We start from the raw sequence: 57,510 nt of genomic DNA, 5'->3' as shown, positions 1-57,510 counted from the left end.
ATGGACACATCCTTTCTTAACTAAATATTATTTTACTTAGTTCGACTTGTCGTGTCCACTATTTTATACTAACACCACCTAAAAAATATGCCGAAAGGGTAAATCATATTTTTGTAGTACTTGATCTTTCACTTTTTGAATGCTACGATATGACCGAGAAGCTTTATAAAGAAGTGAAAAAAATTGCAACGGAGATAAATAACTTTTTAAATGACGGGGAATTCAGATGAAAGAAAACAAATATGATGATAATTTATTTTTTCAAAAATACAGTCAAATGAGTCGTTCGCAGCAGGGACTAGCCGGTGCAGGAGAATGGGAAACATTGAGAAAGCTGCTGCCGGATTTTAAAGATAAGCGTGTGCTTGATTTAGGATGCGGCTATTGATGGCACTGTATTTATGCGATGGAGCACGGAGCGTCTTTTGTTGTAGGTGTTGATATTTCTCATAAAATGCTCGAGGTAGCCAAAGAAAAAACACATTTTCCACAGGTTGAATATAAATGCTGTGCTATAGAAGATGTGGAATTCCCAGAGGAGAGTTTTGATGTAATATTAAGTTCACTTGTGTTTCACTATGTAGCAGATTATGAGATTTTAGTAAAAAAGATATATAGAATACTGAAGTCTGGTGGTAAGCTAGTTTTTACGGTTGAACATCCTGTTTTTACTGCCTATGGAACACAAGACTGGCATTATAACAAAAAAGGAGAAATACTGCATTTTCCAGTGGATAATTATTATTATGAGGGCAAACGGACAGCTGTGTTTTTGGGAGAAAAGGTTACAAAATATCATAGAACACTGACCACATATCTAAATACACTGCTTTCAAATGGTTTTATAATAAATCATATTGTGGAGCCGCAGCCGCCGGAAAACATGATGGATATTCCGGGGATGCAGGATGAAATGTGCCGTCCCATGATGCTGATTGTATCGGCGAACAAAAAAGTGGATAGATAGAACTAAAACACCTATAAGGTATAAATGGAGGTAATTTGTGTTTAAAGAAAAAATTATTATAGAGATGAAAGAAGTATTCAAAGAAATTCCTTTTGGCATAGAGCATACTCTCAAAGTTTTGAAAAATGCAGAAGATATAATGAAAGGAGAAAATATCGGAGAGGAAGAAAAAGAATTCATCAGTATTATTGCTATACTACATGATATTGGTGCGGTTGAAGCACAAAAAAAATACGGTTCTATTGATGGTGTCTATCAAGAAAAGGAAGGACCAGAAGTAGCGAAAGAAATATTAAAAAAGGTAGGCTATAACAAAAATATTGATAGAATATGCTTTATAATAGGCAACCATCATACTCCATCTAAAATTGATGGACTTGATTTTCAAATACAATGGGAAGCTGATTTGCTTGAAAATTTAACGGTTATGGATAAAGAAAAAGAACAGGAAAAGATAAAAAAGTGTATAGATGAAGATTTTAAAACAAACACAGGAAAAAGGATAGCTTATAATCGCTTTATTTTAGATTAGTAGTAGATTATTACAGTTATGTATTTTATATCGCAAAGAAAAAATAGTAGTTAAGTTTAACCCTAGATAATAAGCAGCAAAGGAGTGCGATAAGATGATATCTAATAATACCTCCATGCCTACAACGGATGATGAGTTGCAAAAGAATACGGTTGGTTGTTAAGGATTCTGCTGATGAGTCATCCTACGTTCCAGTGTTGGAAGCGGCCGGATATGTGCTACAGATTCGAGAACCTGACTGGTTTGAGCATCGTTTGTTTAAAGGACCGGATACCGATATTAATCTGCATGTGTTCAGTTTGGGCACATCAGAGATTGATAGAATGTTACGCTTCCGTGATTGTTGCGGACTAATGATACTGATCGGGACAAATATGCACAAGTCAAACGAAGCTTGGCAAAGAATAAATGGAGGCATGTCCAGCACTATGAAAATGCTAAAACATCAATAGTACAGGAAATCATGAAAAGAGCGAATAGTAATAATGCTTAAGGAGAGTGTCATGTTTTCTTGGTTTGTTATAGGAGGTTATATCAATGAAAAATACAGTAGATAATTTGTCGAAAAGTAAAGTTATTTTAATGTGCGGCCCTGCGGGAGCAGGTAAATCAACACTAGCAAAAAAATTTGAAAGTACCGGGATGACAATACTATCTTATGATGAAGAATCATTCAAACGGGGTTTGAATGAACATCCTTTACCTCAGGAGGTTTTAGAAGATATTAAAACCTATCTTGATGAAAAACTAATTTCACTTATCATGCAAAACATTGATATTGTTCTCGATTATTCATTTTGGTCTAGAGAAATGAGAAATGAATATATTTCATTATTAAAGAAATACGACATAGAACCCAAAATCTATTATATAAAGACACCTAAGGAAGTTGTTATGGAACGTATTCGAAAAAGAAACGGAAATCATCAAAATGATATCATATTGACGGAGCAAACAGCTTCCACTTATTATGATCATTTTCAACCCCCAACTGATGAAGAAGGTGAAGTTATAGTAGTCGAGGGATATTAATATTGTGGTTTTAGGCATGGAAATTGTACTAGATGATATGCTATCTTTTCGATAGGCGATGAAGTATAATGAAGATGACAACAAAATTGGAATTTATCAGAAAATGAGGAATAGTTGAAATGGAGGCACTATAATAACATGAAGATTGAAGGGAACCAGAAAGAACTGGATGCAATGGTAGAATTTCATAAGGGAAACCGTGTCGAGGGGCTGAGACTGCAAGAAGAATTTGCAGCGGAATTTCGTAAGGAGTATAAAGACAAAGATCACTGTCCTTGCCTGAAAGCCTGTCGTTATCACGGAAACTGTAAGGAATGTGTAGCAATCCACAGAGCGCATCAGGAACATGTTCCTAATTGTATGCGACCATTGATTAATAAAAAATTGAAATTGATGTCAGAATTAACAGAGCATACCTTGGCAAATGAAATAGAAGCTCCACATGAGATTTTAAGAAAATAGGCAAGTCAAATTCAAGTTTGTTAAATTGGAAAATTCAAGTTTATGGAGAGTCACCGTTATGATTAGAGAATTTCAAAGGGATTATATAAATAAAGTTGCAGATATATGGTTGGATACAAATATAAAGGCACATAATTTTATCCCCGCCGAATACTGGAAAAGCAATTTCAAATCAGTAAAAGAAGCGTTGTTACTAGCAGAGGTTTATGTGTATGAGTATGATACAGAAATACAGGGTTTTATAGGGTTAAATGATGAATATGTTGAGGGCATTTTTGTTTCTGGTGAAATGCAATCGCAGGGTATAGGTAAAATTCTGCTGAATTATGCAAAGGATAAAAGGAATAAGTTGCACTTGAACGTATACCAAAAGAACGCACGGGCAATATCTTTTTATAAGAGAGAAGGATTTGAGATTCAGCATAGTGGCTTAGATGAGGCTACCGGAGAAAAAGATTATGTAATGACATGGCAACACAAATAGAAATTCCAGTTTGTAGGGGTGACATGAAAAATAAAGTTTAAGGAACAGAGCTTTACCCTGTTTGCCTATACAAATTATAGGATAATTCAAGTTTCTCACAGGCTCGAACCACTAGATTTTAAGGGAAAAGGTGCGTTCCACCATTCCCATGTACAATAGGGGTTGAGTATGTTTTTCGTTGAACAACCGAGCCATATTGAAAATGTAGCATTACTAGTTAAAAAAGAATTTATATAATTAAATTATTGTTTTATTAAATAGAAAATTAAGGGGAGCTTTTATTTAGAACATTTTTGAATCAAAGCTCTCCTTTTTAATTAAAGTGATAGGATGATTACATAATCTATATTTTTATAAAATAAGGAAATATGGTAACATATTTATATTGTATTTTACATTTTTACTATTTAGATGAATAGAATAATAAAAAAGATATATTAGAGTTATTTTATATATGGCTGAAATTAAATTTGTTAGCTGCTTGAGAGAAAATATTATCAATATTATTGAATAAGTAAAGTGAATGAGAGGAAAAAGGATGACAGAAAATTTAAATGATAACTTATATTATGATAAATCTGATATAAAAAAAGATATAAAAAGAACTGCTGGTAGATGTGCCATGGTTTTATTTATTTTATCAGTTTCTACATATGCTTTTGGAGGAATAATACAATATATATTAAAAATACGAGCAGCAAGTTTAGGAATTAATATAGCAAGTAATGTAGAAACAGGTACAATACTTGGAGTATCTAAAGAGGCTTATAATTTCTTTATGGGGTACCTACCATGTATATTAGGAGATATACTTGCTATAGGAGTAGCCTATAAAACTATGAATTTAAAATTCAAGAAAGATCTATTTTGCAGAAATAAGGCTCCTTTTAAATTTATAATACTTGGATCTACATCATGTGTTGCTGTAGGTATGATTTCAAGCATAATCTATGTTATATATTCTTCAATTATTGAAGCTCAGGGATTTACTATACCATCACCTGATTTTACAATACCTACTGAAACTAAGTACCTGGTTTTATTTATTTTGTATACTTGTATTATTGCGCCTATATTTGAGGAAGTCATATTTAGAGGATTTATATTAAAAAGTATGATGAAGTATGGAAATCTAACAGCAGCTATTGTTTCGTCTATTATGTTTTCAATGTTTCATCTTAATCTGGTTCAATTTATAAATCCTATACTTATGGGAATTATATTCTGTTTTATTACGATAAAATCAAATTCAATAAAATCATCTATTATTGCACATATGTTTAATAATTCACTAATTATGTTTACATCAGTTCTAGGACTGCTTAATAATCCAACTATAGAGGGAATTTATTCATTTATCTATTTTTCATTAGGGTTTATTGCATTTTATATGTTTGTAAAAACATATTTTAGAGATTTTTTAGTAACTTTAAGTGATAATAATACTGAGTTAAGTATATTGAAGAAAATAGGATATTCTTTTACAAGCCCTTGGTCTATAGCATATATAATTTTATATATAATCTTAGTAGGGGGGATGATGATTATATTAAATATGTTGAAATAATATACTTATTATAATGTCGTGTAAAGTTATATCATACCAATAGTTTTGATATTTTAAATGAGGAGGATTTATTTTGGCAGATAGTAATTTATTAGATATAATAGAGAACTTGGAAGAAAATCTTATAGGAATATATAGAGAACTTCACCAATATCCTGAACTTTCAAATGAAGAATATAAAACAACTAACATGATAAAAAAATTACTTACAGATGTTAATATAAATATAATTGAGTTAAATATAGGCACAGGATTAGTAGCAGAGATAAAAGGAAATCCTAAGGGACCTGTTATTGCACTAAGATGTGATATAGATGCACTTCCAATAACTGAGGAAACTAATCTTAAATATAAATCCAAAATAGATGGTAAGATGCATGCATGTGGTCATGATTTTCACACTGCAGTCATGATTGGAGCAGCATATTTAATTAAAAAGTATGAAAAATCACTTCTTGGAACTGTTAAAATAATATTTCAAGCTGGAGAAGAAAGTGCAGATGGAGCAAAGAATATAATTTCTACAGGAGTTTTAGATAATGTGGATGTAATATTTGGTATTCATTGTATGCCTGATGTAGAAGTTGGAGTTTTAGGGTTAAAAGAAAAAGCTGTTACTGCAGCAGTAGATAGATTTGAAATTAAAATTCATGGAGTTGGAAGTCATGCAGCTAGGCCAGAAAAATCAGTTGATCCTATTGTTATTGCAACTAATATAATTGTAGCACTTCAGACTATAGTTAGTAGAAATATTAACCCAAGAGATAAAGCGCTATTGAGTGTTACACATATTGAATCTGGCAATACATGGAATGTAATACCTGAAAATGCTTTTATAGAAGGAACAGTGAGGACACTTGATGAAAAAGTTAGAGAACTTATACCTAATAGAATGAAAGAGATTGTAGAAGGAATAGCTGAAGCATTTGATGGACATGCAGAGCTTACATGGCATAGAGGATCTCCAGCAACAAATAATGATAAATATTGGACAATCTTTTGTGGAGATGTTGGAAAGAAGATGGGGTATAAGCTAGAAAGAATATCCATGGGACTTGAAGGGGAAGACTTTGCATATTATCAGAAAAAAATAAAGGGAGTTTTTATTACTGTAGGGACAGGGATGTCTCATGCACACCATCATCCAGAATTTATGATTGATGAAAAAGCTATACTTCCATGTGCAAAATATTTTTCTAAACTAGTAGAAGCAGCACTACATGAGTTAACAGCTAATAATTAATAATATTTTAGAAAAATACTATGAAAATAATAAGATTTAAGGTCATATCAAAATTTGATGTGATCTTTTTTAATTTAATAAAAGATAAATTATTAGAATAAGGACAAGTATGTTTGACAAAATATAAAAGAAGAATATAATATAACACAAGGACACCCCCATGGGGGTGGGGAGGTATAAAAATGAGTAAAGAAAGAAAAAAAGCATTACAATCTTTAAAAACTGCCAAAGGTCAGATTGAAGGGATAATAAAGATGATTGAAGATGATAGATACTGTATAGATGTTGCAAATCAGCTTATGGCAGTTCAATCATTAATTAAAAAAGCAGATTTAATGGTACTTCAAGGGCATTTGAGACACTGTGTAAAGGAAGCGTGTGAAAATAATAATTCTGAAGAAAAGATAGAAGAATTTAATAAAGTTCTAGAAAAGCTACTTTCTAAGTAGGGGGAAATTACATATGAAAAAAACATTTAAAATAGAGGGTATGACATGTGCAGCATGTGCTAGCAGAGTAGAACGGTTTGTGAGAAAAATGGATGGGGTAGAAGAGGCAAATGTAAATCTTGCAACAGAAACTCTTAATGTAACATTTGATCAGAATAAGGTTAATGATGATGATATTGAAAAAACTGTAGTTAAGTCAGGATATGGTATTAAGAAGAATATTAAGCATTATACATTTAAGATTGAAGGAATGACATGTGCATCTTGTGCTAGTCGAGTAGAAAGAGTTACTAGAAAGCTTGATGGAGTAGAAGAGGCAAATGTAAACTTAGCAGCTGAAACATTAAGCGTTACCATTGATGAAGATCAAGTAGGATATGCAGAAATAAAGGCTGCAGTAGATAAAGCTGGATATAAACTTATTCGAGAAGAAGAAAGCAAAAATGAAGAAGATAAAAAAATGAGTGCAAGTCAAAAAATGTTAATTAGATTTATCGTATCAGCATGTTTTACAGTCCCATTACTTATCATAACAATGGGACATATGCTTGGAATGCCACTTCCATCTATAATAGATCCAATGAAGAATCCTTTGAATTTTGCACTTATACAAGTAGTTTTAACGTTGCCAGTAATGGCAATGGGATATAAATTCTATAATGTAGGACTTAAGAATTTATTTAGATTAAGCCCTAATATGGATTCTCTTATTGCTATAAGTACTTTAGCAGCATTTATTTATGGAATTTTTGGCATATATAAAATACATGTAGGTGAAACAGAATATGCAATGCACTTGTATTTTGAATCAGCAGCAGTAATACTTACTTTAATTACATTAGGAAAGTATTTAGAAGCAGTTTCAAAGGGAAAGACATCTCAAGCCATAAAAGCACTTATGGGTCTTGCACCAAAGACTGCTACTGTAATAAGAAACAATGCAGAAGAAGTTATACCTATAGAAGAAGTAGTGTGTGGAGATATAGTTGTAGTTAAACCTGGAGAGAAATTACCTGTAGATGGTGAAATTATAGAAGGAAGCACATCTATTGATGAGTCAATGATTACAGGTGAAAGCATACCAGTAGAAAAATCTGTTGGAAGTGCTGTTATTGGAGCTAGTATAAATAAAACTGGATTTATAAAATACAAAGCTACAAAAGTTGGGAAAGATACAACTTTAGCTCAAATTGTAAAATTAGTTGAAGAAGCTCAGGGCAGTAAAGCGCCTATAGCTAAACTTGCAGATGTAATATCAGCATATTTTGTACCTACAGTAATAGGTCTTGCTATATTAGCTGCAATAGTATGGCTTATAGCTGGTGAAACACCTGTATTTGCACTTACTATATTTATAGCAGTACTTGTAATTGCATGCCCATGTGCATTAGGTCTTGCAACTCCAACAGCTATAATGGTTGGTACAGGAAAAGGTGCAGAATATGGTGTTCTTATAAAAAGTGGGGAAGCTTTAGAAACAGCTCATCAAATTAAGACTATAGTTTTTGATAAAACTGGTACTATTACAGAAGGAAAACCTGTAGTTACAGATATAATAGCTGATGGTATTTCAGAAGATGAATTGTTAATGCTAGCAGCAAGCGCTGAAAAAGGATCTGAGCATCCATTAGGAGAGGCAATTGTAAAGAAAGCTGAAGAAAAGAATATTGAATTAAAATCATTAGAAGATTTCAAGGCAATACCTGGACATGGAATATCAGTTAAGATAGATGGAAAAGAAATCTTACTTGGTAATATAAAGCTTATTAAAGATAAGAATTTAGAATTAGATGAAAAATTATTTAGTAGTTCTGAAAAATTAGCTAATGAAGGTAAAACTCCTATGTTTATAGCTGTAGATGGCGTGTTAAGAGGTATTATTGCAGTTGCAGATGTTGTTAAACCAAGTAGTAAGGAAGCTATAAAAATTCTTCATGATATGGGAATAAAGGTAGCTATGATTACTGGTGATAATAAGAAAACTGCAGAGGCAATAGGGCATCAAGTTGGAATAGATATAATATTAGCAGAAGTATTACCAGAAGATAAGGCAAGAGAAGTTAAAAAGCTTCAAGGTGAAAATGTAAAGGTAGCTATGGTTGGTGATGGTATAAACGATGCTCCAGCTTTAGCACAAGCAGATGTTGGAATAGCAATTGGATCAGGGACTGATGTTGCTATAGAATCAGCTGATATTGTACTTATGAGAAGTGATTTAATGGATGTAGTTACTGCAATAAAATTAAGTAGAGCTACAATTAGAAATATAAAACAAAATTTATTCTGGGCATTTGGATACAATGTATTAGGAATTCCAGTAGCAATGGGTATACTTCATATATTTGGAGGACCACTTTTAAATCCGATGATAGCTGCTGGTGCAATGAGTTTAAGCTCAGTATCAGTACTTGCAAATGCTCTTAGATTAAAGAGATTCAATCCTAAAAATTATTAGGAAGTATAACTTATTTAATCAAGCAAAATAAATAATATATAATAATTATATTAGTAGGAGGACGATTAAAATGAAAAAGAAAATATTAATTGATGGAATGAGCTGTGAACACTGTGTAAAGCATGTTACTGAAGGATTAAGCGGAGTAGAAGGCGTAAAAGTTATTGAAGTAAATTTAGATGGTAAATACGCTTTAGTTGATACTGATGTAGACAATCAAAATTTAATAGATGCTATAGAAGATGAAGGATATGATGTAATAAAAATAGAAGAATAAAAATTATATTCTTAAATCTTAATGAAATTATTTGAGAAACTATTAGAGTTAATTCTAGTAGTTTCTTTTTTTTATATGTTGATAATGTTAAATAGAATATTTAAATTAACTTAGGAAAGAGAATGAATATAATAAAAGTATATTCAAATACTAATATCATCACATAAAGTAAGGTGGATGATATTGTAGAAATTTTATATTTTATAGGGTTTAATTTTATAATATATTCCTTTTTAGGATGGGTTATTGAAGAACTATATTGCTTTTTTACAAATAAGACGTTTAAGAAAGATGATTTTATTTTTTATTATACCTAGCATTGTTGAATATATTAGTGGATATTTATTAAAAAAATTGTTTGATAAGTCATATTGGAGTTATTTAAATTTAAGATATAATTTAAATGGATATATATGTTTAAAGTTTTCAGTTTATTGGATGCTTTTAAGTTTTATAGGTATATATTTTCTCCAAAATATATTAGATAAGTTTTATTATATGGTAAGTGGAGAATTACTTGGGATTTTTATAGTTATAATTAATTTTATTATGATTTTAGATTTTATGGAAAGAATAATTAAACTTAATTACAAATCAATGTTTAAAATAGAATAAAATTAATAATAAAAGCTGTTTTAAGTATATGTAAATATTTAAGGCGGCTTTTTATATTGGTAAAAGTAAATAAGAAAATATGATAGTTGTTTTAGGAATTTATTAATAAATTTATCAAATTAACAACATAAGAACAATTGTGTGGATAATATCTGTGGATAATGTTAATAAATATTGAAGTTTTTTGAAAAAGTATAAATTGTAATATAATATACTTAGTATAATAATTTATATAATGGTAATATCTAACATATAAACTTATAAAAGGAGGATCATAAAGTTATGACTAAAAAAGAAGCTAAATTTATACCACAGATAAAAGGGACACGAAGAGATCATGTAGTTGAAGTTCCTAGTATTATTAGAGAATGTTCAGGAATAAAAATATTTGGTAAAAGAATAAAGTCATTATTATTTAGTACAGATGTAGCAATAATAAGAAACACTAATGCAGATGCAATTATAGCAGTATATCCATTTACACCTCAGCCTCTAATAACACAAGCCTTAGTTATGGCTGCAGACGTTCCTGTATTTTGCGGTGTTGGTGGTGGAATTACACAAGGTAAGAAAGTTATTAATCTAGCTTTAGATGCTGAATTTAAAGGGGCTATGGGGGTAGTAGTAAATGCACCTACATCTAATGAAGTAGTTAAAAAAATTAGAGAAACTATAGATATACCAGTGATAGTTACTGTTGTTTCTGAAGATGAAGATATTACGAAGAGGATAGAAGCTGGAACAACAATATTTAATGTTTCAGGAGGAAAGAATACACCTAACATAGTGAGAAATATAAGAAAAAAATATCCTGAGTTTCCTATACTGGCTACTGGAGGCCCAACAAATGAAAGTATAATGGAAACTATACAAGCAGGTGCTAATGCCATAACATTTACCCCTCCAACTTCGGCAAGTATAATGGGAGAACTTATGGACGAATATAGAAGTAGATAATTTTCAACAAAAGTATTGAATAAAACTGAAATTATGGTATCATATTTGTAATAGTTGAATAAAATAGTAATAAACATGACCTGGGGTAGAGGCGCTGTAATTAAAAGTAGGCATAAAGAGCATGGATAATAAGCTGTGAGGTATGCAGAAAGGAATTATAGCCGAAGAAATATATATTTTATCCGATATTTGTTTCTGGGGATTCATAGAATATATGAATAACTGTCACGATTAGTGTTGAGCTACAAGGCATTCTTTTTATATTATGACTGTTATTAATACAATAGGATTTATAATATTTTTAAGTATATTTTAAAACCTTATTGATTAGTAAAGTTATAGACAGGAATTATGTTAGTGTAATCTCTATCACTCGTCACAGATATTTTTTCTGTGACGTTTGTTTTTTATAAGCATAAGCAATTTTATCAACAGATAGATATTTGGGGGGAACAAAATATGAAATTATTCGGTACGATGAAGATTGATAACAATCAGTTAACAATTGGGGGAGTTAAAGCAGTAGATTTAATAAGAGAATATGGAAGTCCTTTATATGTATTCGATGAGGCTCTTATAAGAGAATATTGCAGAGATTACAGAAAATATTTTAAATGTGATGAAAATAATAATAGAGTAGCATTTGCTGGAAAAGCCTTTTTGACTGTACAAATGTGTAAATTGTTAAAAGAGGAGAATATGTCTTTGGATGTAGTATCAGGCGGAGAGTTATATACTGCATATAAAGCAGGATTTCCATTAGAAAAAATAATGTTTCATGGAAATAATAAAACATTAGAAGAAATTGAATTAGGAGTAAAACTTGGAGTAGGAAATTTTGTAGTTGATAATTATTATGAAATGGATGCATTAAATAAGATTGCAAAATCATATGGAAAAATTCAAAATATATACTTAAGAATTACACCTGGTATAGAGGCTCATACTCATGACTATATTAAGACTGGTCAGGTAGATTCAAAATTTGGATTTGCTCCAATTGGAACTGTTATTGAAGAAGCAGTTGAAAAGGCTATAAACCTTGAAAATATAAGGCTTGTAGGTATTCACTGTCATATAGGATCACAGATATTTGAACTACAACCTTATGAAGATGCAGTTGAAGTAATGTTGGAACTAGTAAAAAAAATCAAAGAAAAACATGGTTATTTTATAAAAGAAGTAGATTTTGGGGGAGGTTTTGGTATATACTATAGTAAAGGGGACAAACCAAAAACAACAAAAGAGTATTGTGAAACAATAATTAAAAAAGTTGATGAAGTTTGCTCAAGAATTGGTCAAGATAGACCGATAATTACTATAGAGCCAGGAAGAAGTATAGTTGCTAATGCAGGAACTACTATATATACTGTAGGTGCAGTGAAAGATATTCCAGGAGTAAGAAAGTATGTATCAGTAGATGGTGGTATGGCTGACAATATTAGACCAGCTCTTTATAATGCAGATTATGAATGTGTTATAGCTAATAGAGTTCATGGAGAACGTGAAGAATGTGTGACAATAGCAGGAAAGTGCTGTGAATCAGGAGATATTTTATTAGAAAATGTAAATCTACCTGAAGTAAGTACTGGAGATATTCTTGCTGTTATGACTACTGGGGCATATGGATACTCAATGTCAAATAATTATAATAGAATTCCAAAACCAGCTGTTGTAATGGTAGCTGATGGTAATTCAAGACTTATTTGCAGAAGAGAATCGTATGAAGATGTACTTAGAAACGATATAGTATAGCTTGAATTAAATTTAAAAAATTATATATTATATGAATTTAATTAATATTTATAGGATATACTATATAACAAAGAGATGAAGCAGAAATGCTACAGTTTCTTTTAATTAAATAAGCTTTTTATTAATATTCTTTCCCAAGATTATAAATATATAAAAGATTGATATACACCGACCTTTTGGTTGGTGTATATTTTTATTTAAAGAACATAATTTAGATTTAAATTTATTAATGCATATACGTATTAATATATGAATTAACACCAATATAGAAGATTATTTATAATTAAAAAATTAATAAGTTATAAACATACTATTATATAAGTATGGTATACTTATATAATAGTATGTTTATAATCAAAACGTGGGGTGAGACAGTTGGCTGACATCAAAGAAAAAGAGATAATAGAGAACCAAAATCAAAGTGAAAGTAAAAATACCAAAAAGGGCTCATTCTTTAAAGAATTATTTATTGACGTAGCAATAGTTGCAGCTATAGCCTTTTGTGTATGGAAATTTGTTGGATATGGAGTATGGATTACAAGTGGATCTATGATACCTACTTTAGAAGTTAAGGACAGATTGATTGTTGAAAGAGTACATAATACTAATAAATTAAACTACGGAGATATTGTATTATTTAAAAATGATGAATATGGTGATGATATTTTAATAAAAAGATTAATTGGTAAACCAGGTGATACAATAGTAATAAATAATGGTATTGTTTATAGAAATGGTGAGAAGTTAGATGAGCCATATGTAAAAAATAATGAAAATTATAATGGGGTATTTAAAGTGCCTGAAAATGAATTCTTCTTTTTAGGAGATAATAGAGCTAATTCTGCGGACTCAAGGTATTGGAAAGATCCTTATGTTAATGCAGACGATATTGAAGGGAAAGCAATATTTAGGTATTATCCTTTTGATGAAATGGGAAAACTAAATTAATGTTTTATATTTTATAAGTTGGATAGACTTTAAAATATAGGTTATAGAAAGCTATAGACGGAGATTAATATTGATGAATAAGGATGAAAGAATAAATCATAAAGAGGAACATTTAGAAGAAGTTAATGATTCTGAAACAAATGAGAATAGTTCCAATGAAAACACGATTGATGCAAATAATATTTCAAAAGAAAAAAAGAAGAAAACAAATAACTTCTTTATAGAATGGCTACTTCCAATAATAGCAGCTATAGGAATTGCAATATTAATTAATAAATTTGTATTTTTCAATGTTTATATACCAAGTGAGTCAATGGTTCCTACTCTAAATGTTGGTGATAAACTTGTGGTAACAAGAATTTATGATACTGATAATATTAAACGTGGGGATGTCGTTGTATTCTATTCTGATGAACTTCAGGAAACAGTTATAAAAAGAGTAATAGGTATTCCGGGAGATCATATAGAAATAGATAATGGTGTAGTAAGTGTTAATGGTGACGTGATACAAGAAGATTATGTTAAAAATAATGAATATAACAAAACAAAGCTTGTGTTTGATGTACCAGAAGATAAATTCTTCTTTTTAGGAGATAATAGAATACGTTCAAATGATGCGAGAAGATGGATAAATCCTTATATAGATGCTTCAGATATAAAAGGAAAAGCAGTACTTAAATTTTATCCATTCAGTGATTTTGGATTAATAAAATAATAAGAATTAATATCAAATAGGGTGTAAAAATTAAAGGATATACTTTATACTATAGTTATGGGATTATAAAGGTGTGTCAAAGGTGGAGTTTTAGTGAAAGGAAGAACATATATAATTGACAGAATTGAAGGAGATTATGTTGTCTGCGGAACTTCTGATGGTTTTATGATTGACATAAAGTCTAATAAAATTCATGGGGATTTTAAAGAAGGAGATGTTCTGCTTGAAGAAGAAGGATTCTTCAAGATTAGCGAAGAACTTACAAAAGAGAGAAGAGAGAAAATAGAAGATATAATAAAAGATATATGGCAATAAATACGGACAGAAGGAGTGGTGATTAAATGCAGAACAATAACAGAAATAACGGTGGGAAAAATAATAAAAATAAAAAATCGTATACTGTAGTTATTACATACTTTCTAATTGCGTTTGCATTTGTAATGGCGTTTAATTATGCTAAGCAGACGGCAACAACTAAAGAAATCAACTATAATGAATTCTTAAAATTACTTGATGACAAAGAAATTTCTAAAGTTGTTATTACTAGTGAAAATTTATTAATTACACCAAGCGATGATAATGAGGAATATAAAGGAAAAACTTTATATACTGCAAATATAAATGATGATACATTGGTAGATAAACTTCAAGCTGCTAATATTGCATTTACTGGAAAGAATCCAAGTGAAAATCCATTAATGAATATACTTTTAACTTGGATATTACCAATGATATTAATATTCTTTATGTGGAAGTTCTTATTCTCTAAAATGGGAAATGGCGGCGGTGGCGGCGTCATGGGAATTGGAAAGAATAATGCAAAAGTATATATGGAAAGTGAAATAAAAGTTACATTTGATGATGTTGCAGGGCAAGAAGAAGCTAAAGAATCATTAAAAGAAATTATTGATTTCTTAAATTGTCCAACTAAATATACTCAAATAGGTGCAAAACTTCCTAAAGGTGTTCTTTTAGTAGGACCTCCAGGAACAGGTAAAACTCTTATTGCAAAAGCAGTAGCTGGTGAAGCAAAAGTTCCATTCTTCTCTTTATCAGGTTCAAGCTTTGTTGAAATGTTTGTTGGTGTTGGTGCATCAAGAGTAAGAGAATTATTCAAAGATGCAGTAGCAAAAGCTCCTTGTATAGTATTTATTGATGAAATAGATGCTATAGGCAAGAGCAGAGATAATCAAATGCAAAGTAATGATGAAAGAGAACAAACATTAAATCAGTTATTATCTGAAATGGATGGATTTGATTCATCTAAGGGTATTATTATACTAGGCGCTACAAATAGACCAGAAATACTTGATAAAGCCCTACTTAGACCAGGTAGATTTGATAGAAGAGTTATTGTAGATAGACCAGACTTTAAAGGTAGAGAAGCTATACTTAAGGTTCATGCTAAAAATGTAATCTTAGGAGATGACGTTGATTTAGCAGAAATAGCTAGAAGTACTCCAGGTGCTGTAGGAGCTGACCTTGCTAATATAATTAATGAAGCTGCTTTAAGAGCTGTAAGAAGTAAAAGAAAAGCTGTTTTACAAGAAGACTTAAGAGAAGCGGTTGAAGTTATTATTGCAGGTAAAGAAAAGAAAGATAGAATACTTTCTCCTAAGGAAAGAGAATTGGTAGCATACCATGAAGTAGGGCATGCACTTGTAGCTGCTTTACTTAAAGGAACAGATCCAGTTCATAAGATTACAATCGTTCCAAGAACTATGGGAGCTTTAGGATATACTATGCAGGTTCCAGATGAAGAAAAATTCCTTATTTCAAAGGAAGAATTAATTAATCAAATTACAGTTATGCTTGGTGGTAGATCAGCTGAAGAAGTAGTGTTTAATCTTGTATCTACAGGAGCTTCTAATGATATAGAAAAGGCTACACAAACTGCAAGAAGCATGGTATCAGTATATGGTATGACTGATAGATTTGATATGATGGCATTAGAATCTATTCAAAATAGATACTTAGATGGTAGAGCAGTAAGAAACTGTAGTGAAGAAACATCTACACTTCTAGATGAAGAAACATTAAAGATAATAAGAACTGCTCATGAAAATGCTAGAAGGATATTAAGAGAAAACAGAGATTTATTAGATAAGATTTCTGGAGTACTTTTAGATAAAGAAACTATCTTTGGTGACGAATTCTTTGAAATAGTATATGAAAAATATCCTGAATTGAAAGAAGAAAAAGATAAAGAAAAGATTGAAAAAGAAAAAGAAGTTAAAGAGTTAGAAGAAAAAAGAGCTAAGATTTATGCTTTACACAATAGTTATGTTGAAGAAGATAATACAGACAATAAGTCTGAAATTCAATCAGATGACATTATAGAGGTTGAAGTGGAAAATCCTGCTGAAGATGACTCTGATGATACAAATGATAAATTTACTTCTGAAAATGAAACAGAAAAAGTGGAAGATATTATTGTTGAAGAAGTACATGAAGAAACTATCTCAGAAGACAATAAGGATAATACAGAAGAAAAAGAAGATAAGTAAAATTTAATATGTAATTAAATTAGATGTACAATTGACAGATTAAAATGTACAATGGATATTAAGACTTTAAAAGTTTATATTCATTTACTATGTCAATTGTACATTGTCATTTTTATTTAAATAAATGAAATTACTTGAGGACAGTAATTAATAAAGGAGTTGTTGCTATGAGTAATCAAATAGATTTTTTAAGGGAAGAAAGTAAATTAGAAGAAGTCTTGGATATAATCGGAAAAGAAATATTAAAATATTTAGACCATAGAAAAGTAGTTACAAAAAACATATTAGATGCAAGAAAAAAATACATAGAAGAATATAAAGATGATGAAGATCAAGTTATTGATTACTTTGATCATGAAAATTATGTTCAAGAAGAAGTATATAAGACTATAGATAGAAGACTTATGGAATTTACTAAGCTAAAAGAAAGCCCTTACTTTGGTAAAGTTACTTTTAAGGAAGATGATAGCCTTCCAGAGGATATGTATATAGGAAGATATGGATTAACTTTAGATAATGCTTATGAACCTCTTATAGTTGATTGGAGAGCACCTATAGCTTCTTTATTTTATCAAGGTACATTAGGACCAGCAACTTATAATCCACCAGCTGGTGAAGTAAAAGCTGATATTATAGATAGAAAGCAGATTATAATTAAAAAAGGTGAATTAAAAGGAGTTTTTGATTCAGCTGTAGATGTAAAAGATGAAATACTTCAAATGGTTTTAAGTGATAATTCATCAGAAAAACTTAAAGATATAGTTATGACTATTCAAAAAGAACAAGATGAAATCATAAGAGAAGATAGAAATAAAATAGTAGTTGTAAATGGTGTTGCAGGATCAGGAAAAACTACAATTGCTCTTCATAGAATTTCATATCTTTTATATAATTTTAGAAAGCAATTTGGAGATAAAGTTTTAATATTTGGACCTAATAATATATTTATGGATTACATAGGTCAGGTACTTCCTACATTAGGTGAGAGTGGTATAAAGCAGACTACATTTGAGAACTTTGCAAAAGAAGAGCTTGGATTAGAATATCAAGATGTTAAGAGCTTTGGAAAGTATATGGAAGAAGCCATGGAAGGTAATGATGAGGCTTTAGGAGAATATAAATATAAATCTTCAAAAGAGTTTGCAGAAGTATTAAATAAGAGTATAGAAGAAATGAATAAATCTTATTTTAATATTAAACCAGTAATGTTCAAGGGTGAAGAAATAGTATCTGTAAAAGAAATAAGAGAATTGTTTGATGTGTATTATAAGGATATGCCTCTATTTAGAAGAAGTGAAAAAATAAGAAGAATACTTACTTCTAAGATTAAAGATAAGAGAGATGAACTTGTTTATGCATTAAATGCAGAAATAAGAGAAAAAATGAATAACCTAGATGAAAAAGATGCAGACATTGAAAAGAATAATCTTGAGTTCTTAAGAAGAATCGGAATAAGAGAAATAGTAAGAGAAGTTATGAATTCAAGAGATGAGTTAGATAAATGGCTTAAGTTTGAACCTGTTATAGATATATATGGAAGAATTATCAAAGGTAAACAGCTATCAAAAGCAGAGTATGCTGCTGAAGAAAATGATATCATGCCATTTATTAATAATGATATAAGAGCTAAAGTAAGAGAACTTAATCTAGGATATATGGATTTAGCAGGGATTTTATATCTTATGGTTAAATTACAAGGTATAAAATATAAGAGTGAAATTAAACATGTAGTAATTGATGAAGCTCAAGATTATAGTTATATGCAATTTGAGATAATTAAAGCTATGACAGGATGCAAGAGCTACACTATAGTTGGAGACTCAAATCAAAGACTTATTACTACAGATGAAGAACCTGCTATGCTTCATTTAGATGAAATATATAGTGACTTAAAAGTTGAAATTAAAAAATTTGAACTAAATAAGAGTTATAGATCGACTCAGGAAATAATGGAGTATGCAAATAAATTCTTAAAAGAAGATAGAATAGTGCCATTAGTAAGAAAAGGAGAACCTGTTCTTGAAGAAGAAGTTGATTCAAAGGAAGAATGTTTAGAAACTCTTATATCTGTAATAGAAGACTATGAAGAAGAAGGATACGAAAATATAGCTGTAATATTTAAAGATAAGAGTTTATTAGAAGAATATGCACCTATTATTAAAGATAGAATAGGAATACAAAATCTTGATAATGAAGATATCCTATATAAGGGTGGAAAAGTATTAATACCTGCTTATTTAGCAAAAGGACTTGAGTTTGATGGAGTTATAATTGTTGATGATGGCAACATACAGCCTTTAGTTGAGTATATAATGTGTACTAGAGCACTTCATAGATTAGCTGTTATAAAGGCATAGTTTTTAGTTGAAATCTTAATGAAATCCTATTATCTATAATAAATAAGAATTATAGAAACATATAAGGAATATAAAGTTTATTTATTAATATACAATCATAAGCTTTATGCATAAAGTGTACACTTTTGTGCATAAAGCTTATTTTTATGCAGTTTTATATGTATAAAAGAAATCTAATTACATATGTTTTAGATATATGTTAAAAATATATTTAATATTATACATATAGGGAGGGATTTAATATCATTAAATAGTTATAAGCTAATCTTAGGATATTGCATTAATTATATATGGGAGTGATGATACTAATAACACAATTAATAAAGAATGTTAATAATGTAGTGTATGTTCTAGTGTTCTCCAGAATATACAAAAATAATATTTTAAATATTTATGCATAAATATTTAAAATATACTTGAATAAATATTAATTATTGTGTATAATTATACTCAAGACGGAGATAAAATATGATTTTAGGGGGGCATAGATATGAAAAAAGGATTATTAAAGAAATTAACAGCTGTTGCCGCAGTGGCAGCTATAACAATAAGTATGATTGGTTGTGGATCATCAAAACAAACTGGAATGGAGAAGATTAAATCAACTGGAAAGCTTGTAGTTGGAACAAGTGCTGATTATCCACCATATGAATTCCATGCAACAATTGATGGAAAAGATGAAATAGTAGGATTTGATATGGATATTGCTAAAGCAGTAGCAGATAATTTAGGGGTAGAACTTGAAATAAAAGATATGGATTTTGATGGACTTCTAGTTGCACTTCAAGCAAATAAGGTAGATATGGTATTTGCAGGAATGACTCCAACAGATGAAAGAAAACAAAATGCAGATTTTTCAGACATATATTATGAAGGATCACATCGTTTTGTCTTAAGAAATGGAGAAGAGGTTAATATTAATTCATTTGATGATTTAAAAGGTAAAAAGATTGGTGTTCAAAAAGGATCAATCCAAGAGGGTATTGCTAAAGAGCACTTTGATGCATCAGATATTAAGTCTTTAGGAAAAGTTACAGATTTAATTTTAGACTTACAAAATAATAAAGTAGATGCTATTTTAGTCGAAGAAGGAGTTGCTAATCTTTACTGTAATAAAAATAATAATATAGCAGTTGCACAAAATTTAGTTGTAACAGATGATAACGGTGGTGTTGCAATAGCATTTAGCAAAGGACAATCGGAATTAGAAACTGAAGTTAATAAAACAATAAAAGAATTAATAGAAAGTGGCAAAATGTCAGAGTATGTTACAAAGGCAAATGAATTAGCTGGAGAACAATAATTAAGAGTAGTACCTTAATATAAATTTATAAACAGAAGTGGAGGGGAAGTAGTGAATTTTACATTTTTAGATAAGTACTTTGGATATTACTTAAAAGGTGCAGAAATTACAATAGTATTAGCTTTTTTTGGAGTACTATTTGGGACTATATTAGGTTTAGGAATTACACTTTTAAGGCGTTCAAAAATTAAAATTATTAAATTTATAGGAACAGCATATGTAGAATTTGTTAGAGGAACACCACTTCTAGTTCAAATTTATATTATCTATATAGGCTTACCTAACTTAATAGGGATGGATTTACCAGATATAATAGTTGGTATAATAGCATTAGCACTTAACTCGGCAGCATACGTATCAGAAATAATTAGAGCTGGTATTGAAGCTGTTGATAAGGGACAAATGGAAGCAGCAAGAAGCCTAGGTATGAATCAAAGAATGGCTATGTTCCAAGTAGTAATACCTCAAGCATTTAAAAACATACTACCTGCATTAGGTAACGAATTTATTTCGGTAATTAAAGAATCTTCAATGGTTTCAGTTATAGGAGTAGCTGAATTAATGTATAATGCAGGAATAGTAAGAGGAAATACAGCATTAGGTTTAGAGCCAATAGTTTTTGCAGCTGTAATTTACTTTATAATAACATTTACATTAACAAGATTATTAAAATGTGTGGAAAGGAGAATGAAGGCAAGTGATATACGTTAAGGATTTATACAAGAGTTTTGGAGATAAAGAAATACTAAAAGGAATAGATGAGCATATCGCTAAAGGTGAAGTTGTAGTTGTAATTGGACCATCAGGTTCAGGAAAGAGTACATTCTTAAGATGCCTTAACCTTCTTGAAACTCCTACATCAGGAACAATTGAATTTGAAGGAAAAGATATAACATCAAAGTCAATAAATATAGATAAAATAAGAGAAAAAATGGGTATGGTTTTCCAACAATTTAATCTATTTCCACATAAGACAGTATGTGAAAATATATGTATGGCACCTATTAAAGTAAAAGGTATATCAAAAGAACAGGCAAAAGAGACAGCTAAAGATTTATTAAAAAAAGTAGGATTATTAGATAAAATAGATGCATATCCATCATCTTTATCAGGCGGACAAAAACAAAGAATAGCAATAGCAAGAGCATTAGCAATGCAGCCTGATGTTATGCTTTTTGATGAACCTACATCAGCCCTAGACCCAGAAATGGTTGGGGAAGTATTAAATGTTATGAAGGATTTAGCAAAAGAAGGTATGACAATGGTTGTTGTAACACATGAAATGGGATTTGCAAGAGAAGTAGGTGACAGAATACTATTTATGGATCAAGGGAAAATCCTAGAAGAAGGAACTCCAGAAGAAGTATTCCAAAATCCTAAAAATCCACGTACTAAGGATTTCTTATCAAAGGTTTTATAAAACTGTAATTTAGATTAATTATAGTTATGGGGTAAATATAATTAATCGGATTATAAAAAATAGATACTACAGTATTTTAGTTTAACTGATCACTGTAGTATCTTTTTTGTAATTAATCAATTAACAATAAAAATTAAGTATAGTTTTTATCTAATGTAATTATACAATTGTATGAAGGATGGATTTTCTTTACTCTGCTATTTATTAGTTCTTTAAGTTCATCATCACTATATTTTGATTTTTTAGAAGTATCAATTACTAAATCAAAAATGAGATTTTTTACATCACCTTCACCAACTACTCTAAAATCGTGAATTGATTCTATACATTCAACTTCATTAATTATTTTTTCAATTTCATCATATGCTTCTTGAACTTCACCTTCAATAACACAAATAGGATCAATGTGTATTACTAAATAGACGTTTAATTCTTTAGAGATTTGTCTTTCTGCTTTATCTATTATTTCATGAATTTTAACTACACTGATATCACTTGGTATTTCTGCATGAATTGAAGCCATACATCTTCCAGGTCCATAATTGTGAATAATTAAATCATGAGTTCCTAGAATATTATCATAAGATAAAACTTTTTCTTTAATTGCTTCGACTAGTTCTGGATCTGGAGCTTCACCAAGTAAAGGATTAATAGTATCCTTTATTAATGTAAATCCAGAATATACTATAAATAAAGCAACTGCCATACCTATATATCCGTCGATTGGTAGAGTTGTAAATTTTGTTGCTAAAAATGATATTGCAACAGCTGATGAGGTAAATACATCACCCAATGCATCAACAGAAGCGGCTTTTAGGGCAGATGAATTTATTGTATTTCCAATAAATTTGTTAAATCTAGAAAGCCACACTTTAAGTCCTATTGAAACTAATAATAGTATAAAAGGAATTAATTCAAAGGTTACAGGCTCTGGATGAATTATTTTTTGAAATGATGATTTTACAAATTGAAGCCCTACAATCATAACCATACAAGCAACAACTAGTGCGGATAAATATTCTACACGGCCATGCCCAAATGGATGCTCTTTATCAGCTGGTATACTTGAAAGTTTGAATCCAAAGATTGTCACTAGTGATGAGGCTGCATCAGATAAGTTGTTAAATGCATCAGCTGTTATAGATATACTTGAGGTGATTAATCCTACAGAGAGTTTTATAATAAATAAAATTACATTAGTGCATAATCCAACTATTCCAGCTAAGAAGCCGTATGAATTTCTTACTTTTTCATTTTTTGTATCAGTATGATTTTTTATAAATTTATTAATCAACACTTTAGATAACATAGAACTCACTCCCATCTGTTATTATTTTTTTACTATAGATAATAATTATACTATATAGTAATTATTATATAGTAATAATTTAAAATCAAATTAATTTATGTTAAAAAATAATTATTGAAGTTTCAAGAAAGCTATAAGGCTCTAATTGGAGCTTAATTTTTTAATTATATTTATAATATTTTAGTAAAAAAATTTTGTATCTGATATTGTTTTCTTGGAAGTTTTTTGAACATAGATTATAATATTATTAATACTTAAAACTAACAATATAAATATACTAAAAGAAGAAAAATGGAGGCAATGTAATGAACAATGCAGAAAAATTATTAGAATTTATAAATGGTAGTAAAACAGCATTTCAAGCTGCTTATCAAATTATAAAGAGATTAGATAAAGAAGGTTATAAGGAACTTCAAGAGTGTGATGAATGGAGTCTTGAAAAGGGTGGTAAGTATTATGTTGTAAAAAATGATTCAGCAGTTATTGCATTTGAAGTTGGAAGTGGAGATATAGAAAAGGATGGATTTAGATTAATAGGAGCGCATACTGATTCTCCTGGATTTAGAATAAAACCAAATCCAGAAATGAGCGTGGAAGGTCATTATATAAAACTTAACACAGAAGTTTATGGTGGTCCTATATTAAGTACTTGGTTTGATAGACCATTATCTATAGCAGGAAGGGTAACTTTAAAGAGCAAAAATCCTTTTAAACCTGAAGTTAGATTATTAGATATAAATAAACCTGTATTAATAATACCAAACATTGCTATTCACATGAATAGAAGTGTTAATGAAGGATATTCTTATAATAAACAAAAAGATACACTACCTTTATTTACAGTTAAAGACGAGAATGCTGAAAGTGCAAGATTTGCTAAAGAAAAGCTAGAAAAAGACGGATATTTATTAAACTTAATTGCAGAAGAATTAAAAGTGAATACAAGTGATATTTTAGACTTTGATTTATTCTTATATGAATATGCAGAAGGATGTCTTACTGGATTAAATAATGAATTTATATCTGTAGGAAGATTAGATGATTTATGGATGGTTTATGCTGGATTAAGAGGATTACTAGATAGTAATAAGATTGCTGCTACGAAGGTATTAGTAGCATTAGATAATGAAGAAATAGGAAGTCTTACATCTCAAGGTGCTAATTCATCTATATTAGATACTATGTTAGAAAGAATAGCATTAGGCCTTTCTAAAAATAGAGAAGAATATAAGAGAGCATTAAGTAATTCAGTTATGATTTCAGCAGATTTAGCTCATGCAATTCATCCTAATTATACAGAAAAGTGTGATCCTACAAGTAAACCACTTTTAGGAATGGGACCAGTTCTTAAGATTGCAGCAAGTGGAAGTTATTCAACAGACAGTTATGCAAGTGCTATATTTAAAGGAATATGTGAAAAAGCAGGAGTACCTTGTCAGGTATTTGTAAATAGATCTGACTTAAGAGGTGGCACAACTATAGGTCCAATAACGGCTGGAAAGTTAAATATACCAGTTATAGATATGGGGGCACCACTTTTAAGTATGCATTCAATTAGAGAATTAGCATCTGTTAAGGATAATGAATATACTATAAAAGCATTTACTGAATTCTTTAATTAATCATTTATAGTGATTTTAAAATATTATGTATCCATATTTGCTGAATATATAATTCAAAAATGAAATAATATATTTTATTTAATGAAAGTAATATTAGATTAAACTCATTTAAGTATCTGATATTACTTTCTTTTTATTTAGTTATTTATATTGTGGACAAATAAAATTATATGAATAATTTATTTCAAAGAAAAAGAAAATAAAAATGAGGAATTACTATAGTCTATCCTTTACAAGTATTAGGCAAATTAGTAAAAGGAATGATTTTCATGAATGGAAAAAGAACAGGTAAAATATTAGTTATTATTAGTGTTATTTTTATTACATGGCTATTTATGAAGAGCAATTTTTTTAACAGTATTATTGATAGTAAAATTACAAGCAAGAATTATGGAGTGCCATTTAAAAGATGCATAAGTATAGGAAATGAACTTGAAGCATCGAAAAATATTTCCCGGGATATAGGAATAAAGAATGAGTATTTTGATATTGTTAAGGATGTAGGATTTGATTGTGTAAGGCTTCCCATAAGTTTTGCAGATTATGTTAGTGAAGATTATTATAAGCTGGATGAAGACTATATGACTAAGATAGATTCATATATAAATTATGCTTTAAATGATGATCTTACTATAATAATTGATTTTCATAATTTTGTTGAAATAATGAATAATCCAGAAGCTAATAAAGAATGCTTTTTAGTAATATGGAATCAACTTTCAGAAAGATATAAGGATTATCCAAGGAAATTAATTTTTGAATTATTAAACGAACCGCAGAATAATCTTGAAGGAGAAGTATGGAATGAATATTTAGCTGAAGGTATTGATGTTATAAGAAAAAATGATAAAAGCAGAAAGATTATAGTAGGTCCAGATCATTGTAATTCGGTAGATAGACTTTATAATTTAAAAGTACCTCGGGATAAAAATTTAATAGTTACATTTCATTACTATGAACCATATGATTTTACGTTTCAGGGAAATGAATGTTATGAAGGATATAGAAGAAAATTAGGTGTTAAATGGAATGGAACAGAAGAAGAGCTTTTAGTTATAAAAAATAAATTTGAAATAGCGAAAAAGTGGTCTAAAGATAATAAGATAGGGATATTTCTAGGTGAATTTGGGGCTGACAAGAAAGCAGAAGGAACTGATAGAAAAAGATGGATTGGTGCAGTAAGGAAAAGGGCTGATAAAGATTATTTTGCATGGGGCTACAGGGAATTGTGTTCTGATTTTGGGATATATGATAATGAAGCAAAACAATGGGATAATGATGTATTATCTCAGTTAATTCCAAATTAATTTAAAATACTAATTATTTATTTTGATATTATATTTATTATTTATATTTTTAATTAAATTTTTGTATTAGAAGCATATAGGTGTTAAGTCTATATGCTTCTAATTTATATAAATGCTGGGGAATTATTTTTAGAAACTTTGGTAAAAATAACTCTATAATTATGCTTTATATAATACTGCATAAATTTACTAATACATTCTTGAGTTTATTATTCAGTCTGAAGCAAGGGAGTGTTTTTATGAAGGGTAAAAAGAATTACCACAGATTGAGAAAAAATGTGTTGAATGAATTGGCTGATGCATTTTCAAGCATACAGGATACTTATAAATATTTAAAAAAGTTAAATAAACATAATGTAAAGGTTCTAGGAGCAGCAGAATGGATTCTTGATAATACTTATCTTGTAGAAAGAGAATACAAGTGTGTAAAAAAAGAAATGCCTTTGGATTATTTTAAAGGGCTTCCTAGCGATAGGACTTTTCCAAGAATATTTAATGTGGCAAAAAACTATATAAATGTCTCTAGAAATATTTATATTGAAAATATGGAGGAATATATTAATAGGCTACAAGGAGGAAAAAATGAGAAAGCTTTTACTATGGGAGAACTTTGGGCATTTCCATTGATGCTTAAGGCAGCTCTTATAATAAATTTATCCAAGTATACATATGAACTAAGAGAAATTCAAAAAAGATGTTTAAGCAAGAAGGCTGCAGATTCAGAAAAAATTACTAGTAAGCAAAATAATGTAGAAAATAAAGTATACGCCAAAAATGAAAATATACAAACTCATAATAATCAAGATGAACACTATAGAGATGAAGAAAGAAATAATCTTATAGAAAAGAGTATAAGTGAGTATATAACATGCATACGACAAATAGAAGCTATTAATTGGAAGGATTTTTTTAAGAAAACTTCTATAGTTGAAAAGGTATTGGAAAATGATCCTGTAAATGTGTATAAAAGCATGGATTTTGAATCTCAAGATTATTATAGACATAAGATTGAAGAAATTGCGCATGTTACAAAAAGAAGTGAAGTAGAAGTAGCAGATAATGCATTAAAACTTTCTGAAAAAAATTATATAAATAATGGAGAAAATTATAAAAGTCATATTGGGTATTATTTAATTGATTCAGGAACAAGTGAGCTTGATGGCTTTTACTATACATTTGGAGCTGTAATAACAGAAGGTGCTTTTTTAGGGATAAATTTAGGAAGTACAGCTCTAATAAGTTTTTTAATAATATATATATATATGGTGTTTAATGTTTTTTATACAAGAAAAGAGTTAGCTATTGCATTTATTTTAGTATTCATTTCCGTAAATGAAGTTGTTGTTGGGCTAATAAATTGGATTGAAAGTAAATTTATTCAAATACGAAGAGTTCCAAAACTTGATTTTAGCAAGGGGATTCCTTATGACTGCAAAACTGTAGTGGTAATCCCTGCAATTGTAGATTCTAAGGAAAAAGTACAGAGCCTTATGGAAAAGCTTGAAGTAGAGTACTGTGGAAATATGGATGATAATATTTTTTATGCATTACTAAGTGATTTTCCAGATTCGAATAAGGAAACAGAACCACATGAAAAAGATATAATTGATTTTTCACTGGATTTAGTACGCAAGTTAAATGAGAAATATTCAAAATATAATAATACTAAAAAGGGAGATAGATTTTATTTTTTAAGTAGAAAAAGAATATTTGATCCTAAGCAGAAAGTTTATATGGGCAAGGAAAGAAAGCGTGGAAAACTTATGGAATTTATGGCGCTAATTAGAGGTGAAGAGGAACATACATATGATGTTATAAGTTCTGATATAAGTCCTTTAAAGAATGTAAAGTATTTAATTACTCTTGATGAAGATACATTTATGCCTAGAGAGACCGTATATAAGCTTGTTGGGGCTATGAGCCATATACTTAATATTCCACATATAAAGAAGGATAGAATTATTAGGGGATATGGGATTATGCAGCCAAAGGTAAGCATAAGCCTTGAAGCTAAGAATAAAACTTATTTTTCTAAGATTTTTGCTGGGAATAATAGTGTTGATGGGTATTCAGTAGCTTACTCCGATACATATGAAGATTTATTTGGAGAAGGAACATTTGTAGGAAAAGGCATAATTAATATAGATGAGTTTTATGGAAGATTAAAAAATACAATAAAAGAAGATAGGATACTAAGTCATGATTTGCTTGAAGGTGCATTATGTAGATGTGCTCTTTTAAGTGATATTGAATTTATTGATGATTATCCAAGTTTTTATGAATCAAGCTGTAAAAGACTTCATAGATGGGTGAGAGGAGACTGGCAGCTTATTGGGTGGATTTTTTCAAGAAAAATAAGTGTATTAAATAAGTGGAAGATAATTGATAACTTGAGAAGAAGCCTTCTTGCTCCAAATTTAATGGTGTCATTAATACTTTCATTAACTATATTCAATGGAAATCTTCAAATAACTCTATTATGTTTTCTAGCATTAGTAATGTCTCTTGTATTTACTGTTGCAGACTTTGTTGTTACACCTAAAAATAAATTGATGGGGACATTTAAGACATTAAAACAGATATTTTTAATAATATCATTTATACCATATCAGGCATTTTTAATGATTGATGCAATAATGATAACATTAATAAGAATGCTTATAACAAGGAAAAATCTCTTAGAGTGGAAGTCTTCGCAATTTGTTGAGAAAAACTGTAGTAATACATTAAAAGCATATATAAAAAGAATGTGGATTTCACCAGTCATGGCAGTAGTTGTAGTGCTTTTATCATTAGATAATTCATTTGGAATATTTGCATATACTGTAGTAACTGCATGCTTGTGGCTAGTAAGTCCTTATATAGCTTATGCTGTAAGCTGTGATATACCTGAAAAAAAATATGTTATTAATTATGAGCAAAAAACATACTTAAGGGAAATAAGCAGAAGAATTTATGCATACTATGAAGATTTTATAAACGAAGAAAATAATTATTTGCCACCAGATAATTATCAAGTAAGACCTTATAAAGGAGTTGCTCATAGAACATCTCCTACTAATATGGGAATGGGAATCATAGCAGAAGTTGCAGCTTATGATTTGGGATATATTACTTTAGGTGAATTTATAGATAAAGTTGATTCTATAATAACAAACATGAGTGACTTGAAAAGAGAGCAAGGGCATTTTTATAACTGGTATGATACAAGAACAAAAGAGCCTTTATGGCCTAGATATATATCAACTGTAGATAGTGGAAATTTACTAGCTAATTTGTGGATTTTAAAAAAATCTATGGAGGAATTAAAGAATAATCCTGTTATTAGAACAAAAGAAATAATGGCTTTAAAAGATATTTATAAAATAATAGAAAAGGAATACTCAAATGTTAAAGTACGATTTGCATCTAGTGTAAGCATTGACCAATACACAGAAATACTTGAAGACATAATAGAAGCAATAAATAAAAGCGATGCTATTAAAAATATAATAGATGAAAATAGTAAATATAAGAAGCATATAGATGATAGTAAAGTTATTGAAGAGGCAAGATACTGGATAAAAAAGCTTATCCATGAAGCAGAAAATAAAAAAGAATTCTTTGAGTATATGTTCTTAGGGGCAGAAGCTTTGTTTAAAGATGAATTCATAGAAAGAGTTCCAAATCTTGAAGAACTTAAAGAAAAGTATGAGAAGTATAAAAATGAATATGGTGATAATTTTGAGCGTTCTGTAGCATCAAAGATAGATTTTATAGAATCTTACTTAAAAAAAATAGATAAAATTATAAACTATGTTGATGATATTACTAAATCTATGAATTTTAAATTTTTATATGATGAAAAGAGAGAATTATTTTCTATTGGATATAATGTTGAAGAAAAATCCTTGGGAAGTTCATACTATGACCTGCTTGCCTCTGAATCAAGAATTGCATCATTTGTGGCTATAGCTAAAAATGATGTACCTAAGGAGCATTGGTTTAAATTAAGCAGAGCAATGACTAATGCATTTCATAGTCATACACTTGTGTCGTGGAGTGGTACAATGTTTGAATATTTTATGCCTTCATTAATGATGAAAGCTTATTCAGACACTCTTTTAAAACGTACATATAAAGAAGTAATAAAAGCTCAGAGAGTATTTGCAAAACAAAAAAAGATACCTTGGGGAATTTCAGAATGTGCATTTTATGAGTTTGATAATGATGAAAATTATCAGTATAAGGCATTTGGAATACCAGGGCTTGGTCTTAAACGAGGACTTGAAGATGAAATTGTAGTATCTCCTTATTCAACATTAATGAGCCTTCCATTTTCCAAGAAAAGAGGGTTTACAAATTTAAATACATTAGAGGAAATTGGATTATTAGGTAGATATGGATTTATTGAAGCAGTAGATTATACAAAAGCAAGAAAAGATAAAATTATATTCACCAAAGCTTGTATACCTTATACACAAAATGTGGATAACTATGGTAAAAATGTGTATAACTACAAAGAAGCAGTGGATAATAGTGGTTCGAAATATGAGTCATTAAGTGTGAATAATATTGATAAGAACAATGAAATGAATCGAAATGAGGAAATAACTAGTTTTGGTGGAGGTGAAAAAGTGTCAGATAATCCACAAAAAAATAAAATAATTGATAAAGAACACAAAGCTGAAAGTTATCCACAGGAAGAGGACTCTGTATTTGAAGATGGAATAAGACCAAATAAAATAATGACTTATATGGTTCATCATTTAGGTATGTCAATTATGGGACTTGAAAATATGCTTTTAGATAATATTTTAGTTAAGAGGTTCCACAGTATCCCACAAGTAAAAGCAACAGAGCTTCTTCTTAAAGAAAGAATTCCAGAGCATGTTACTTATGAAAGACATGAGGATTATACAATTAAGAATAATTATATTGAAGGTCAGCCTTTACTTACAAGAAGCATTGAAAATACAAAAAATAAATCTATAGTTCTTCTTTCAAATGCTGAATATTCAATTATGCTTAATAGTTTAGGCAGTGGATATTCTTCGTTAAAGGATATGATGCTTTATAGATGGAAGGGAGATAGTACATCTGACAGCAGTGGAATGTTCTTTTATATAAAGAATCTTAATTCTAATGAATATTGGAGTGCTTCATTTGAGCCATGTAAAACATATGGTGATGAATATAATGTGAATCTTAATATAGATAAACCACAGTTTAATAGGAAAGATGGAAACATTGAAACAACTACTCAAGTATCTGTATCATATGATGAGAATTTTGAAGTGCGTAAGATAACATTAAAAAATAATGGATTGAAGGGCAGAAGTATAGAAATAACAAGTTATATGGAGATAGTTCTTACAAGTTTTAGTGCAGATGCTGTCCATCCTGCTTTTTCAAACTTATTTGTTCAAACAGAGTATGATGAAGAGCAGAAAGTAGTTATAGGAAGCAGGCGTGGAAGAGTAAAGGATGCAAAGGTTCCATATATATATCATAAAGTTGTATGTGATAGCAAACTTGAAGGAAATATAACTTATGAAACATCGAGGATAAATTTCATAGGAAGAAATAGAACTTTAAAAAATCCACAGGTTATGGATAATGATAAATCCTTAGAAAATACAGTAGGAACAGTTTTAGATCCTGTAATAAGTTTGAGAGCAAGAGTAAGACTAGAAGCACAAGAAGAAAAAGAATTATACTTCATAACAGGAATAAGTGATTCCAAAGAAGATGCTTTAGAAATTTGTAGGACAAATGATAAAGGATTTAAGTTAGAACGATTATTTGATAAGTATCATAACTCAGTTCAGTTGGAATTAAGAAATTTAGAAATAACACCAGCAGAAGCAAATGCATTTCAAGATTTAGCATCAGATATATTCTATTTAAGTGAAAATAGAAAGAATAGAGAAAACTATATAAAGAATATTTCAAAACATCAAAAGGATTTGTGGGCATTTGGTATATCAGGGGATATTCCTATTATGCTTATCGTAATAGATGATGAAAAGGATATAAGTCTTATAATACAAGTTTTAAAATTTCATTATTATATGAGAAATAAGGGAGTGAAGATAGATTTAGTAATTTATAATGACGAAGAACTTTCCTATGATGAGCCACTTCAAAAAAGTCTTATGAGTGCAATAAATACATGTAAAGAAGGAGATATGGTAAATAAACCTGCTGGAATTCATTTATATAATAAGTCAACTATGAATAATGAAATGAGAGATTTCTTAATAGGAATTTGCAGGATTTATGTAAATTCTAAGAATGGTTCATTAATTTCTCAAATTGCTAAAAATATAAAATCAAAAACTGACCGAGAGGAAAATTCTTATATTCCAGCTATTAAAGATAATGTTACTGCTATAAATATTAATTATGATAATAAATATGGAAGTGAGCATGAATCATTAGATGAATCTCATGACAGTAGCTTAGATATTATTAAGGATATAAATATACTAGAAAATAATGATGATAAGTATGACATACAAAGGGAAAGCTCTGATGTTTATAATCAATATGACCACGATGTAGATTTCTTAGATAATTATGATATTAATGAAGGAATGCACAATGTAGAAAATGAAAAAGTAGTCTTAGATAATGAAGTGGTTAAGAAAACTGAACATCAATGTGATACTAATATAATTGAAAAAGAAGATGAATATAAAACTGAGAATTTAGATTTTTTCAATGGATATGGTGGATTTAGCAAGATAGATGGAAGCTATATAATAAAGCTTTCAGATTATAAGAATACGCCAGCACCTTGGATAAATGTAATGTCAAATGAGGATTTTGGATTTCATATATCAGAAAGTGGTTCGTCTTATACATGGTGTGGAAATTCTAGAGAAAATAAGATTACTCCATGGAGCAATGATTATATCACAGATCCTCTAGGAGAAGCATTATACATTAAAGATGATTCAAGTGGAAATTATTTTTCAATATCACCAAAACCAGTTCGAGATTCTGGAGAATATATAATAAAGCATGGGTTTGGATATTCTGAGTTCATTCATTCAGCTTATGATATAAAAGGAAGGTTAGAAGTATTTGTACCAAGAAATGAAAAGGTAAAGATTCAAAAAGTAACTTTAGAAAATTTAAGTAATGAAGGTAAGGAAATATCATTATTTTATTATGCAAAGATGGTATTAGGAGTATATGAATATGACAGTTCAAAATATATTACTACTGAAATTAAGGGTTTAGATGAAATTAAAAATAATCAAGAAAGCAGTACTGAAAGTAGTGTTACATATACTGAAAATAATCTAAATGGTATTTCAAATATGAATACAGAGGTCAAATATATTACAGCTAATAATCCTTACAGTGAGTATTTTGGAAATCTATATGCTTACCTTACTCTCTTAGGAGGAAATAAATTAAAATTTACAGGTGATGCTAGAGAATTTATAGGAAATAATGGTGAATTAAGTAGTCCTGAAATATTGAGAACTAATAATGATTTAAGTAACAGAAGTGGAAGTATTTATGATCCATGTTTAGCTGCATCTACTAAAATATTTATACCAAAAGGCCAAAGGGTTGAACTTATAATATTGCTTGGTCAAGATGAAAAAACTAATATATCTAAAGTAATAAGAAAATATACAGTATTGAATAATGCTCAAAAGGAATTAGAAAAGGTAAAAGAATATTGGCATGATTTCTTAGGAAAGATTCAAGTAAAAACTCCATCAAAATCTATAAACTATTTATTAAATGGATGGCTTTTATATCAGACATATAGTTGCAGATATTTAAGTAGAAGTGCATTTTATCAAAGTGGAGGAGCATATGGATTCCGTGATCAATTGCAGGATTCAATGGCGCTAGGAGTTGTTCAGCCAGAAATAACAAAAGACCAGATTTTAAGAAGTGCATCAAGACAGTATGTTGAAGGGGATGTACAGCATTGGTGGCATCCTGTAGTAAACAGTGGTATAAGAACAAGATTTAGCGATGATCTTTTATGGCTTCCATATGTAACCGCAGAATATATAAATTCAACTGGTGATTATGAAATTTTAGAAAAAACAGCATCATATCTTGAGGATGAACCTTTAAAAGAAGGGGAAGATGAAAGATATACTATAGTTAATTCATCAGCACAAAAAGGAACTATTTATGAACACTGTTTAAAAGCTATAGAAAAATCACTAAAGTTTGGGCCTCATAACATACCGTTAATGGGTAGTGGAGACTGGAATGATGGAATGAGTACAGTAGGTAATAAAGGTAAAGGTGAAAGTATATGGCTTGGGTGGTTTATTTATTCTATATTAGATAAGTTTATTAAAATATCAGAATACAAAAATGATATAGAAACAAAAAATAATTTTAATGAGAAGAAAAAATTCATAAAAGAAAATATAGAAAAGAATGCTTGGGATGGAGGATGGTACAGAAGAGCGTACTTTGATGATGGAACTCCTCTTGGAAGCAGAGAAAACCCAGAGTGTCAGATAGATTCTATAGCACAAAGCTGGTCAGTAATTTCAGGTGCAGCAAGAAATGAGTGTAGTAGTAATAAATTAAATTATACTGAAAGAGCAATTGAAGCATTAGAAGCAGTAGATAAAAATCTAGTTAAAGTAGATAGAGGAATGATTCTTCTTTTAGCACCTCCATTTAATAATTCGTATCTTGAACCAGGATATATAAAAGGATATGTACCAGGAGTAAGAGAAAATGGAGGACAGTATACACATGCAGCTGTATGGGTTATCTTAGCGTTAACTAAGTTAGGTTTAGGAGATAAAGCAGTAAAATATTATGATATGATAAATCCAATAAATCATACAAAGACAGAACTAGAATGTATGACCTATAAGCTTGAACCATATGTAATGGCAGCTGATGTTTATATAAAAGAACCTCATGGTGGAAGAGGAGGTTGGAGCTGGTATACTGGGGCTTCAGGATGGATGTATAAAGTTGGCATAGAAAATATATTAGGCTTAAGAAGAGTTGAAGATAAAGGCTATGTTGTAGATCCATGTGTTCCAAAATCATGGGATAACTATGAAATAAGAATAAAGAACAAAACAGAAGATTATTTGATACATGTAAAAAGAAGAACTGCAGAAGCCTCTATGAAAGAAAAAGACATAATAATAAATTTAATTAATAATTCTAAAAAAGAAGAGGTCATCTTAGAGAATAATTTGATACCAAGAAATTTAGGTAAAGCTGAAATAACTGTGTATTTTGAGTGAATTTAAGAAAATAGGCTCAATATAGTATATTTATTTTGATTAATCTATAAAATAGGATTTTTGAATTTTATTTTATAGATTTTTTTATTTTTAGCGATTCATATACTTAAATAATTAATGAGTGACTTTAAAAGTGATAAAAGTATTTTAATAAGGGATTAATGGGAAATTTATAAGAGTTAAGAGAAATATATAAAGAAAAAGTTCCCTATAAGAATATAGGAAACTTTTTTGACCGGGCATTAAATTAAAATGATAAACTTTAGCGCCCGAGTATTATGGGGTACATTATTATTATATCCGGAGTTGGAGAATTTATTCTAATATATTTAGATTTTATTACAATATATCATCTGAAATCATATCTTGAGTATAATCGAATTCCTGCGAAGCAATATTGTTGGCAACTATAGGGTCAACAGCTGGATTAGGAATATTTTCAGGTTTACCTACTTCTGTGTAGTTATTGCATTCATCTTCAGTAGGATGATAATTTGTTCTTATTTTTGGTGGGTAAGGTTTCTTGTTTGTTGACATAATATCACTCCCATTAATGAATTTATTATTTTAATTTTGAATAATTAACAGAACTTCTGCATTTATAGAATGTCCTAGTTAATCAGATAATATACAAGATTTTATATGTCATAAATTCATCTTAAAAACCTTTAAATTCATTGTACCTGGTTGAAAAACATGTTAATATTTATAATATAATGGAAAGAGGGGAAAGATTATGAATAAAAAAATAAAAAGAGTAATAGCATTAGCGCTGACAATAAGTGCTTTTTCAACGTTTTCGTCTTTTATACCAGGAGATATATCAAATTTTGTGTCCAAGCCTGTATATGCAGCATCATATGATCCTGAAAATGGCGAATTAGCATCATTAAAAATAAAATCTTCAGAAGGTGAAACATTAAAACTTAAAGATGGATATAATGGTGATGTTGTAAGGCTTAGTGAAGATAAAGAATATTATGTAAAAATGACTGATGGAAGTCGAGGTATAAAAATTGATGCTGAAGTTGAAGGTAAGAATAGAGTAGTTAAAATATTTGAAACTAATAATTCTGATGAAAAAGGTGTAGATTCAGGAAGTGAAATATTACTTGGAAAAGGATATTCAACTATATACATAAGAACATATAAGAGTTCAAGTGCATATAGAACTGCTTATAAAAACAATAATGTTAAAGATTGTGAAGAAGAATATGTTATTCATGTAATGAAAACAGTAAGTAGTTCAAATGAAGATACTTCACAAGACAATATTTACTTAGAAGATTTAGACTTAGGAAAAGGAAAGATAGATTTCTTCAAAGGCACTACATCATACAATGTTAAAGTGTCTTCAGATGTTGAGAGTATAAGAATTACTGCTAAACCTGAAAATAGTAGTGATAGAGTAAGAATTAATGGTAAACTAGTAACTGCAGATGATAAGTATAGAAGAACAGTTGATTTAAATAAAGGTAAAAATGAAATAAAGATAAAGGTTACTGATGATAAAGATAATCAAAGAACATATACTTTAAATATAACTAGAGGAACTTCATCTGATAGAGATGAAGATGAAATTTACTTAGATAATATCCGTTTAAGTGAAGGAAAGTTAAACTTTGATTCAGAAAAAAATGAATATACTATAGATTTGGATGAAAATATAAGTGAAATAGATATTACTGCAATACCTGAAGATGATGATCATTTAGTTACTATAAATGGTGATGAAGTTACCAAAGGTGATGATTATGAAAATACTGTATATCTTAAAAAAGGTGAAAATACAATAAAAATAGTAGTAGAAGATGAACTTAATGAATTAAAAAGAACATATAAATTAACTATAAATAGAGGAAATGCAAAACAAAATACAGAAGATGATAAGAAGAATGATACAGTAGATAATAACGAAAATAAAAATACTACTGGATGGGTACAAACTGACAAAGGATGGCAGTATAAAGATAAAGACGGAAATGTTGTAAAGAGTAAATGGCTTTATGATGAAAACGCAAAAGTATATTGTTATCTAGATGAAAATGGTTTTAGAAAAACAGGGTGGTTCAAAGATAAAGGTGTATGGTATCTTTTAGCTGATAATGGAGTGATGCTTACAGGATGGCAAAAGGTTGGAGACAAATATTATTACATGGATTCAAATGGTGCTATGCAAACTGGATGGTTAAAGATAGAAGATAATGAAACTAAAAAAGTAACATGGTATTACTTAAATCCAAGTGGAGATATGGCTACAGGCTGGCTTAAATACGGAAACAGCTGGTATTATTTAAATTCTGATGGAACTATGGCTACTGGATGGATTATTGATGCAGGTTCAAAATACTATTTAAATGAAGATGGTAGTATGCAGACTGGAACAAAAATAATTGATGGAAAAGAGTACAAGTTCAATAAAAGTGGAGCTGTTATAATCTAATAAGATATTTTTATATAAAAGCAGGAGTTTGATATATAAATTAAACTCCTGCTTTTTTTTATATTATGTGTAATTTAATTTATTGAAAATTTAAGAATACTATAATAGAATTATTGGATTTATATAGTATAATTTTAAATAAAAGGTTTATATTAAAATATTTGTATGAAAATTATCTTGATTTTAAGTATACTAATGCAAATAAAAAGCAGTTAGGTTGTTAAATTAGTATAGTACAAAAAATATAAAAAGAATTGGGGAGGGCTAAATTTGAACCAAAATATAAAAAAAGTTTTATCTATAACATTGTTATTAGGAACTATTTCCGTTATCTTACCTAAAGAATTTATATTTAAAAATATAGAGGTTTCAGCAGCTACATATGATAATGCTAGAAATGGAGAATTAAAAGAATTAAATTTTTATAAGGAAAATGGATTGAGGCTAAGCATATTAAAAAATGGTTTTTATGATAAGGAAATTTCATCATTAGATGATACAGATGAATATTATGTGGTAGCTGATAATTCTGACTATATATCTATAGAAGCAGAAGTAGCTGGAGATGGAAGTAATGTAGTTAAAGCATTTACTACTAATGATAAAGATGAAAGTGGATATGATATTAAAGAAGGAAGGAAAAATGAAATAAGAATAGGGGATGGAACCCAAACTATATATTTAAGAACATATAGAAGTGAAAGTGATTATAAGTATGCATTAAAAAAAGGCAGAGTAGATGACTGCATAAAAACATATACTGTTCATGTAAGAAAAACTTATAAGGTTTCAGAAGCAGAATCACTTAAAAGTACAGTATATTTAAAGGAATTATATCTAAGCGATTGTAATATTAATTTTTCTAAAAAAACAACTAATTATTATTTAAATGTTGATGAAAATGTAAATGAAATATTATTAAGAGCAATTCCAAATGATAATGATGCAACGGTTGAATTAAATAAGGATGAACTTTCAAAAGATGATAATTATGAAAAAAATATTGAGCTTAATAAAGGTGATAATTTATATAAAATAGTAGTTGAAAATGATGATGATATATTAACTTATACATTAAATATATATAGAGGAAAAGAAAATAATAATAAAAAAGATAATAGTGAAAATAGTGATACAAAATCAATATTAGGAGAATCTAATAATTCATCAACTAATGTATGGAGAAAGAAGAATGGTAAGTTACAATATATAGATGGAACAGGACAAGCTTTGAAAAATAAATGGTGGTTTAACATTTATGATGGTAACAACTATTATTTAGACGAAGAAGGATATGTATCTATAGGGTGGAAATCGATAAAAAATAAATGGTATTATTTTGATACTAATGGAGCAATGAAAACAGGCTGGATTCAATCAGAAGGAAAATGGTATTACCTCAACAAAGGAGGAGTAATGCAGACTGGATGGATTAAGGATTCAAATAAAAAATGGTACTACTTAGGTACTGATGGAGCAATGAAAACAGGCTGGATACAAGATGCTACAGGGAAATGGTACTATATGAATGAAAATGGAGAAATGGTTCAAGATACAACGGTAGATGGCTATAAGATAGATTCTGATGGACATTTAGTAGAATAACAGAATGAATAAATGAGTTAAATAATTAATATATTGTCTTATGAAAATATATTATATTAAAATACTACTTTAGCTTTAGAACTATGGGAAAATAAGAATTATAAGTATAATTTTACAAGAGAATAATTTACATAGATAACTTGAAATGGTAAAATGTCATTATATAAAAATAGAAATGAGGGAAAGAATATGAAAAAAGGTGTCAAAAAAGCAGTTGCTGCAGGAATTGCATTTACTGCATTAGGTGCTGTGATTCCAACATCATTACCGGGAAGTGAATTAATAATAGATAGAGCTTATGCAGAAGCAACAAATAATAATAAGCTAACTGATTTAAGATTAGAAACATCAGGTGGAAGTACTATTAAGATTTATGATGATGATGATTATAAAAGTAAGGATAAAGTAGATACAAAGGATATTGAAGAAGATACTCAATATTATGCTAAAACATCATCTAAAAGTATAAAACTTGATGATGTTTCGGGTGTAGACGATGAATATGTAAGAATTTTTGATAGTACATCAAGCTCAACTAAGGGTGTAAAAGTAGGTAAAAAATTTAGTTTATCATCAGGAACTAATAAAATTACAATAAGAGTGTATAAAGAAAAACCAGATGATAATGTAAAGTATAAAGAAGATGATAATAAGCTAGCTGATTATACTATAAAAATAAAATATACTGGTAGTGATGAAGATGATGATGACGATAATGATGATGATAAAATTTATTTAAAAAAATTAGAAGTGACAAATAGAAATGAGGATGATATAAAATTATCTCCTGAATTTGACAAGAAGACTAATAATTATAATGTTGAAGTAAAAAAAGATACTAATTATGTAGTAGTAACAGCAAAACCTGAAGATGATGACGATGATGATGTTAAGGTTAAAATTAATGGGACAACTGTAGACGATGATGATGATTGGGAAAAGAAAGTTTACTTGAATGAAGGAAAAAATGAAGTAGAAGTAAGAGTTAAGAATGATGACGATGATCTTTTGAGAGTATATACATTATACATTTACAGAGGTGTAAAAGCTCCTGAAACGACTTCTACTGATGATAAGAAGAACGAAAATAATAAACAAGAAAACGCTACTACTTTTACGGTTGGACAACCTAATCAATGGATTGGTAATGGTGTTGTATGGAAGAGAACAAATAATAAAGGTGAATTAATAACTAATACTTGGTTCTATGATAATATTTACTGTCAGAATTATTATTTTGATAAAGATGGTCATATGGCTACAGGTTGGAAACAAATAGATGGAAAGTGGTATTATTTTTCAAATGGAGGAGTAAAGCAAACTGGATGGGTGCCTGCTTCTGGTAAATGGTATTATATGGACTCTCAAGGAGTAATGCAGACTGGTTGGATTAATGTAGGAGGAAACTTCTATTACTTAAATCCTGATAAAATTGGACAAGGAGCTATGCAAACAGGTTGGACTAAGATAATGGGATCATGGTATTATTTTGATCAAAGTGGACGTATGCTTTCTAATACAACTATTGATGGTTGTAGATTAGGTGTTAATGGAGCAATGGTTTAATATAGAAAAATTATATAATGTTGATTTACATTGGACTATATAATAGAAAGGAACTATTGTATAGTCTTTTTATATATTGTAATTCATTAAGTAGTAGAATGTATGTTAGTAAACTAGAAAGAAAAAAGAGAGTATAAAAATTACCATATTTTATACTCTCTTTAAATACATTATTTATTCTTTTCTTTATTTGTTTTGTTTATATAGTTAAGTGCGAAACCAACTCCGAATACTATCCAGAATATAGGAGCTACACTTATAGTTGAATCATTAAATATACCAGCTGCTAAATAACCTAACACACCTAGTGTTGTTGCAGCACCTAATGACTCTGAAACAGTATATTTAGCTTTTAAAGCATATAATTTGAAGCTATCCACAAGATATAATATAGCAGCAACTAAAAATGCTATTAAAGCAATTAATCCATCACTGAATGCTATTTGTAAATACATATTATGAGGTTTATCTACTGTCATAATTGATTCGCCATAAGCATAAAGTTTTGCAATCATATCATTTTGAGGGAATTCATACATAAATGTATCTGGTCCGTGTCCTGTTATTAAATGTCCCTTTAAAAGAGGAAGTGTTCTAGACCATATATATCCTCTAGCAGAACCGATTTTTTCTTTGCCTTTAAATCCAATAGATTCAGCATCAACTAATTCAATATCTTGAAAATTATTATTGTCTACTAAATGTAATTTACCATTTGAAAGCTTAAATATAAATGCTGGCTTTGAATTTAAATTTAAATAAAGACCATTGGATTTATTTGCATCTGGAAGTTTTCCAAAAGTAAATGATATATTTGAAAATCTTGGATCAGTAGTAGTAAGATTATTTTTATTTCTAGTATAATCTACAGGATTTCCATTTGAATCTTTAAATACATATTCTCCATTTTCAACATAAAATTCTAAAGAATCATTTTGAAGAACTGCTACTGCACCACCATTATCTGTATATTGAATATCCTTTATTGGTACATTATCCTTTAAATTAAAATCATCATTAGATTTAAATAGACTTACTATATCAGAAGCCATAGAAGGTATTCTAGAGAATATTTTATTACCTGAAACAAAATTAACACCGATTATAATTACACATAATACAACAAATCCTATTAATATAGGCTTCCATTTTGGTAGTAAAAGTTTAACAAAAATAATTATTCCAGCAATTAATGAAACTATTACACCTATAAGGCCAGCACGAGATGTACTACCTAATAAAAGCCATATTGAAAATAAGCATGAAAATATAAGGGCTACTTTGTACATAATATTTTCGAATTCTATTACTGCAGCAATAAATAGAATAGGAAGTACTATAGCCACAAAGCTTCCTACATAGTTATAGTGGAATAGAGTTCCATATAACTTTCCTTTTTCATATAACAAGCTTAAACTACTTGCCTTTATATTATATTTGCTAGGAATAGCAATAAGCTGTCCTAGATTTGTTTTTATTAAATCATAACCAAAATATTGGAACACTCCTAAGAAAGCATTAATAAATACAACTATCATTAAAGGATAAGTTATATATTTATAATCTCCAATACTTTTAAATGCGTAAATAGAGTAGATAAATAATATTAAGTAGCATCCAATAGTTATAATTCCTTCAGCCTTATCATAATATCCCCATATAGTAGTTTGTATATATTTTGAGGATAAAGCAGATATTAATGAAAAAATAAAAAATATTCCCATGCAAGCTATTGATATTAATGTTATCTTGTCTCTTTTCTTAAATAAATCTTTAAAAAATATTATACTTAATAAAATAAGTATTCCACAGAAAATCATAAGCATAAAAGCTTTATTTTGTGAGAATAAGTCCAATTCTGAAGCTTCACCAACTAGCTTTACAGCAGCAGGATCAATTGCAACCTTTTTCATACGCACAATCAATGGAACAATTGTAAGTATTACTGCAATAGGAAAAAATAAAGTTATAGATTTTTCCTTGCAAAATTTCTTGAAGTTCTCCAATTTCAACACATCCTATATTAAAATTTTATTTTAGTATTGCAGTAATTTATTTATAGATAATTAAAAGATAATAGCTACGTATCACTGCAAATATGTAATATTATAGCACTGTATAAATGGGTTGACAATTTAAAGTAAACATACTTATGTAAAATAAAAAAATCCCTATTTATAATTAAATAAGTGGATATTTAATTATAAATAGGGAATATTAAATTTATATTAATTATTAAGTGTTTTTTCGTTAGAATTGGTTATAATAATTTCATTATTTTTGAATCCTTTAAATGCAGTTTTAAAGAGAATGCTTAAATCAAGGAGTAGGCTCCAATTTTCTATGTAATGAATATCAAATTCTATTCTCTTCTTTATAGAAGTATCACCTCTATATCCATTTACTTGAGCTAGCCCAGTTATTCCAGGTTTAACTTGATGCTTCACCATATATAAAGGGATTTCGTCTTTAAACTCATCAACAAAATGAGGTAGTTCAGGTCTTGGACCAACTAAACTCATATCACCTTTTAAAACATTAAAAAATTGAGGTAGTTCATCTATAGAGAATTTACGAATAAATGAACCGAATTTTGTTTTTCTAGGATCGTTATTTGTAGTCCAGCCAGAGTTTTCTTCGTTATTCACTCTCATAGACCTAAATTTATACATAGTAAAAACCTGTTTATTTAATCCTACACGTTTTTGTTTGAATATGATAGGACCCTTTGATGTTAACTTAATAATTATTGAAGTAACCAGCATTATAGGGCTTGTTAAAATGATTAATAACAATGAACCAATTACGTCCATACTTCGTTTCATAAACGCATTACCCATATTATCAAGGGGAATTCTTCTTATATTTATAAGTGGTAAATTTCCTATTTGATCTATATAAGGCTGACTTGGAATGTATTTGTAGCAAAATGGAATTATAGATATTTTAGTTCCACTATGTTCACAATCAGAAACTACTTTTTCTAAATACTTTGCATCATAGACATCTAGAGCGCAAATTACTTCATCAAACTTATATTTGTACAGTACATCTAAAAGGTTTGAATAATTACCAAGTTTCTTACCTTCAAAATTATCAGACTCAGAAACATACCCTACATAATTAAATCCATAATCTTTATTTGATTTTATTACATTAAGATATTCGCGAGCAGTTTCACCACTTCCTACTATTAATACATGCTTTAAATTTAACCCCTTTTTTCTTAACTCAGATAGAACTTGTCTTAAAGTAAAACGCTTAATAATGACTGTTCCTGTATTAACAAAATAAAATATTATTATTACCCATCTTGATATATCTACTATTTTTAAAATATAGAGCAATGAAAGAATTATTGCAACAAAAACAGTGTTACATTTAATAATATTAATGCTTTCTTTTATAAATCGTGATGTTCGAATAGGATCATACAAGTTAAAAAATAAATATAAAATAAGATTAATAGGAACAAGAAAAAATGAAAATTTCATATAAATATTTAATTTTATGTATACTGTATTTGGGGAAAATATATAAAAACGGATAAAGTATGACAAAGCCATAGATAAAAATAACAAAATTATATCGCTGGCTGCATTTATTCTATTTAATAATTTTTGATTTTCTTTAATCATAATAATATTCCTTTACAAAATCAAATGATTAGCAGAATAATTAAATTCTACAAATTGTATAATATCATTTTGTATAGATATATTCAATAAAACAAATGCTTTTGGAAAAATAGTAAAAAAGAATATATACGTTTATTTGTTGGTGTTTATATGATAAAATAAGTAGAAGAATGAAGAGTAATAAATGATTATAAATATAAATTTAAGGAAGTGAAGTTTTTGACAAAAGGAATTATTTTAGCTGGTGGAAGTGGAACAAGATTGTATCCATTAACTATGGTTACATCTAAACAGTTATTACCAATATACGATAAACCTATGATTTATTATCCATTATCAACGTTGATGTTGGCAGGAATAAGAGATATATTAATAATTTCAACTCCTAAAGATTTGCCTAATTTTGAGAGATTGTTAGGTGATGGATCTAGATATGGAATAAATTTATCATATAAAATTCAACCGTCTCCAGATGGGTTAGCACAAGCTTTTATATTGGGAGAAGAATTTATAGGAAATGATAATTGTGCAATGATATTAGGTGACAATATATTTCATGGAAATGGCTTAACTAAACAGCTAAAAAAATCAGTGGAAAATAGAGAACGAGCAACAGTATTTGGTTATTATGTAGATGACCCTGAGCGTTTTGGAGTAGTTGAATTTGATGAGAATGGGCAAGCTTTATCGCTAGAAGAAAAACCTGAAAGACCAAAATCAAATTACGCTGTAACAGGGTTATATTTTTATGATAATAATGTAGTTGAATATGCAAAATCATTAAAACCATCAGCTCGTGGAGAGTTGGAAATAACTGATTTAAATAAAATATATCTTGAAAATAAGAAGCTTGATGTTATTACATTGGGACGTGGATATGGATGGCTTGATACTGGAACTGTTGATAGCTTAAGTGAAGCTAGTGAATATGTTCGAGTAGTTGAAAATAGACAAGGGTTAAAGATTGCATGTTTAGAAGAAATATCGTATAAAAATGGATGGATAGATAAAGAAACATTACTTGAAAGCGCTAATCAATATGGTAAAAGTCCATATGGAGCTCATTTAAAGAATGTTGCAGAAGGTAAGGTTATATATTAAAGAGGTGTAGTTATGAAATTAACAGAAACAAAGATAAAAGGTGTTTACATAGTAGAACCACAGGTATTTGGAGATGAGAGAGGATGGTTTATGGAAACTTATTCTGCTATAAAAACTCCAGAAATAGCTTGTGATTTTGTTCAAGATAACCAATCTTATTCAAAAGGAAAGGGAATTCTAAGAGGAATTCATTTTCAAAATGGTGAACATGCACAGGCAAAACTTGTAAGAGTAGTAAGAGGAGCTGTACTTGATGTAGCGGTAGATTTAAGAAAGGGTTCTCCTACATATAAACAGTGGGTAGCTGTTGAATTGTCTGCAGAAAATAAAAAACAATTATTTATACCAAGAGGATTTGGACATGGATTTGTTACATTAACAGATGATGTTGAATTTGTATATAAAACTGATAATTACTATAATCATGAAAGTGATAGAAGTATTAAATTTAATGACCCTGAAATTGGTGTTGAATGGGGAATAGAAAATCCTGTTCTTTCTGAAAAAGATAAAAATGCACCTTTATTAAAGGATAGTGATTGTTCATTTGTTTATAAAAAATAGTAAAATTAAAGTATTTTATTTTGAAAGGTAAGGAATAATTAATGAAAATAGTTGTAACTGGTGGAGCAGGTTTCATTGGAGGAAATTTTGTTCACTATATGTTAAATAAATACAAAGACTATAAGGTAATTGTAGTTGATGCATTAACATATGCAGGAAATATGGAAACATTAGATAGTGTAAAAGATAACCCTAATTTTTCCTTTCATAAAATAGATATTGCTGATAGAGATGCAGTGTATGAAATGTTTGAAAAGGAACATCCAGATATGGTAGTAAACTTTGCAGCAGAAAGTCATGTTGATAGATCTATAGAAAATCCAGAAATATTTTTAAAGACTAATGTAATGGGGACAGCAGTACTTATGGATGCTTGCAGAAAATATGGTATTAAAAGATATCATCAAGTATCAACAGATGAAGTATATGGAGATTTGCCATTAGATAGACCAGACTTATTTTTCACTGAAGAGACTCCTATTCATACTTCAAGTCCATACTCTTCAAGTAAAGCATCAGCTGACCTTTTAGTTGGAGCTTATCATAGAACATATGGATTACCTGTAACAATTTCAAGATGTTCTAATAACTATGGACCATATCATTTTCCAGAAAAGCTTATTCCTCTAATGATTGCAAATGCATTAAATGATAAAGAATTACCTGTATACGGAACAGGTGAAAATGTTAGAGACTGGCTTTATGTAGAAGATCATTGCAGAGCAATTGATTTAATAATTCATAATGGTAAAGTTGGAGAAGTATACAACATAGGTGGACATAATGAAAGAACTAATCTTGAAGTAGTAAAAACTGTACTTAGAGAATTAGGTAAATCAGAAGAATTAATCAAATTTGTTGGGGATAGAAAAGGTCACGATATGCGTTATGCAATTGATCCTACAAAGATTCATAATGAACTAGGATGGCTTCCTACAACAACATTTGATGAAGGAATTAAAAAGACTATTAAATGGTATTTAGATAATAAATCATGGTGGGAAAACATAATAAGTGGCGAATATCAAAACTATTATAAAAAAATATACACATATTAAAAGGTTAGCTATGCTAACAATAAGAACTTTTACTTATTAAAAAAGCAGCTATGATGCATATATGAACATTTCACAGATAGATAAGAGGCTTAGCGCAAATACGAACTTCTCACAGATAAAAAAAGTACGAAGTACATTTAAAGCATGTTTAATATCTATATATAAATATTTTAGTAAGAATAAGGAGTAAATAAATTGTGTTGAAAAAAAATATACAAAAACCTTTGGTTTCAATATTAATGGCAGTTTATGATCCTAATTATGAATGGCTTAAAGAGCAGCTTATATCATTAAATAATCAAACATATTCAAATTTAGAATTAATAATCTATGATGATTGTCCTGAAAATAAGGTGGATGAAGAATTTATAAAAAAATATATAACAAATATGGAACTGACTATAATTCATGGAGAGAGGAATTTAGGATCTAATAAAGCATTTGAAAAACTTACTCAAGTGGGTAAGGGAGAATATTATTCTTATTGCGATCAAGATGATATATGGGAATCTGGAAAAATATCTCGTATTATGGAAAAGTTTGATGATTCAAATGTTACATTAGCGTTTTGTGATTTGTCTATAATTGATAAGGATGGAAAAAAGACAAGTGATAGTTTAAGAAATATACGAAGACGTATTGTATATAGACGAGGATATAATCTAGAAAAAGAATTGTTAATGACTAATTTTGTAACTGGATGTGCTATGATAGTGAAAAAAGAAGTAGCTCAAAGAGCAATGCCGTTTATTAGTGAAATGGTTCATGATCAATGGATTGCAATTATAGCAGCAAAAGAAGGTAAGATAGAGTTTATAGATGATGCTTTAGTTCAGTATAGGCAACATGACTCAAATCAAACAGGAATATTAAAAGGTATTTACGATAAAAAATCATATTATGAAAAACGAATAGATAAATTTTTAGATAGATATGAAATATTGAAAAATAGATTAGATGAAGATACCTTTATAAAAAATATTATTAATGAAACAATTATATGGTTAAGAGCTAGAGATGAGTATTCAAAGAAGCATACGATATCAAGTTTATTTACAATGATTAAATATAGAAAATTTCATAAGGAATCTATATTAATAGAAATTTTTTTACCAATAATTCCTGAATATATATTCAAAATGATTATAAGATTAACAAAGAAAGGATTATTATAAAGGAAAAATTACATGATTTTAATTACAGGTGTTAACGGACAATTAGGCTTTGACATAGCTAAAGAATTAAAGAGGAGGAATGTTGAATTCATAGGAACTGCAAAAAATGATTTAGATGTAACAGATAGAGAGGCAACAGAAAATTATATATTAAAAATTAATCCAGACTGTGTAATTCATTGTGCTGCATATACAGATGTAGATAGAGCTGAAGAAGAAAAGGATATGTGCTATAAAGTTAATTGTATAGGAACTGAAAATATAGCTAGAGCATGCAAAAAAGCTGGAGCAAAAATGATATATATTTCTACAGATTACATATTTGATGGAAAAGGAAAGATCCCATTTGAAGTTAACGATGCTGCTAATCCATTAAATGTTTATGGAAGAAGTAAATATGAAGGAGAGAAAAAGGTAAGTGGACTATTAGAGAAGTATTTTATTGTAAGGGTGTCTTGGATATTTGGAGCTAACGGAAAAAATTTTGTAAAAAGTATGCTCAATTTAGGTACTAGAAATAGAAATTTAAATGTTGTATGTGATCAAGTTGGAAGTCCTACGTATACTGTAGATTTAGCAGTGATATTATGTGATATGTTAGCAAGTGATCAATATGGAGTTTATAATGTTACTAATGAAGGATTTTGTTCATGGGCAGAGTTTGCTGAAGAAATTATGAAACAAAGTAACTTAGGATGTAAAATAAACTACATTTCAACAAAAAAATATAGAACAAAAGCAACAAGGCCACTTAATTCAAGAATGTCAAAATTAAAGTTATATAGAGCTGGTTTTAAAAGAATGCCATTATGGAACGATGCGCTAAATAGATATTTAAGGGAAATTGGTGTGATATGAAAATTTTGTATTTTTCAACAGTTAATTGGAAATGGATAAAACAAAGGCCACATTTTATATGCACATATTTAAGTGAAAGTGGATATGATATTACATATTTATCTATAACACCATTTTTAAAACAAAAAAAATTTACAGGTAAACTTAATAAAAATTTATCTATAAAAGATAAATATGTTATACCCTATTCATCAAAGATTAAAGTAGTAAAATTAATAAATCGTTTTTATATAAAATCTATTTTGAAAAAAGAAAACTATGATATTGTTATATTAACTCATCCGGAACAATATCAGTATTTACCTGATGATTTATTAGATAAAAAGGTTAAAAAAATTTATGAATGTATGGATAATATTCCGTATTTTTATAGTGGAAGTATGCGAGAAAAGGTTATAGAGCAAGAAAGAATGTTGTGCAAAAATGTTGACTATATAATTGCTAGTTCAAATTATTTAAAAGAAAAAATAGTTAACAATTATATGGCGGACAGTAATAAAATAGAAGTTATAAAAAATGCGTTAGATTCTAGCATATTATTATCTAATAATCATTCTGAAATAAAATTATCTCATCCTAATCTTGTATACATAGGAACAGTTGGTGAATGGTTTGATATGGATGTTCTGGAAAAATTTGCTAGAAAATATTCTTATTATAAAATTTATATAATAGGACCTGTTGATAAAGAAAAAGTTAAGAGAAGAAAAAGTAAGAATATAATATTTATAGGTAGTATCGATCATAAACAAATATCTAATTATATACAGAATGGTGACATAATGTTAATACCATTTAAAGTTAATGAATTAATTAAAGGTGTAGATCCAGTAAAGATTTATGAATATTTAGTATTTAATAAACCAGTATTAACATCTTATTGGAAAGAATTAGAAGGTTATAAAGAAAATGAATATGTTTATTTTTATGAGAATTTTGACGAGTTCGTAAAAAATGTAGAGAGTATTGTTAATAATAATATATGTAATACAAATATAAATTATAATTTCTATCAAAAAAATAATTGGTTGAGCAGAGTTGATAAGTATAGAGTTATAATTAAAAATTTATATAAAACACAGAAATTAAATGAATAATAATGTAAAAATATTCATAGTGAGGATTAATTTATGATAAGAAATTTAAAAAATTTAATTAAAGAAATATATAGTGATAAAGGATTACTGTGGGCATTTTCATGGAAAGATTTTAAAAGAAGATTTGCAGGATCTTTTTTTGGAATGACATGGGCATTTGTTCAGCCGTTATTAACTATGATAATCTATTGGGTAGTATTTCAATTTGGATTTAGAAGTGGTGATGTTGGAAAAGTACCATTTGTATTATGGTTTATGTGCGGAATAGTTCCATGGTTATTTATTTCAGAGGCATTTTCTATTGCGAGTAATAGTTTTCTTGAATATAGCTATTTGGTTAAAAAAGTTATTTTTAATATAAATATATTGCCTTTAGTAAAAATATTATCTTCATTATTTATACATTTATTTTTTATTATACTATTAATTATTATTTGTTCTATATTTGGCTATTATCCTAATATATATATGATTCAGATTTTTTATTATATGCTATGTACAATAGTATTTACATTTGCTATTTCGCTAATTTGTTCATCTATTATGGTATTTTTTAGAGATTTAAATCAAATAATAGGTATAATATTATTAATAGGAATGTGGGGTACACCTATAGCATGGAATACTGAAATGTTCCCTGAAAGATTACGTTTTTATTTTAAACTAAATCCAATATATTATATAGTAGAAGGATATAGAGATTGTTTTGTTAATAAGATGTGGTTTTGGGATAAATACAATCAGACAGCTTATTTTTGGATATTAACAATAGTTTTGTTGTTTATTGGGTCTGTTATATATAATCGATTAAAACCACATTTTGCAGATGTAATGTAAATATATATTAAGAAAAGAGGATATATATGGAAAAAGATTCTATATTTAATACAAATGAAAATAAAATAATAGTAGATAATATATCAAAATCATATAAAATGTATAATACGCCAATGGATCGAATGAAAGAAGCCCTAAGTTTTACAAATAAAAAAAAACATACTGAGTTTTGGGCTCTTTCGGATGTTAGTTTTAATGTTAAAAAGGGAGAAATATTAGGGATACTTGGTCGTAATGGAGCAGGAAAGTCTACATTATTGAAGATTATTACTGGTGTATTGCAACCGACTAAAGGAGAAGTAAAAACTAAAGGGAGAATATCATCATTATTAGAATTAGGAGCAGGATTTAATTATGAATATAGTGGAATAGAAAATATATATTTTTATGGAATGCTAATGAAGTTAACAAAAGAGCAAATTGATGACAAATTAGAAGAAATAATTAATTTTGCTGAAATAGGAGATTATATTTATCAACCAGTAAAAACATATTCAAGCGGAATGTTTGCAAGATTAGCATTTTCATGCGCAATTAATGTAGAACCAGACATATTAATTGTAGACGAAATATTAAGTGTGGGAGATATAAGATTTCAAGCAAAATGTTTTAATAAATTTAAGGAATTCAAGCAAAAAGGAGTAACAATTTTATATGTTGGACATGATGTGGGATTAATGAAAACATTTTGTGATACAGTTATGTGGTTGAATAATGGAAAAATAGAAATGCAAGGAGATCCATCTTATGTTGTAGCAAAGTATACTGAATTCATGTATTTAGATGACATTTCTGAATTTACAAGTTATAAAAAGTTTAATGATAATGATGAATCTGAAATGGAAGAAGATACAGAAAAGCAAGACGATAAAGATAAAACAAAAAATTACGAAATTAAGAGTAATGAAGAAAATAGTATTAATCACTGGGGAACTAGTGTGGGTATGATAAAAAATGTAAAGTTAACTGATGCTAATGGAAACGAAATAAAGTATTTTTCACCTACTGATGAAATTAAGATAATAATAGATTTCAAAAGTATAGAAAATATAGATTATGAAAAATTTTCAGTGGCATTTTCAATAAAAAATAAAGAAGGTACTGATTTAATTGTAAAAACAACTTATGATGAAAAGATTGTATTTAACAAAGATAAAGAATATCATCAAGTTACATTTACATTAAAGACACATTTAGCATCAGGTGAGTATTATTTGGTAGTTGCATTAGAAGACAGGACTAATCTTGCAACTATGTATTATGAATATATAGAAGGAGTGAAATATTTCAAAGTTTTTAGTAAAAAAAGAATATTTGGAATTTTAGATCCTGAAGCTGATATCTATGTGAAATGAGGTAAGAAATATGGAAAATAAAGATTATACTTTAAATTCAAAAGAGTATTGGAATTATAGATTTAATGAAAATTGGGAGAAGGCTAAAGGAATTGAACAGACAAGATATTTTGCAAATTTAGCATGTAGTTTATTTCCAGAATGGCTTATAAAAGATGTATGTAAAAATTCATATGATATATGTGATTTAGGATGTGCAGAGGGAGATGCTGTACCTGTGCTTCAAAAAACTTTTCCGATGTGTAAAATACATGGAGAAGATTTTTCGGAAAATGCAATAGAAATTGCTAGAAGTAAATACTCTACATTTGATTTTAATATATCAGATATATTAAATCCGGATAAATCAAAAAAATATCCTGTTATATATTCTTCTAATACAATTGAGCATTTTAAAAATACATATGAGGTATTGAGCAAAATTGAAAGTAGGTCTTTGAACTATACATTAATATTAATGCCATATAGAGAAGATTTTGAAGTTCCTGAACACGAAGTTGTATTAGGTACAAGTGATATTCCACTTGTATTAGGAGAAAGTAGTTTAGTATTTGCAAAGTCAGTATATTGTAATTCGGAATATTATGGAAGAGAACAGATGCTTTTAATATATAGTAAAGATAAAGATGTGAAAAGAGTTTCATTATTATCTGACTGTGTTGAACAAGTATCAAATTTACAACAGAAAAATATGAAAAACGATTATAATAAGCTACATGATGAATGGCAGAAAATTAATGATGAATTATATATATCTAGAGAAGATTTGAAACAGTTGAAAAATGATTTTAATGAATTAAAAGAAGAAAAAGATAAAATTATTAATATTAATAAGGATTTGCTTGATGAGAAATCTTTATTAAAAGAAGAAATAGAAGATTTAAATAATGAAATTTTAAATTTAGAAGGCATAAATTCAGAAGATATAAATTCAAAGGATGATGTAAAAGAGGATATAAGAGAAAAACTAATCCATATAGATAATTACTTGCAGCAAATAAATAGTATTAAGAGCTATAAGCAATTACTATATTTGAGAAGGATTAAGGATCAATTGATAAAAGGATCTAAATCAGAAAAAAAAGATTTTATCAAATATACATTAAATAGAATGTTAAAAAGAGAAAAATATATATGTAATGATTTAAAATATTTTGATGGAATAAATATAGCCAGACAATCATTATCCAATGTTATACAAAATGATTTTAATCAAAATGTGCACTTTAAAAATAACATTACTTTTGAACAAAATAAAAAGAATACTAGTCAAGTATATATTTTTGCGGGAATACCATATTATGATATAGGTGGTGGACAAAGATGTTCACAATTAGCAAATACATTCAATAAAATGGGATATGAAGTACACTATTTTTATGCATTTGATTCAAATGAAAGTGTAAAATTTAATTTACAACTACCAACAGTAATTCATGAATCAATAGACAATATATCAATAAGTGATGTATTTTCATCAATTAAAGAAGAGGCAGTGTTTATATTTGAAGCACCATATATTAAATTTGTTCCATATTTAGAAAAAGCTAAAAAACTAGGAATAAAAACTATTTATGAACATATTGATAATTGGGAAACAAGCCTGGGTTCACTTTTATATGATCCTAAATCATTTGAAAGTTTTATTAAAGATAGTGACTATTTAATAGCAACAAGTATTGAATTACAAAAACAAATAAATAAATATACGGAAAAAGAAGTACATTATTTACCTAATGCAGTTGATATTACAATATTTGAGCCTAAATATAATTATGAATGCCCAAAGGATTTAAATATTGGTAAAGAAAAAACATTATTGTATTTTGGATCACTTTGGGGAGAATGGTTTGACTGGGATTTAGTAAAGAATACAGCATTAGAATGTCCAAATAGCACATTTAATATGATAGGAGAATATTCTGGAATTCCTGATATTGTTAAAAGTATGCCGCCTAATGTATATTTTTTAGGGCTTAAGAAGCAAAGTGAATTGCCAGCATATCTTCATTATAGCGATATTGCAATGTTGCCATTTAAGAATTGTGAAATTGGAAAATATGTATCACCACTAAAAATATTTGAGTATATTGCTATGGAAAAGCAAGTATTAGCAACACCATTACCTGATATAATTGGATATCCTAACACAATATGTTCAGAAGACTATAATGAGTGGGTAAACACTATAAAATCACATATAGAATTAGAAAGTACTTCAGAATTTATTGCAGCAAATAGTTGGTATAATAGATGTAATAATATAATAGACATCAGTAATATTGAGTATTTAAAAGAAAGCGATTATTCAAAGAATTCAATATCAATAATAGTATTGAATCATAATAATAAATCTGTAATTTTTAGGTGTATCGACTCATTATTAAATCACAATAAAAATTATAATTATGAAATAATTGTTGTTGATAATGATAGTACTGATGGTTCTTATGAATTATTAGAAGAGAGATATAAAGATAGGATTATTCTTGTTAAGAATACAAAGAATGGATGTTCATCTGGAAGAAATATTGGAATTAAACATTCAAGTGGAGAAAAATTAGTATTTATTGATAGTGACCAATGGGTTATAAGTGATAGATGGTTAGATGCTGGAATATATATATTACAAAAAAATAAAGGTGTTGGTGCTGTATCATGGGGTGCAGGATGGTTTGAAAAAAATAAATTAAGAGGACCAATTGTTGATTACATGCCTAATAGAGGAATTTTACCTTGGCAGTTATTTAGAGATGATGTCTCTTACTTAGCAACCAGTGGATTAATAATGGAAAAGAAAATTTTTGAATTAATAGATGGTTTTGATGAATATTATGATCCAACTTGTTTTGAAGATACAGATTTAGCATTTCAGATAATGGATTTAGGTCTTAAAATTGCATATACACCATATATAAGTTTAATGCATTTGCCACATCAAACAACAAAATCAGGAAGTAATAGTCATAATAAACTTATGGATAGAAACGGAATGTATTTCAAAAAAAAGTGGAAAGAAAAAAATCCAGCTATATTAGCGAAATCGTGGGAATTAATTGAAAATATTCAATACTAGAATTATTTTTATAAATAAAATTTTTTCGAGTTGATTAACTTGAAAAAATTTTATTTGATTGGGTGATGTTTATTATAAGGAAATAAAATTTAATTTAGGAGGAAATTATGATGGGAATTATTAAAGTACTATCAGTATTTGGAACAAGGCCAGAAGGAATAAAGATGTGTCCATTAGTTAAAGCAATTGAAAATGATGATAGATTTGAATCTATAGTGTGTAATACTGCACAACATAGAGAAATGTTAGATGAAGTTTTAAAGATTTTTGATGTTAGACCTCAATATGATTTAAATTTAATGAAACCTAATCAAAAGTTAGTTGATATATCTACTAATGTGTTAAATGGAGTTAGTAAAGTATTAGAAGAATGTAGACCAGATATAGTATTAGTGCATGGAGACACTTCAACAACTTTTAACTCAGCATTAGCAGCATTTTATAATAAAATACCAGTTGGACATGTTGAAGCAGGGTTAAGAACGTATGATATGTATTCACCTTTTCCAGAAGAATTAAATAGAAGGCTTACAGGAAGTATTGCTACGTTGCATTTTGCCCCAACAAAAACTAATGAGGATAATTTACTAAAAGAACAGATAAATAAAGAACAAATATTTGTTACTGGTAATACAGTAATTGACGCTCTTTTGAGTGTAATAGATGATAATATAATATTTAATCAAAAAGTTTTAAACAATATAGATTACAAAAATAAAAATGTAATATTACTTACTACTCATAGAAGAGAAAATTGGGGAAAGCCAATGAAGAATATATTCGATTCCATAATAAAAATATTAAAAGAAGATGAAACAGTTGAAGTAATATTTCCTATGCATAAAAATCCAATGATACGTGACTTAGCACATAATTATTTTGATGTGTTGAATGATAGGGTACATTTAATCGAACCACTTGAATATGTGGAATTTGCTAATCTTATGTTTAAGGTTAAACTTATAATGACTGATTCAGGTGGAATACAAGAAGAAGCACCAACACTTGGAAAACCAGTATTAGTTCTTAGAACTGAAACTGAACGTCCAGAAGCTGTAAAGGCTGGAACTGTTAAAATTGTAGGTATTGAAAGTGAAAAAATATATAAAGAGGTAAAACAATTATTAGCTGATGATTTATTATATAATAAGATGTCTAAAGCATCTAACCCATATGGCAATGGAGATGCTTGCATAAAGATATTGAATCATATATATAATTATTTTAATAACTAGGGATAAAATATAATAATATATTTTAGGGGGTGTAAGTGCAAGAGCACTTACATTTTCTTGTGGTACAGGAAATTATAGAATTTAGGACAAGCAAAATCTAGGTATAATCCAGTTTTGTGGTTATTAATATATTAATTCTAAGGAGCGTGGCGCAGCCACTTTTTTATTAATATAATGTCCTACTATAAAAAATATGAAAATAACGCGTTGTGCTATTTTTAGAATTACAATTTTTGTAATTCTAAAAAGGCGCAAAATTTGCCTATACAAAATTCAATAATTTTTTAACCAAATATAAGTGATAAATTGCAATAACAAATTGAACTAATTTCTATATATGACTTAAATGCTTGAATTTACTTATGCTATATAGATTT

Annotated in this window: 39 protein-coding genes, 4 pseudogenes and 1 riboswitch; of the genes and pseudogenes, 39 read left to right on the top strand and 4 right to left on the bottom strand. The window is 28.5% G+C overall.

What is annotated here, in order from left to right:
• Window positions 1–77 precede the first annotated feature (77 nt).
• The 23 genes and pseudogenes from HF850_RS08400 to HF850_RS08290 all read left to right on the top strand — a co-directional run.
• A pseudogene (locus tag HF850_RS08400) lies at window positions 78–246 on the top strand (nucleotidyltransferase domain-containing protein); the annotation flags it as partial.
• A pseudogene (locus HF850_RS08395) lies at window positions 227–967 on the top strand (class I SAM-dependent methyltransferase). The pseudogenes HF850_RS08400 and HF850_RS08395, both read left to right, overlap by 20 nt.
• Before the next feature lie 37 nt (window positions 968–1,004).
• Complete coding sequence (locus tag HF850_RS08390) at window positions 1,005–1,499, top strand: HD domain-containing protein (protein WP_169105000.1); 495 nt, start codon at window positions 1,005–1,007, stop codon at window positions 1,497–1,499.
• Window positions 1,500–1,627: 128 nt separating this feature from the next.
• Window positions 1,628–1,992 (top strand): annotated as a pseudogene (locus HF850_RS16140) (GrpB family protein).
• A 44-nt stretch (window positions 1,993–2,036) separates the two neighbouring features.
• Complete coding sequence (locus tag HF850_RS08380; RefSeq protein ID WP_002337568.1) at window positions 2,037–2,531, top strand: ATP-binding protein; 495 nt, start codon at window positions 2,037–2,039, stop codon at window positions 2,529–2,531.
• A 138-nt stretch (window positions 2,532–2,669) separates the two neighbouring features.
• The gene (locus HF850_RS08375) at window positions 2,670–2,993 is read left to right on the top strand and encodes a hypothetical protein (protein ID WP_004613237.1); all 324 of its coding nucleotides are present in this window, start codon (window positions 2,670–2,672) and stop codon (window positions 2,991–2,993) included.
• Between the two features lie 58 nt (window positions 2,994–3,051).
• Window positions 3,052–3,477, top strand: a complete 426-nt coding sequence (locus tag HF850_RS08370; RefSeq protein WP_169104999.1) for a GNAT family N-acetyltransferase — start codon at window positions 3,052–3,054, stop codon at window positions 3,475–3,477.
• 538 nt (window positions 3,478–4,015) lie between these two features.
• On the top strand, window positions 4,016–5,044 hold the full coding sequence (locus tag HF850_RS08365; protein ID WP_169104998.1) for a type II CAAX endopeptidase family protein: 1,029 nt from the start codon (window positions 4,016–4,018) through the stop codon (window positions 5,042–5,044).
• 73 nt (window positions 5,045–5,117) lie between these two features.
• Window positions 5,118–6,287, top strand: a complete 1,170-nt coding sequence (locus HF850_RS08360) for an amidohydrolase (protein WP_169104997.1) — start codon at window positions 5,118–5,120, stop codon at window positions 6,285–6,287.
• Window positions 6,288–6,469: 182 nt separating this feature from the next.
• Window positions 6,470–6,736: a metal-sensing transcriptional repressor gene (locus tag HF850_RS08355; RefSeq protein WP_169104996.1), complete on the top strand. Its 267-nt coding sequence runs from the start codon at window positions 6,470–6,472 to the stop codon at window positions 6,734–6,736.
• 13 nt (window positions 6,737–6,749) lie between these two features.
• Window positions 6,750–9,191, top strand: a complete 2,442-nt coding sequence (locus tag HF850_RS08350) for a heavy metal translocating P-type ATPase (protein WP_169104995.1) — start codon at window positions 6,750–6,752, stop codon at window positions 9,189–9,191.
• Window positions 9,192–9,261: 70 nt separating this feature from the next.
• A complete protein-coding gene (locus HF850_RS08345) occupies window positions 9,262–9,468 on the top strand; it encodes a heavy-metal-associated domain-containing protein (protein WP_169104994.1) in 207 nt (68 codons plus the stop codon).
• 173 nt (window positions 9,469–9,641) lie between these two features.
• A pseudogene (locus HF850_RS08340) lies at window positions 9,642–10,083 on the top strand (putative ABC transporter permease).
• A 282-nt stretch (window positions 10,084–10,365) separates the two neighbouring features.
• Complete coding sequence (locus HF850_RS08335; RefSeq protein WP_169104993.1) at window positions 10,366–11,040, top strand: hydrolase; 675 nt, start codon at window positions 10,366–10,368, stop codon at window positions 11,038–11,040.
• A 78-nt stretch (window positions 11,041–11,118) separates the two neighbouring features.
• Window positions 11,119–11,293: riboswitch (Lysine riboswitch) on the top strand.
• A 206-nt stretch (window positions 11,294–11,499) separates the two neighbouring features.
• A complete protein-coding gene (gene lysA / locus HF850_RS08330) occupies window positions 11,500–12,795 on the top strand; it encodes a diaminopimelate decarboxylase (protein ID WP_169104992.1) in 1,296 nt (431 codons plus the stop codon).
• A 375-nt stretch (window positions 12,796–13,170) separates the two neighbouring features.
• Entirely contained in the window at window positions 13,171–13,743 is a 573-nt protein-coding gene (lepB, locus tag HF850_RS08325) for a signal peptidase I (protein WP_169104991.1), read from the top strand.
• A 73-nt stretch (window positions 13,744–13,816) separates the two neighbouring features.
• Entirely contained in the window at window positions 13,817–14,458 is a 642-nt protein-coding gene (gene lepB / locus HF850_RS08320) for a signal peptidase I (RefSeq protein ID WP_169104990.1), read from the top strand.
• Between the two features lie 93 nt (window positions 14,459–14,551).
• A complete protein-coding gene (locus tag HF850_RS08315) occupies window positions 14,552–14,773 on the top strand; it encodes a DUF3006 domain-containing protein (protein ID WP_169104989.1) in 222 nt (73 codons plus the stop codon).
• Between the two features lie 26 nt (window positions 14,774–14,799).
• Window positions 14,800–16,965: an ATP-dependent zinc metalloprotease FtsH gene (gene ftsH / locus HF850_RS08310; RefSeq protein ID WP_169104988.1), complete on the top strand. Its 2,166-nt coding sequence runs from the start codon at window positions 14,800–14,802 to the stop codon at window positions 16,963–16,965.
• A 167-nt stretch (window positions 16,966–17,132) separates the two neighbouring features.
• Window positions 17,133–19,322 carry an RNA polymerase recycling motor HelD gene (gene helD, locus HF850_RS08305; RefSeq protein ID WP_169104987.1) on the top strand — a complete coding sequence of 730 codons (2,190 nt, stop codon included), beginning with the start codon at window positions 17,133–17,135 and terminating at the stop codon, window positions 19,320–19,322.
• A gap of 490 nt (window positions 19,323–19,812) precedes the next feature.
• Entirely contained in the window at window positions 19,813–20,625 is an 813-nt protein-coding gene (locus HF850_RS08300) for an ABC transporter substrate-binding protein (RefSeq protein ID WP_169104986.1), read from the top strand.
• A 51-nt stretch (window positions 20,626–20,676) separates the two neighbouring features.
• Window positions 20,677–21,336 carry an amino acid ABC transporter permease gene (locus HF850_RS08295; RefSeq protein ID WP_169104985.1) on the top strand — a complete coding sequence of 220 codons (660 nt, stop codon included), beginning with the start codon at window positions 20,677–20,679 and terminating at the stop codon, window positions 21,334–21,336.
• The gene (locus tag HF850_RS08290) at window positions 21,323–22,045 is read left to right on the top strand and encodes an amino acid ABC transporter ATP-binding protein (protein WP_169104984.1); all 723 of its coding nucleotides are present in this window, start codon (window positions 21,323–21,325) and stop codon (window positions 22,043–22,045) included. The genes HF850_RS08295 and HF850_RS08290 overlap by 14 nt, the downstream gene beginning before the upstream one ends.
• A 133-nt stretch (window positions 22,046–22,178) precedes the next feature.
• On the opposite strand, the gene HF850_RS08285 is transcribed toward HF850_RS08290, so the two are convergent.
• A complete protein-coding gene (locus tag HF850_RS08285; RefSeq protein ID WP_169104983.1) occupies window positions 22,179–23,354 on the bottom strand; it encodes a cation diffusion facilitator family transporter in 1,176 nt (391 codons plus the stop codon).
• Window positions 23,355–23,659: 305 nt separating this feature from the next.
• Between HF850_RS08285 and HF850_RS08280 the strand changes: the two genes are divergently transcribed.
• The 3 genes from HF850_RS08280 (at window position 23,660) to HF850_RS08270 (ending at window position 35,525) form a co-directional block, all read left to right on the top strand.
• Window positions 23,660–24,976: a M18 family aminopeptidase gene (locus HF850_RS08280; RefSeq protein WP_169104982.1), complete on the top strand. Its 1,317-nt coding sequence runs from the start codon at window positions 23,660–23,662 to the stop codon at window positions 24,974–24,976.
• 269 nt (window positions 24,977–25,245) lie between these two features.
• Window positions 25,246–26,283, top strand: coding sequence for a glycoside hydrolase family 5 protein (locus HF850_RS08275; protein WP_169104981.1), 1,038 nt, complete (start codon window positions 25,246–25,248; stop codon window positions 26,281–26,283).
• Window positions 26,284–26,522: 239 nt separating this feature from the next.
• Window positions 26,523–35,525, top strand: a complete 9,003-nt coding sequence (locus tag HF850_RS08270) for a glucoamylase family protein (RefSeq protein WP_169104980.1) — start codon at window positions 26,523–26,525, stop codon at window positions 35,523–35,525.
• A gap of 339 nt (window positions 35,526–35,864) precedes the next feature.
• Here HF850_RS08270 and HF850_RS08265 read toward each other — a convergent pair whose 3' ends face one another.
• Window positions 35,865–36,062: a hypothetical protein gene (locus HF850_RS08265; protein ID WP_169104979.1), complete on the bottom strand. Its 198-nt coding sequence runs from the start codon at window positions 36,060–36,062 to the stop codon at window positions 35,865–35,867.
• Window positions 36,063–36,261: 199 nt separating this feature from the next.
• Between HF850_RS08265 and HF850_RS08260 the strand changes: the two genes are divergently transcribed.
• The 3 genes from HF850_RS08260 to HF850_RS08250 all read left to right on the top strand — a co-directional run bounded on the left by HF850_RS08260 (window position 36,262) and on the right by HF850_RS08250 (window position 41,139).
• Window positions 36,262–37,968 (top strand): cadherin-like beta sandwich domain-containing protein, encoded by a 1,707-nt coding sequence (locus HF850_RS08260; RefSeq protein ID WP_169104978.1) that lies wholly within the window; start codon window positions 36,262–36,264, stop codon window positions 37,966–37,968.
• 270 nt (window positions 37,969–38,238) lie between these two features.
• Window positions 38,239–39,573 carry a cadherin-like beta sandwich domain-containing protein gene (locus HF850_RS08255; RefSeq protein ID WP_169104977.1) on the top strand — a complete coding sequence of 445 codons (1,335 nt, stop codon included), beginning with the start codon at window positions 38,239–38,241 and terminating at the stop codon, window positions 39,571–39,573.
• A gap of 189 nt (window positions 39,574–39,762) precedes the next feature.
• A complete protein-coding gene (locus tag HF850_RS08250) occupies window positions 39,763–41,139 on the top strand; it encodes a cadherin-like beta sandwich domain-containing protein (protein WP_169104976.1) in 1,377 nt (458 codons plus the stop codon).
• Window positions 41,140–41,309: 170 nt separating this feature from the next.
• Here HF850_RS08250 and HF850_RS08245 read toward each other — a convergent pair whose 3' ends face one another.
• Both HF850_RS08245 and HF850_RS08240 read right to left on the bottom strand, forming a co-directional pair.
• Entirely contained in the window at window positions 41,310–43,145 is a 1,836-nt protein-coding gene (locus HF850_RS08245) for an O-antigen ligase family protein (RefSeq protein WP_206151628.1), read from the bottom strand.
• Between the two features lie 222 nt (window positions 43,146–43,367).
• Window positions 43,368–44,777 carry an undecaprenyl-phosphate glucose phosphotransferase gene (locus tag HF850_RS08240; protein ID WP_169104975.1) on the bottom strand — a complete coding sequence of 470 codons (1,410 nt, stop codon included), beginning with the start codon at window positions 44,775–44,777 and terminating at the stop codon, window positions 43,368–43,370.
• Window positions 44,778–44,996: 219 nt separating this feature from the next.
• Between HF850_RS08240 and rfbA the strand changes: the two genes are divergently transcribed.
• The 10 genes from rfbA to wecB all read left to right on the top strand — a co-directional run bounded on the left by rfbA (window position 44,997) and on the right by wecB (window position 57,133).
• Window positions 44,997–45,878, top strand: a complete 882-nt coding sequence (gene rfbA, locus HF850_RS08235; protein ID WP_169104974.1) for a glucose-1-phosphate thymidylyltransferase RfbA — start codon at window positions 44,997–44,999, stop codon at window positions 45,876–45,878.
• Window positions 45,879–45,890: 12 nt separating this feature from the next.
• Window positions 45,891–46,442, top strand: coding sequence for a dTDP-4-dehydrorhamnose 3,5-epimerase (gene rfbC, locus HF850_RS08230; protein ID WP_169104973.1), 552 nt, complete (start codon window positions 45,891–45,893; stop codon window positions 46,440–46,442).
• A gap of 41 nt (window positions 46,443–46,483) precedes the next feature.
• Window positions 46,484–47,500 carry a dTDP-glucose 4,6-dehydratase gene (gene rfbB, locus HF850_RS08225; protein ID WP_169104972.1) on the top strand — a complete coding sequence of 339 codons (1,017 nt, stop codon included), beginning with the start codon at window positions 46,484–46,486 and terminating at the stop codon, window positions 47,498–47,500.
• A gap of 197 nt (window positions 47,501–47,697) precedes the next feature.
• A complete protein-coding gene (locus HF850_RS08220) occupies window positions 47,698–48,675 on the top strand; it encodes a glycosyltransferase (RefSeq protein ID WP_347564417.1) in 978 nt (325 codons plus the stop codon).
• Window positions 48,676–48,687: 12 nt separating this feature from the next.
• Window positions 48,688–49,533, top strand: coding sequence for a dTDP-4-dehydrorhamnose reductase (rfbD, locus tag HF850_RS08215; RefSeq protein ID WP_169104971.1), 846 nt, complete (start codon window positions 48,688–48,690; stop codon window positions 49,531–49,533).
• Window positions 49,530–50,630 (top strand): glycosyltransferase, encoded by a 1,101-nt coding sequence (locus HF850_RS08210; protein ID WP_169104970.1) that lies wholly within the window; start codon window positions 49,530–49,532, stop codon window positions 50,628–50,630. The genes rfbD and HF850_RS08210 overlap by 4 nt, the downstream gene beginning before the upstream one ends.
• 33 nt (window positions 50,631–50,663) lie before the next feature.
• On the top strand, window positions 50,664–51,467 hold the full coding sequence (locus HF850_RS08205) for an ABC transporter permease (RefSeq protein WP_206151627.1): 804 nt from the start codon (window positions 50,664–50,666) through the stop codon (window positions 51,465–51,467).
• Window positions 51,468–51,493: 26 nt separating this feature from the next.
• Window positions 51,494–52,822 carry an ABC transporter ATP-binding protein gene (locus tag HF850_RS08200; RefSeq protein ID WP_169104969.1) on the top strand — a complete coding sequence of 443 codons (1,329 nt, stop codon included), beginning with the start codon at window positions 51,494–51,496 and terminating at the stop codon, window positions 52,820–52,822.
• A gap of 10 nt (window positions 52,823–52,832) precedes the next feature.
• Entirely contained in the window at window positions 52,833–55,898 is a 3,066-nt protein-coding gene (locus tag HF850_RS08195; RefSeq protein WP_169104968.1) for a glycosyltransferase, read from the top strand.
• A 110-nt stretch (window positions 55,899–56,008) separates the two neighbouring features.
• Complete coding sequence (gene wecB, locus HF850_RS08190; protein WP_206151629.1) at window positions 56,009–57,133, top strand: UDP-N-acetylglucosamine 2-epimerase (non-hydrolyzing); 1,125 nt, start codon at window positions 56,009–56,011, stop codon at window positions 57,131–57,133.
• The last annotated feature ends 377 nt before the right edge of the window (window positions 57,134–57,510 follow it).

Origin of the sequence: Clostridium sp. SM-530-WT-3G (genome assembly GCF_012843905.1) — a bacterium.
GTDB lineage: Bacteria > Bacillota > Clostridia > Clostridiales > Clostridiaceae > Clostridium.
This window is presented reverse-complemented; position numbering and strand designations above follow the sequence as displayed.

Excerpts from the sequence above, each read along its gene's own strand:
- HF850_RS08365 (WP_169104998.1), top strand. The coding sequence starts at position 4,016 with ATGACAGAAAATTTAAATGATAACTTATATTATGATAAATCTGATATA.
- rfbD (WP_169104971.1), top strand. The coding sequence starts at position 48,688 with ATGATTTTAATTACAGGTGTTAACGGACAATTAGGCTTTGACATAGCT.
- HF850_RS08205 (WP_206151627.1), top strand. The coding sequence starts at position 50,664 with ATGATAAGAAATTTAAAAAATTTAATTAAAGAAATATATAGTGATAAA.
- HF850_RS08370 (WP_169104999.1), top strand. The coding sequence starts at position 3,052 with ATGATTAGAGAATTTCAAAGGGATTATATAAATAAAGTTGCAGATATA.
- lysA (WP_169104992.1), top strand. The coding sequence starts at position 11,500 with ATGAAATTATTCGGTACGATGAAGATTGATAACAATCAGTTAACAATT.
- HF850_RS08240 (WP_169104975.1), bottom strand. The coding sequence starts at position 44,777 with ATGATTAAAGAAAATCAAAAATTATTAAATAGAATAAATGCAGCCAGC.
- HF850_RS08260 (WP_169104978.1), top strand. The coding sequence starts at position 36,262 with ATGAATAAAAAAATAAAAAGAGTAATAGCATTAGCGCTGACAATAAGT.
- HF850_RS08345 (WP_169104994.1), top strand. The coding sequence starts at position 9,262 with ATGAAAAAGAAAATATTAATTGATGGAATGAGCTGTGAACACTGTGTA.
- helD (WP_169104987.1), top strand. The coding sequence starts at position 17,133 with ATGAGTAATCAAATAGATTTTTTAAGGGAAGAAAGTAAATTAGAAGAA.
- HF850_RS08285 (WP_169104983.1), bottom strand. The coding sequence starts at position 23,354 with ATGTTATCTAAAGTGTTGATTAATAAATTTATAAAAAATCATACTGAT.
- HF850_RS08380 (WP_002337568.1), top strand. The coding sequence starts at position 2,037 with ATGAAAAATACAGTAGATAATTTGTCGAAAAGTAAAGTTATTTTAATG.
- HF850_RS08250 (WP_169104976.1), top strand. The coding sequence starts at position 39,763 with ATGAAAAAAGGTGTCAAAAAAGCAGTTGCTGCAGGAATTGCATTTACT.
- HF850_RS08270 (WP_169104980.1), top strand. The coding sequence starts at position 26,523 with ATGAAGGGTAAAAAGAATTACCACAGATTGAGAAAAAATGTGTTGAAT.
- rfbB (WP_169104972.1), top strand. The coding sequence starts at position 46,484 with ATGAAAATAGTTGTAACTGGTGGAGCAGGTTTCATTGGAGGAAATTTT.
- HF850_RS08375 (WP_004613237.1), top strand. The coding sequence starts at position 2,670 with ATGAAGATTGAAGGGAACCAGAAAGAACTGGATGCAATGGTAGAATTT.
- lepB (WP_169104990.1), top strand. The coding sequence starts at position 13,817 with ATGAATAAGGATGAAAGAATAAATCATAAAGAGGAACATTTAGAAGAA.
- HF850_RS08300 (WP_169104986.1), top strand. The coding sequence starts at position 19,813 with ATGAAAAAAGGATTATTAAAGAAATTAACAGCTGTTGCCGCAGTGGCA.
- HF850_RS08280 (WP_169104982.1), top strand. The coding sequence starts at position 23,660 with ATGAACAATGCAGAAAAATTATTAGAATTTATAAATGGTAGTAAAACA.
- ftsH (WP_169104988.1), top strand. The coding sequence starts at position 14,800 with ATGCAGAACAATAACAGAAATAACGGTGGGAAAAATAATAAAAATAAA.
- rfbC (WP_169104973.1), top strand. The coding sequence starts at position 45,891 with ATGAAATTAACAGAAACAAAGATAAAAGGTGTTTACATAGTAGAACCA.
- HF850_RS08350 (WP_169104995.1), top strand. The coding sequence starts at position 6,750 with ATGAAAAAAACATTTAAAATAGAGGGTATGACATGTGCAGCATGTGCT.
- HF850_RS08355 (WP_169104996.1), top strand. The coding sequence starts at position 6,470 with ATGAGTAAAGAAAGAAAAAAAGCATTACAATCTTTAAAAACTGCCAAA.
- HF850_RS08275 (WP_169104981.1), top strand. The coding sequence starts at position 25,246 with ATGAATGGAAAAAGAACAGGTAAAATATTAGTTATTATTAGTGTTATT.
- wecB (WP_206151629.1), top strand. The coding sequence starts at position 56,009 with ATGGGAATTATTAAAGTACTATCAGTATTTGGAACAAGGCCAGAAGGA.
- HF850_RS08210 (WP_169104970.1), top strand. The coding sequence starts at position 49,530 with ATGAAAATTTTGTATTTTTCAACAGTTAATTGGAAATGGATAAAACAA.
- HF850_RS08195 (WP_169104968.1), top strand. The coding sequence starts at position 52,833 with ATGGAAAATAAAGATTATACTTTAAATTCAAAAGAGTATTGGAATTAT.
- HF850_RS08265 (WP_169104979.1), bottom strand. The coding sequence starts at position 36,062 with ATGTCAACAAACAAGAAACCTTACCCACCAAAAATAAGAACAAATTAT.
- HF850_RS08200 (WP_169104969.1), top strand. The coding sequence starts at position 51,494 with ATGGAAAAAGATTCTATATTTAATACAAATGAAAATAAAATAATAGTA.
- HF850_RS08335 (WP_169104993.1), top strand. The coding sequence starts at position 10,366 with ATGACTAAAAAAGAAGCTAAATTTATACCACAGATAAAAGGGACACGA.